Source organism: Methylorubrum sp. GM97, assembly GCF_024347855.1.
Lineage (GTDB): Bacteria > Pseudomonadota > Alphaproteobacteria > Rhizobiales > Beijerinckiaceae > Methylobacterium > Methylobacterium extorquens.
Genome location: NZ_AP025942.1, coordinates 450,579 through 507,520 on the forward strand (window position 1 = coordinate 450,579; position 56,942 = coordinate 507,520).

At 68.2% G+C, this 56,942-nt stretch carries 47 protein-coding genes, 1 tRNA gene and 1 pseudogene (1 of these 49 only partly in view); 32 read left to right on the forward strand and 17 right to left on the reverse strand.

The window, feature by feature from the left end; genetic code table 11:
* The first annotated feature begins 97 nt into the window (after window positions 1–97).
* Complete coding sequence (locus MSPGM_RS02180; RefSeq protein WP_012752077.1) at window positions 98–922, forward strand: DUF6456 domain-containing protein; 825 nt, start codon at window positions 98–100, stop codon at window positions 920–922.
* A 37-nt stretch (window positions 923–959) separates the two neighbouring features.
* Here MSPGM_RS02180 and MSPGM_RS02185 read toward each other — a convergent pair whose 3' ends face one another.
* From MSPGM_RS02185 to MSPGM_RS02195, 3 genes are all read right to left on the reverse strand, one after another.
* Window positions 960–1,388 (reverse strand): SufE family protein, encoded by a 429-nt coding sequence (locus MSPGM_RS02185; RefSeq protein ID WP_003606835.1) that lies wholly within the window; start codon window positions 1,386–1,388, stop codon window positions 960–962.
* An 88-nt stretch (window positions 1,389–1,476) separates the two neighbouring features.
* Window positions 1,477–2,556 (reverse strand): sensor histidine kinase, encoded by a 1,080-nt coding sequence (locus MSPGM_RS02190; protein ID WP_012752078.1) that lies wholly within the window; start codon window positions 2,554–2,556, stop codon window positions 1,477–1,479.
* Between the two features lie 152 nt (window positions 2,557–2,708).
* Complete coding sequence (locus MSPGM_RS02195) at window positions 2,709–6,386, reverse strand: PAS domain S-box protein (RefSeq protein WP_209688001.1); 3,678 nt, start codon at window positions 6,384–6,386, stop codon at window positions 2,709–2,711.
* A gap of 677 nt (window positions 6,387–7,063) precedes the next feature.
* Between MSPGM_RS02195 and MSPGM_RS02200 the strand changes: the two genes are divergently transcribed.
* Together MSPGM_RS02200 and MSPGM_RS02205 are read left to right on the forward strand one after the other, a co-directional pair.
* Entirely contained in the window at window positions 7,064–7,573 is a 510-nt protein-coding gene (locus MSPGM_RS02200) for a hypothetical protein (protein ID WP_003605562.1), read from the forward strand.
* Between the two features lie 115 nt (window positions 7,574–7,688).
* Complete coding sequence (locus tag MSPGM_RS02205; protein ID WP_003605560.1) at window positions 7,689–7,853, forward strand: hypothetical protein; 165 nt, start codon at window positions 7,689–7,691, stop codon at window positions 7,851–7,853.
* 46 nt (window positions 7,854–7,899) lie between these two features.
* On the opposite strand, the gene MSPGM_RS02210 is transcribed toward MSPGM_RS02205, so the two are convergent.
* Window positions 7,900–8,340, reverse strand: a complete 441-nt coding sequence (locus MSPGM_RS02210) for a VOC family protein (RefSeq protein ID WP_003605558.1) — start codon at window positions 8,338–8,340, stop codon at window positions 7,900–7,902.
* A 421-nt stretch (window positions 8,341–8,761) separates the two neighbouring features.
* Here MSPGM_RS02210 and MSPGM_RS02215 point away from each other — a divergent pair, with 421 nt between their 5' ends.
* The 4 genes and pseudogenes from MSPGM_RS02215 to rocF all read left to right on the forward strand — a co-directional run bounded on the left by MSPGM_RS02215 (window position 8,762) and on the right by rocF (window position 16,277).
* Window positions 8,762–9,670, forward strand: a complete 909-nt coding sequence (locus MSPGM_RS02215) for a hypothetical protein (RefSeq protein WP_012752080.1) — start codon at window positions 8,762–8,764, stop codon at window positions 9,668–9,670.
* A gap of 78 nt (window positions 9,671–9,748) precedes the next feature.
* A pseudogene (pepN, locus tag MSPGM_RS02220) lies at window positions 9,749–12,396 on the forward strand (aminopeptidase N).
* 185 nt (window positions 12,397–12,581) lie between these two features.
* Window positions 12,582–14,942: a PAS domain-containing sensor histidine kinase gene (locus tag MSPGM_RS02225; RefSeq protein WP_003604962.1), complete on the forward strand. Its 2,361-nt coding sequence runs from the start codon at window positions 12,582–12,584 to the stop codon at window positions 14,940–14,942.
* A gap of 408 nt (window positions 14,943–15,350) precedes the next feature.
* Complete coding sequence (rocF, locus tag MSPGM_RS02230; RefSeq protein WP_003604960.1) at window positions 15,351–16,277, forward strand: arginase; 927 nt, start codon at window positions 15,351–15,353, stop codon at window positions 16,275–16,277.
* 92 nt (window positions 16,278–16,369) lie between these two features.
* Here rocF and zwf read toward each other — a convergent pair whose 3' ends face one another.
* Both zwf and MSPGM_RS02240 read right to left on the reverse strand, forming a co-directional pair.
* Window positions 16,370–17,848: a glucose-6-phosphate dehydrogenase gene (gene zwf, locus MSPGM_RS02235; RefSeq protein ID WP_003604958.1), complete on the reverse strand. Its 1,479-nt coding sequence runs from the start codon at window positions 17,846–17,848 to the stop codon at window positions 16,370–16,372.
* Window positions 17,849–18,118: 270 nt separating this feature from the next.
* Window positions 18,119–18,556: a PilZ domain-containing protein gene (locus MSPGM_RS02240; protein ID WP_012752083.1), complete on the reverse strand. Its 438-nt coding sequence runs from the start codon at window positions 18,554–18,556 to the stop codon at window positions 18,119–18,121.
* A gap of 390 nt (window positions 18,557–18,946) precedes the next feature.
* Between MSPGM_RS02240 and MSPGM_RS02245 the strand changes: the two genes are divergently transcribed.
* Window positions 18,947–19,108 (forward strand): hypothetical protein, encoded by a 162-nt coding sequence (locus MSPGM_RS02245; protein WP_003604956.1) that lies wholly within the window; start codon window positions 18,947–18,949, stop codon window positions 19,106–19,108.
* A gap of 79 nt (window positions 19,109–19,187) precedes the next feature.
* Here MSPGM_RS02245 and cutA read toward each other — a convergent pair whose 3' ends face one another.
* Window positions 19,188–19,511: a divalent-cation tolerance protein CutA gene (gene cutA, locus MSPGM_RS02250; RefSeq protein ID WP_003604955.1), complete on the reverse strand. Its 324-nt coding sequence runs from the start codon at window positions 19,509–19,511 to the stop codon at window positions 19,188–19,190.
* Between the two features lie 105 nt (window positions 19,512–19,616).
* Between cutA and MSPGM_RS02255 the strand changes: the two genes are divergently transcribed.
* Window positions 19,617–20,387 (forward strand): NAD kinase, encoded by a 771-nt coding sequence (locus MSPGM_RS02255; protein WP_003604954.1) that lies wholly within the window; start codon window positions 19,617–19,619, stop codon window positions 20,385–20,387.
* A gap of 68 nt (window positions 20,388–20,455) precedes the next feature.
* Here the strand turns inward: MSPGM_RS02255 and MSPGM_RS02260 are convergent, their stop codons facing one another.
* Window positions 20,456–20,683, reverse strand: coding sequence for a DUF1674 domain-containing protein (locus MSPGM_RS02260; RefSeq protein WP_012252324.1), 228 nt, complete (start codon window positions 20,681–20,683; stop codon window positions 20,456–20,458).
* Window positions 20,684–20,772: 89 nt separating this feature from the next.
* On the opposite strand from MSPGM_RS02260, the gene MSPGM_RS02265 reads away from it, so the two are divergent.
* Entirely contained in the window at window positions 20,773–22,137 is a 1,365-nt protein-coding gene (locus MSPGM_RS02265) for an RsmB/NOP family class I SAM-dependent RNA methyltransferase (RefSeq protein WP_012752084.1), read from the forward strand.
* Window positions 22,138–22,196: 59 nt separating this feature from the next.
* On the opposite strand, the gene MSPGM_RS02270 is transcribed toward MSPGM_RS02265, so the two are convergent.
* Window positions 22,197–22,361, reverse strand: coding sequence for a hypothetical protein (locus MSPGM_RS02270; RefSeq protein WP_003599969.1), 165 nt, complete (start codon window positions 22,359–22,361; stop codon window positions 22,197–22,199).
* 307 nt (window positions 22,362–22,668) lie between these two features.
* Between MSPGM_RS02270 and MSPGM_RS02275 the strand changes: the two genes are divergently transcribed.
* Window positions 22,669–23,742, forward strand: coding sequence for a hypothetical protein (locus tag MSPGM_RS02275; protein WP_003599971.1), 1,074 nt, complete (start codon window positions 22,669–22,671; stop codon window positions 23,740–23,742).
* 370 nt (window positions 23,743–24,112) lie between these two features.
* Window positions 24,113–25,306, forward strand: coding sequence for an aminotransferase class I/II-fold pyridoxal phosphate-dependent enzyme (locus MSPGM_RS02280; RefSeq protein WP_003599973.1), 1,194 nt, complete (start codon window positions 24,113–24,115; stop codon window positions 25,304–25,306).
* Between the two features lie 60 nt (window positions 25,307–25,366).
* On the opposite strand, the gene MSPGM_RS02285 is transcribed toward MSPGM_RS02280, so the two are convergent.
* Window positions 25,367–25,696 carry a hypothetical protein gene (locus MSPGM_RS02285; RefSeq protein ID WP_003599975.1) on the reverse strand — a complete coding sequence of 110 codons (330 nt, stop codon included), beginning with the start codon at window positions 25,694–25,696 and terminating at the stop codon, window positions 25,367–25,369.
* A 345-nt stretch (window positions 25,697–26,041) separates the two neighbouring features.
* Between MSPGM_RS02285 and fabD the strand changes: the two genes are divergently transcribed.
* From fabD to mltG, 5 genes are all read left to right on the forward strand, one after another.
* The gene (gene fabD / locus MSPGM_RS02290; protein ID WP_003599977.1) at window positions 26,042–26,974 is read left to right on the forward strand and encodes an ACP S-malonyltransferase; all 933 of its coding nucleotides are present in this window, start codon (window positions 26,042–26,044) and stop codon (window positions 26,972–26,974) included.
* Between the two features lie 109 nt (window positions 26,975–27,083).
* Window positions 27,084–27,824 (forward strand): 3-oxoacyl-[acyl-carrier-protein] reductase, encoded by a 741-nt coding sequence (gene fabG / locus MSPGM_RS02295; RefSeq protein ID WP_012752089.1) that lies wholly within the window; start codon window positions 27,084–27,086, stop codon window positions 27,822–27,824.
* A gap of 263 nt (window positions 27,825–28,087) precedes the next feature.
* Window positions 28,088–28,324 (forward strand): acyl carrier protein, encoded by a 237-nt coding sequence (locus MSPGM_RS02300; protein ID WP_003599981.1) that lies wholly within the window; start codon window positions 28,088–28,090, stop codon window positions 28,322–28,324.
* 138 nt (window positions 28,325–28,462) lie between these two features.
* Entirely contained in the window at window positions 28,463–29,725 is a 1,263-nt protein-coding gene (gene fabF / locus MSPGM_RS02305) for a beta-ketoacyl-ACP synthase II (protein ID WP_003599984.1), read from the forward strand.
* Between the two features lie 247 nt (window positions 29,726–29,972).
* On the forward strand, window positions 29,973–31,376 hold the full coding sequence (mltG, locus tag MSPGM_RS02310) for an endolytic transglycosylase MltG (RefSeq protein WP_003599985.1): 1,404 nt from the start codon (window positions 29,973–29,975) through the stop codon (window positions 31,374–31,376).
* Between the two features lie 29 nt (window positions 31,377–31,405).
* On the opposite strand, the gene MSPGM_RS02315 is transcribed toward mltG, so the two are convergent.
* Window positions 31,406–32,152, reverse strand: coding sequence for an HAD family hydrolase (locus tag MSPGM_RS02315; RefSeq protein WP_003599987.1), 747 nt, complete (start codon window positions 32,150–32,152; stop codon window positions 31,406–31,408).
* On the reverse strand, window positions 32,136–34,523 hold the full coding sequence (locus MSPGM_RS02320) for a glycoside hydrolase family 65 protein (RefSeq protein WP_012752092.1): 2,388 nt from the start codon (window positions 34,521–34,523) through the stop codon (window positions 32,136–32,138). The genes MSPGM_RS02315 and MSPGM_RS02320 overlap by 17 nt, the downstream gene beginning before the upstream one ends.
* A gap of 865 nt (window positions 34,524–35,388) precedes the next feature.
* Between MSPGM_RS02320 and MSPGM_RS02325 the strand changes: the two genes are divergently transcribed.
* From MSPGM_RS02325 to MSPGM_RS02350, 6 genes are all read left to right on the forward strand, one after another.
* The gene (locus MSPGM_RS02325; protein ID WP_003599991.1) at window positions 35,389–36,591 is read left to right on the forward strand and encodes an acetate/propionate family kinase; all 1,203 of its coding nucleotides are present in this window, start codon (window positions 35,389–35,391) and stop codon (window positions 36,589–36,591) included.
* Window positions 36,588–37,619, forward strand: coding sequence for an HlyD family secretion protein (locus MSPGM_RS02330; protein ID WP_003599993.1), 1,032 nt, complete (start codon window positions 36,588–36,590; stop codon window positions 37,617–37,619). Before MSPGM_RS02325 ends, MSPGM_RS02330 begins: the two co-directional genes overlap by 4 nt.
* Before the next feature lie 7 nt (window positions 37,620–37,626).
* Complete coding sequence (gene rbbA / locus MSPGM_RS02335; protein ID WP_003599995.1) at window positions 37,627–40,365, forward strand: ribosome-associated ATPase/putative transporter RbbA; 2,739 nt, start codon at window positions 37,627–37,629, stop codon at window positions 40,363–40,365.
* Between the two features lies 1 nt (window position 40,366).
* Entirely contained in the window at window positions 40,367–41,566 is a 1,200-nt protein-coding gene (locus MSPGM_RS02340; protein ID WP_003599997.1) for an ABC transporter permease, read from the forward strand.
* 79 nt (window positions 41,567–41,645) lie between these two features.
* Window positions 41,646–44,081, forward strand: coding sequence for a phosphoketolase (locus MSPGM_RS02345; RefSeq protein ID WP_003599999.1), 2,436 nt, complete (start codon window positions 41,646–41,648; stop codon window positions 44,079–44,081).
* Window positions 44,082–44,204: 123 nt separating this feature from the next.
* Window positions 44,205–45,335 (forward strand): FAD-dependent monooxygenase, encoded by a 1,131-nt coding sequence (locus MSPGM_RS02350; protein ID WP_003600001.1) that lies wholly within the window; start codon window positions 44,205–44,207, stop codon window positions 45,333–45,335.
* A gap of 78 nt (window positions 45,336–45,413) precedes the next feature.
* Here MSPGM_RS02350 and MSPGM_RS02355 read toward each other — a convergent pair.
* Window positions 45,414–45,487, reverse strand: a tRNA-Gly gene (locus MSPGM_RS02355).
* A gap of 257 nt (window positions 45,488–45,744) precedes the next feature.
* Here MSPGM_RS02355 and MSPGM_RS02360 point away from each other — a divergent pair.
* From MSPGM_RS02360 to MSPGM_RS02370, 3 genes are all read left to right on the forward strand, one after another.
* A complete protein-coding gene (locus MSPGM_RS02360) occupies window positions 45,745–46,803 on the forward strand; it encodes an ABC transporter ATP-binding protein (RefSeq protein ID WP_003602159.1) in 1,059 nt (352 codons plus the stop codon).
* Between the two features lie 102 nt (window positions 46,804–46,905).
* Complete coding sequence (locus tag MSPGM_RS02365; protein ID WP_003602160.1) at window positions 46,906–47,931, forward strand: extracellular solute-binding protein; 1,026 nt, start codon at window positions 46,906–46,908, stop codon at window positions 47,929–47,931.
* A gap of 76 nt (window positions 47,932–48,007) precedes the next feature.
* Entirely contained in the window at window positions 48,008–49,660 is a 1,653-nt protein-coding gene (locus tag MSPGM_RS02370; RefSeq protein WP_003602161.1) for an ABC transporter permease, read from the forward strand.
* A 422-nt stretch (window positions 49,661–50,082) separates the two neighbouring features.
* On the opposite strand, the gene MSPGM_RS02375 is transcribed toward MSPGM_RS02370, so the two are convergent.
* A complete protein-coding gene (locus MSPGM_RS02375; RefSeq protein ID WP_003602163.1) occupies window positions 50,083–50,337 on the reverse strand; it encodes a hypothetical protein in 255 nt (84 codons plus the stop codon).
* Window positions 50,338–50,622: 285 nt separating this feature from the next.
* On the reverse strand, window positions 50,623–51,348 hold the full coding sequence (locus MSPGM_RS02380) for a sulfate transporter family protein (protein WP_003602164.1): 726 nt from the start codon (window positions 51,346–51,348) through the stop codon (window positions 50,623–50,625).
* Between the two features lie 159 nt (window positions 51,349–51,507).
* On the opposite strand from MSPGM_RS02380, the gene MSPGM_RS02385 reads away from it, so the two are divergent.
* From MSPGM_RS02385 to MSPGM_RS02395, 3 genes are all read left to right on the forward strand, one after another.
* The gene (locus MSPGM_RS02385; protein WP_003602165.1) at window positions 51,508–52,473 is read left to right on the forward strand and encodes a Kelch repeat-containing protein; all 966 of its coding nucleotides are present in this window, start codon (window positions 51,508–51,510) and stop codon (window positions 52,471–52,473) included.
* An 87-nt stretch (window positions 52,474–52,560) separates the two neighbouring features.
* Window positions 52,561–53,889, forward strand: a complete 1,329-nt coding sequence (locus MSPGM_RS02390) for a flavin monoamine oxidase family protein (RefSeq protein WP_003602167.1) — start codon at window positions 52,561–52,563, stop codon at window positions 53,887–53,889.
* A gap of 108 nt (window positions 53,890–53,997) precedes the next feature.
* The gene (locus tag MSPGM_RS02395) at window positions 53,998–54,633 is read left to right on the forward strand and encodes a cyclic nucleotide-binding domain-containing protein (protein ID WP_003602168.1); all 636 of its coding nucleotides are present in this window, start codon (window positions 53,998–54,000) and stop codon (window positions 54,631–54,633) included.
* Between the two features lie 3 nt (window positions 54,634–54,636).
* Here the strand turns inward: MSPGM_RS02395 and MSPGM_RS02400 are convergent, their stop codons facing one another.
* Window positions 54,637–55,056 carry a cupin domain-containing protein gene (locus MSPGM_RS02400; protein ID WP_003602170.1) on the reverse strand — a complete coding sequence of 140 codons (420 nt, stop codon included), beginning with the start codon at window positions 55,054–55,056 and terminating at the stop codon, window positions 54,637–54,639.
* 207 nt (window positions 55,057–55,263) lie between these two features.
* Between MSPGM_RS02400 and MSPGM_RS02405 the strand changes: the two genes are divergently transcribed.
* Entirely contained in the window at window positions 55,264–55,467 is a 204-nt protein-coding gene (locus MSPGM_RS02405) for a hypothetical protein (protein WP_012605665.1), read from the forward strand.
* Window positions 55,468–55,893: 426 nt separating this feature from the next.
* On the opposite strand, the gene MSPGM_RS02410 is transcribed toward MSPGM_RS02405, so the two are convergent.
* Window positions 55,894–56,181, reverse strand: a complete 288-nt coding sequence (locus MSPGM_RS02410) for a hypothetical protein (protein ID WP_003602175.1) — start codon at window positions 56,179–56,181, stop codon at window positions 55,894–55,896.
* A 277-nt stretch (window positions 56,182–56,458) separates the two neighbouring features.
* On the opposite strand from MSPGM_RS02410, the gene MSPGM_RS02415 reads away from it, so the two are divergent.
* Together MSPGM_RS02415 and MSPGM_RS02420 are read left to right on the forward strand one after the other, a co-directional pair.
* A complete protein-coding gene (locus tag MSPGM_RS02415; protein WP_003602177.1) occupies window positions 56,459–56,605 on the forward strand; it encodes a hypothetical protein in 147 nt (48 codons plus the stop codon).
* Window positions 56,606–56,815: 210 nt separating this feature from the next.
* Window positions 56,816–56,942, forward strand: the 5' portion of a protein-coding gene (locus tag MSPGM_RS02420) for a sulfate ABC transporter substrate-binding protein (protein WP_003602180.1). 941 nt of this gene lie beyond the right edge of the window; 127 of the gene's 1,068 nt are visible here — the first part of the coding sequence; its start codon is at window positions 56,816–56,818; its stop codon lies beyond the right edge, outside the window.

Consider the following 56,942-nt stretch of genomic DNA (forward strand, 5'->3'; position numbering starts at 1 on the left):
CGGCATCAAAGTCTGTCAAGACTTGTATTAGGACGATTTTCCCTTAGCCTCCCGTAGCGGTTCCGGTTCGGGTGGTACGATGTCAAAAGAACAAAACATGAACAAAACGGGCGGTCTCGGACGCGAGGCCGAACGTCTGCTGGCGGCGCTGGCGCCCGAAGGTGCCTACGCCTTCCCCGATCCGAGTGCGCCGGAAACGCTGATCGTGCGCAGCGGCGGACGCGGGGTGTCGCTGGGTGCCGGGCGTTTCCCGGTACGGGCCGGCGAAGCGCTGGTCGCGGCGGATCTCGCATCGCGGGACGACGGGCGGCGCAACCGGCTGGTCATCGGGGCGGCCGGGCGCGCGCGTTTGCGGCGGGCGGAAATCGGCGGGCCGGACAGCTTCCGGATGCAGCATCTCGCCGTGGTCCGGGAAGGCACGGGCGATGGGGAACGCGTGCGGGACACGGCGGAGAGCCCGCTGGCCTGGATGGCGCGGCGGCGCGGGCGCGACGGGGAGCCGATGATCGATGCGGCCGCCTTCGCAGCGGGGGAGCGACTGCGCCACGACCTCGCCTCGGCGCAGATGATGCCGCAACTCTCGACCGACTGGACTGCCCCGCGGGTCGATGGCGGCGGGCCGCGCGATCCGAGTTCGGGCTCCGACCGGGTCATCGCCGCGCGCCAGCGGGTGGATCTTGCGCTGGCGGCGGTGGGCTCGGATCTGTCGGGGCTTCTGATCGACCTGTGCGGCTTTCTCAAAGGCCTCGAGCGGATCGAGGCGGAGCGGCGCTGGCCGGCCCGTTCCGCCAAGGTGGTAGCCCGGATCGCTCTCGGACGGCTCGCCGAGCATTATGGCCTCGCACGCGAGGCGACGGGGCCGGAGCGGGCCCGCACCCGCGCTTGGCGCCTCAAGACGGACCAGCCGCCGGCCTCGTCCTGAGACCCTTCCGCCCGCCGCCGTCAGATCTTGCGGCGGGTCAGTTCAGCGTCTGAAGGCGGCCCGCATCCTTCCGGATGCGGTCCACCATCGCGCGCACGCCGTTCGAGCGCTTCGACGTGATGTGCGAGCCGAAATCGAGACGCTTGAGCAAGTCGAAGCCGTCGGCCTTGATCGCTTCGTCGGGCGTCTTCCCCTCGTAGAGCGCCACCATCAACGCCACGAAGCCCTTCACGATGTGGGAATCGCTGTCGCCTTCGAGCTTCAGCGCCGGGTGGCCCGCCTCGTCCTTCAGCGACACGTCGATCCACACCTGGCTCTCGCAGCCGGAGACGCGGTTGTCCTCGACCTTCGCCGCTTCTGGCATTTTCGGCATCAGCTTACCGAGTTCGATGACATACTCGTAGCGATCCATCGGATCGTCGAGGATCTCGAAGTTCTCGATGATGGTGTCGAGGTCGGGAAGCATGGCACTCGCGTTCAGGCGCGTCTGGGAATCGAACCCGATATAGCGATCGCAGGCCGAGGCCGCGAGGCACCCGCCTGCGCCGATTGTATCAGCTCAGTGAGGGCGAGATCGTCGGGGCCACGTCGGCGCGAACCTCGGGCAGCTGCAGATGGAGCGGATCAGCCTCGGTCGCAGTGCCACAGACCGCGATCTCGGCCTGCGCCGCGTAGGCCGCGATGAGACGGGGGCCGAGCTTCGGCACCCCCTCACGTCCCGCGGCCGCAGCCTCGCCGGCCCCGGAGATCACCGAGAGGCGCACCGGCGCGCCGGCTGGGGCATCGATGCGGATGGAGATGCCGCAGGTCACCGTCTCCGTCGTGGCATCGAGACATTCCGCGACGACCTCGGCCACGATCATGCCGAGCGCGTTGGCGGTGCGCGGCTCGACCAGGCTCGTCCCGTCTCCCTCGACCGTCACGCCGATCCGCCCGGCCCGGCGCAACTGTCCGAGTCCGGACGCGAGGCGGTGCAGATAGTCGCGCAGATCGATCGAGGCGATGTGCGGTGCCTCGTGCAGATGCTGCTGCACCAGCGCGATCGCCCGCACCCGCTGACCCAGGGCATCGAAGCTGCCACGGCAGGCCTCGGGCGCGGCGCGGCCGTAGAGGCCGATCAAGCTCACCATCACCTGAAGATTGTTGCGCACCCGGTGATAGATTTCTGCGAGCAGCGTCTCCTTCTCGACCAAGGCGTGCTCGGCATGCTCCTCGGCGTTCTTCCGATCGGTGATGTCGAAGCACGAGCCGAGATAGCCGTGGAAGACGCCGTTCTCCTCAAGCGGACGGCCGGTATCGAGAAGCCAGCGATAGGCCCCGTCGTGACGGCGCAGCCGAAACTCCACGGTGAAGGGAAGGCGCGACTCGACGGCCTTCTCGACGATCTCGGCGTGCCGCTTGAAATCGTCCGGGTGCACGCCGCCGCGCCAACCGTCGGCGATCTCCTCTGCGAGCGGGCGGCCGGTGAACTGGAGCCAGCACTCATTGTGATAGGTCGAGCGCCCGCTCTCATCCGTACGCCACATCATCAGCGGTACGTGGTCGGCGAACCGGCGAAAGCCGTCGCCGAGGTCGAACGGGGTGTCCGCCCCATGATTCCCCGAAAGTCCGCCCTGTGGCGTGTCAGCACCCATACCGCTCGTCTGTTCGCTTATCGCAGCCTGGAAACGACGTTCTCTTCGCGCCGGTCAACGTGCGCGGTGTTGGGCCGTTCCGGGCCTTCCACAAGTCGATGTGTCCTGTCGGCCGGAAAAGCCTTCGTTACAAGCCACGGTGAGACCAAGTTTCACGAAAGCTCCATCATCTCGCGGATGCGCGCGGCGAGCCGTTCGACCGGAAACGGCTTGGTGATCATCTGCATGTCCGGATCGAGCGGGCCCCCGCCGAACGTCGCGTTCTCGGCGTACCCCGTCATGAACAGCACCCTCAGTTCGGGCCGCAGGGTGCGGGCGTGGTCTGCGAGTTGGCGCCCGTTGAGGCCGGGCAGGCCGACATCGGTGACCAGAAGATCGATCCGGGCGGAGGATCGCACGATCTCCAGGCCGGACGGCCCGTCCGGTGCCTCGATCGCGCGGTAGCCGAGCTCGCGCAGCACTTCCACGACGAGGTCGCGCACCACCAGCTCGTCCTCGACCACGAGGACCGTCTCGTTCCGCTCCGAACGCGCCGGCTCGGGCGGTAAGGCCGACGCGCGCTCAGACGACAGCGCACCACGGTAGCGGGGCAGACAGATCGTCACCGTCGTTCCCCGGCCGGGCTCGGACAGGATCCGGGCATGTCCCTCCGACTGGCGGGCGAAACCGTAGATCATCGACAGGCCGAGACCAGTCCCCATGCCGAGGGGCTTGGTCGTGAAGAACGGCTCGAAGGCCCGGGCCGCGACCTCCGGCGGCATGCCGTGGCCCGTATCGGTGACGCGGATGCAGACATAGGCACCTTCGCGGGCGCCCGAATGCAGGCGGAGATCGGCGGGCCCGAGATGGGCATTGCTGGTCTCGACCACGAGCCGGCCGCCCTCCGGCATGGCGTCGCGCGCGTTGATGGCGAGATTGAGCACCGCGTTCTCGAGCTGGTGCGGATCGCAGAGGGTGGGCCAGACGCCCTCCGTCGCGACGATATCGAGATGGACCTGCTCGGGGAGCGCGCGCCGCAGCATCTCCTCCATGCCGGCCAGCAGCACATTCACATCGACGGGCTTTTGTTCGAGCGGCTGGCGCCGGGCGAAGGCGAGCAGGCGATGGGTCAGCGACGCGGCCCGGTGCGCCGAGGTGAGGGCCGCCCCGGCATAGCGCTCCAGGGTGTCGATCCGGCCCTGGGCGATGCGGGTCTGCATCAGGTCGAGCGAACCGATGATGCCCGTCAGTAGGTTGTTGAAGTCGTGGGCGATGCCGCCGGTCAACTGGCCGACCGCTTCCATCTTCTGCGCCTGCCGCAATTGCTCCTCGGCAAGCCGCTGGTCGGTGATGTCGCGGCCGACGATATGGAAGCAGCCGCTCTCGGGCACCGCCGTCCACATGACCGTGCGGCGGCGTCCGTCCTTGCTGAGGATGCGATCGACGAAATCGGTGATCTGGTCGCTCCCGGCGAGCCGGGCCAGCACAGCACCGGTGCCGGCATGGTCCTCGGGGTCGATGAAATCGAGGAAGGGGCGTTCGAGCAGCTCCTGCTCGCTCCAGCCGAGCAGGCGCCCCCAGGCCGGATTGACGCTGCGGAGATGGCCGTCGAGGCCGGCCGTCCCCATCAGGTCATTGGTGGTCTGCCAGAGGCGGTCGCGCTCGCGCGTACGCTCGCCGACCTCGCGCTCCAGCATCGCCTCGATGCGCTTGGCATCCGAGATGTCGGTGACGAACAGGTAGGCCCCGTCGGTCGAGCCGTCCGGCATCGGTCGCGGCAGGTAGCGGATGTCGGCGATACGCGGGCTGCCGTCCCGGCGCGGCCAGGCCCGCTCGGCGCGCACGTCGCGGCCGGCGCGGGCGCTCTCGAAGCGTGGCCGCGCCTCGGCGAAATCCGCAGGCCCGATCAGCGCGGCGAGCGTCTGCCCGACCGACTCCGCCGGGGCGGCGCCGAACCAGTCGGCGCTGGCGGCATTGGCGAAGCGGCACACGCCGTCCGCATCGAACAGGGCGATGAGGACCGGCAGCGAATCGGCGATCAGGCGCAGTTCGCGGGCGTTGGCGCGCTCGGCCTGCTCCGCGCGGGCGCGCTCGGCGGCATGGCCGACGCGCTGGGCGACATCCTCGACCAGCCCGATCTCCTCGGCACGCCAGACCCGCGGCTTCGGCTCGTGCAGGTAGAGGATCGCCCGCAACCGCCCCTCGCGGATCAGCGGGACGACGACGAGAGAGCGGCAGCCGATCGAATCCCACGTCGCCGCATAATCGTGCCCGGCCCGCGGGTCGGCGTAGCAATCCTCCACCACGAGGGTGAGCCCGGCCCGCAATTCCGCGATCACCGCCGGGCCGAATCCGTCGAGGATGCGCGATGCGCCCGCGAGGCTCGGCACCGACGGGTCGCGGGTCCAGTCGCGCTCGACCCGTACGATCTCGCCGGTCTCGTCGATCTCGCCGTAGCCGGCCCGCGCCACGCCGATATGGGCGCCGAGCGTCGCGGCCGCGGCCAGCGTCACCGCCTGCGGCTCGTCCGCCTCCCGCAGCCGGTCGTTAAGGCCGAGCAGGAAGGCTTGGCGTTCTTCGGCGAGCTTGCGGTCGTGGATATCGGTGCAGGTGCCGAACCAGCGGACGATCCGCCCATCCGCATCGCGCACCGGCTGTGCCCGGCCGAGCACCCAGCGGTAGAGGCCGGAGCGGTGCCGCAGGCGATACTCGATCTGGTAGTTTTCACCCGTGGCGAGGGCGTGCTGCCATGCCGCCCAGGCCCGCTCGCGGTCATCGGGATGGAACATCCCGTTCCAGGCCTCGCCGTCGGTCGTGCCGGCGGGGACGCCGGTGAAGGCGTACCAGCGCTCGTTATAGAAGTCGTGGTAGCCGTCGGGCCGCGTCGACCAGATCATCTGATCGACCGAATTGATGATGCCGCGGAAACGGTCCTGGCTGTCGCGGAGCGCCTGCTCGATGCGCTTGCGCTCGGTGATGTCGAAGCTGACGCCGGGGAAGTGGCGCGGCGTCCCATCCTCGCCGAGAGTGCAGCGACCCTGGGCGGCGACCCAGCGGATGCTGCCATCGCCCTGAACGAGGCGGTACTCCGCATCGAACTGCCCGCCCGTGCCGAACACCGCCCCGATGCTCGCTTTCAGGCTTGGCAGGTCGTCGGGGTGCACCCCGGAAAAGAATGCGGCGATGGGCGCCCCGGCCGCCGCCATCTCCGGATCGACGCCGTAGAGCGCGGCAAAGCGCGGATCGGCGGTGACGCGATCGGCCGCGACGTCCCAATCCCAGATGCCGATACTGCCTCCGGCCGAGAGCGCCATCTCCAGGCGCTCGTCGCTGCGGCGACGCGCGCGCTCGGCCAGCACCTCGGCAGTCGTTTCCGCCGTGACGCAGATCATGCCGTTGATGCGGCCCGCATCGTCGCGCACCGGCGAATAGGTGAAGCTCCACCAGCTCTCCTCGGGCACCCCGTAGCGGTCCATGAGGAGCGGCAGGTTGCGCTGGGCCACGCTTTCGCCGCGCAGAGCGGCATCGACCAGCGGGCCGATATCCTCCCACAGGTCGGCCCAGATCTCGCGAAAGCGCGCACCCAGGGCCCGGCGCAAGCGGTCGCCGAAGACCGGCCGGTAGGCATCGTTGAAGAAGGAAATCCCCTCGGGTCCCCACGCGAGGAACATCGCGGCCGGGCAGGCCAGCATCGTCGCCAGCGTCGTGCGGAGGGAGACCGGCCATTCCTCCAGTGGGCCGAGCGGCGTGTCCGACCAGGGATAGGCCAGGATCTCCCGGCCCGTCTGCCCGCCCTCCTCGAGGAAGCGCAGGGACGTCGGCACGCCCTCGCCGTTGCGCATTCGGGTCATCGAACGACCTTCCGCCGGCCTTGAACGCGATCTGAACCGGGGGCGGGCACGGCGGCTGCGGACCGATGGGACAGAGAGGGCTCCCTCGCAGATATGTCCCTTGCGACAGGTTGTATCCGAGAAGGCTGGTGAGGGCTGTGCATCCGATTCTTGCGGCGGATCAATGCGGAACCCGCAGAAACACGCTTTGTGAGCCTTCGATCGGACACGGGCATCGGGCAGACGATTCCGACATGACGGACATGACACACAACAAATGTGGTATTCGCTGCGTCGCCGAAAACGGAACCTGCATCATCACCCACGAAACCTAGTCCTTTTTTGCATTGCAATAAGTTCGAACGATCGTAATCAGCCGTTCGGCTCATGAAATGTCGTCGAAGTGCTTGCCTCATGCGGCGAGACGTGCATTCTACCCCTCGTCCGTATCAGACCCGGCGAGAGAGCCCAGTTCGGCCCAACATGCCGTTCATGGCGTCGAGGAGCGACCGCCCCCGGAAGCTTCGAGGCACAATCCCGCAAGGGTTGGACGATCTGGAGGGTGGCGCTTCGGCACCGCTCCGAAGGACCTTCCAAACCGGCCGAGGCGCCGGGAGGTCCCCAGGAACCCATGACAGAGGGGGGCACGAAGTGCTGGCAGCGGGCATTTCGAATGCCCGGACGTCGTGGGGAGCCTGATGAACACGGACGATTTCGCCTACGATTTCGACGCGCCCGATTCGGACTGGAACTACGAGCCGTCGCGGGCCGATCTGTTCCGGCAGATCGACGCGCCACTCTATACCACTGATTCCAACGGCTGGCTGACCTACTACAACGAAGCCGCCGCACAGCTTTGGGGATTCCGCCCCGTGATCGGCAAGGCGCGCTGGTGCGGCGCTTGGCGGCTGTTCGAGGCGGACGGCGCGCCGCTGCCGCACGACCTGTCGCCGATGGCGCTCACCCTCAAAGGCGCGCGCCCAGTGCGCGGCGTCCAGATCGGCCTCGAACGGCCGGACGGAAGCCGGATGGCGTTCCTGCCTTACCCGACGGCGTTGCGCGACGGGACGGGCGCCGTGGTGGGGGGATGCAACATCCTCCTCGCCGTCGAGCGCTCAAGCCTGCGCGTTCCGCTCCGCGGGGCGCTCCAGGGCCGGCCGACGCTTCGGGCCGCCCAACTTGCGAGCATGCACAGATGTTCGGCGTGAGCTTGCCGCGTCTGCCTCGGCGATCCACCTCGTTCGAGCGAAGCGATCCGCGGGATGTCTCCCCGGATCGCCTTGCCGCCTGAGGAACGTGCCGCCTGAAAAACAGGAGGAAGCCATGTCGGTCGATACCAACTGGAGCCTCGACGCCGTCCAGAGCCTGCGCAGCATGGCCCGCGAGGGCATACCCCTCTCCGTCATCAGCCTGCGGCTCAAGCGGCCGGTCGATGCGGTCTGCGCCAAGCTCGCCGAACTCGGCATCACGCCCAAGCTCGAGCTTTGACCGGACGGGCGCCGGGGCATCGCGCCCGGGCGCCCACCCGCCGGACCTACCAGGTTCCGGTGTTCTCCATGGAGGCCCACGGCTCCTGCGGGGGCTTCGCCCCGCCCTTCTGCAGGATCTCGATGGAAATGCCGTCGGGCGAGCGCACGAAGGCCATGTACCCGTCGCGCGGCGGCCGGTTGATGGTCACGCCCGCATCCTTCAGCCGCTGGCAGAAGGCGTAGATGTCATCGACCTGATAGGCGAGGTGCCCGAAGTTGCGCCCGCCGGAATAGGTCTCGGGATCCCAATTGTAGGTCAGCTCGATCAGCGGCGATTTCGTCGCCTCGGCCCGCTCGACATCCCCCGGAGCGGCGAGGAAGACGAGGGTGAAGCGGCCCTTCTCATTCTCGACGCGCCGGACCTCCTTGAGCCCGAAGGCATCGACGTAGAAGGCGAGCGCGCGGTCGAGGTCCGCCACGCGAACCATCGTGTGCAAGTATTCCATGGCCACACCGGATGATGACAGGGATGTCCGGCTATCTGGCCCGGCACGCAAACCCGTCAACGGGGCGACCGATCAGGCTCCCGCGCGGCCAGTCAGCCAGCGGCGGCCAAACGGCCGTTCGACCGGCGGCGCCCGCCGGATTCGACCGGACTGCCGGTGAATAACATCCATTTGAAAAAAGCTTCTCTTGTGGCAATTGCTTGATCCAATTACGATCACTATCGCGTCTCGCAAGCTTTCCGTTAAATTATAGTGACATGGCATTGAAAAATAGAAGGCATTCCTTCGCAACTGACTTGGCGTCGATGCATATTATAGCATTTAAGAGCTTTTGTTTCCCGAAATGGCAACAGCTAAGATTCGCCGCGTCCCGGCCTGCGATGATCGTCGAATCGGGCATGCCGCGACCGGGAGACGGCGCATGATTGCCGGCTCGGTCATCCGGGGGGTCGGAGAGGTCGAACACGCGACCCCCGAGCAGATCCTGGCCCATCCCGACTTTGCCGCGGCGCGCCGCGTCTTCGTCTCGGAACATGCGAAGGTCTACGAATCCGGCGTGTTTCCCGCCCAGTTCGGCGCCGATGCGGGGCGGGTGACCACCCTCGCCATCATCGTCTGTCAGCATGCCAATTACGATCCGGCGGACCGGGCGACCTGGCCGACGCTGAGCCTGCTCAAGGAGACGGTTGCCCGTTTCGGCTTCGCCAGTCCGAGGCTGATCGACAGCTTCGTCGCGCGCCTCGTGCAGACCAACTATCTCGAACTCCGGCAGCAGCCGGGGGACAGCCGCGTGCGCCTCCTGTTTCCGACCGAGCGCCTCCTGGCCTGGGATCGCGAGTGGAAGGCCGCCCACTACGCACCGCTCGATATTCTCTACCCCGATCCGGGTTTCGAACCGGCGCGGCGACGCGACTTGGACTTCCAGGCGGCCCACGCCCGATCCGCCGTCGCAGCCTTCGACGCGATCATCGCCATGATGTGGAGCAACCTCGAGATCATCGTCTTTCTCAGCAGCACGAGCGCGCTGATCATCCTGCTGACGCTCTCGGAGATGGGCGGCAGCGGCCCGGAGAGCCGCATCCGCGGATCGGATCTCGTCCATCTCGCGCCGCGCTTCGCCGTCTCCCTGAGCCATGTGCGCAACATTCTGGCCGTTGCGCAGGAGCGGAATTTCCTCGTCCGCTCGGGGCCGCGCAACGCCTACATCCACCTCACCCCGCACTGGGTGACCGCGTTCGATCGCTTCATCGCGGGCAGCCTGGCGCAGAGCGACCTGACCTACCGGCTCGCCCTTCGGCATCAGGCGAAACAGGCTGTCTCCACGGCCTGATCGATCCGCAACGGATTCCGCTCGGCAGGGATCGCCTCTAGAAGACGGGACGCTTTTCCCGACGGCGAGTCCAAACCGATGCGCACCGAGACGCCCCCGACCGTTCGCCTCGAAGACTACCGCCCGAGCGACCACCTCATCGACCGGGTCGAGCTCGACGTGCGCCTCGACCCGCACGACACCCGCGTGACCGCAACCCTGGCGCTGCGCCCGAACCCGGCGGGCCGTGCGGGCGCGCCCCTCGTTCTCGACGGCGACGACCTCACGCTGCTGGCGCTCGAACTCGACGGGCAGGCGCCGGCGCCGGACGCCGTCCGGGCCGATGCCTCGGGCCTGACGCTGCACAGGCCGCCGCAGCGTCCGTTCACCCTGCGGATCGAGACGCGGCTCGACCCCACCGCCAACACCCGGCTGATGGGCCTCTACCGCTCCAACGGCGTCTACTGCACCCAGTGCGAGGCCGACGGCTTCCGGCGGATCACCTACTTCCTCGACCGGCCGGACGTGCTGTCGGTCTACACCACCCGCATCGAGGCGGAGCGGGAGGCCGCCCCGGTCCTGCTCGGCAACGGCAATCCGGTCGAGGCGGGCACGGTGCCGGGGACGGACCGGCATTACGCGGTCTGGCACGACCCGCTGCCCAAGCCGGCCTATCTGTTCGCCCTGGTGGGCGGGCGGCTCGACCGGGTGGCCAAGCCCTTCACCACCATGGAGGGCCGCGCGGTCGAGATCGCGGTCTATGTCGAGCCGGGAAAAGCGGACCGGGCCGCCTACGCGCTGGACGCGGTGGAACGCTCCATGGCCTGGGACGAGACGGCGTTCGGCCGTGCTTACGACCTCGACCTATTCAACGTCGTGGCCGTCTCCGACTTCAACATGGGGGCGATGGAGAACAAGGGCCTCAACATCTTCAACGATAAATACGTCCTCGCCAGCCCCGAGACCGCGACCGACGGCGACTACGCCGCGATCGAAGCGATCATCGCCCACGAATACTTCCACAACTGGTCGGGCAACCGCGTCACCTGCCGCGACTGGTTCCAGCTCTGCCTCAAGGAGGGCCTGACCGTCTTCCGCGACCAGGAATTCTCCTCCGACATGCGCTCGCGCGCCGTCCACCGGATCGCCGAGGTGCGCAACCTGCGCGCCCGCCAGTTTCCCGAGGATGCCGGGCCGCTGGCCCACCCGGTGCGGCCGAAGCAATATGCCGAGATCAACAACTTCTACACGGCGACCGTCTACGAGAAGGGCGCCGAGATCGTGCGGATGCTGCGCACGCTGATCGGCGAGACCGCGTTCCGCGCCGGCATGGACCGCTATTTCGCCGACAACGACGGCACGGCCGCCACCGTCGAGGACTTTTTGAAGGCGTTCGAGGCCGTGACCGGCCGCGACCTCTCGCGCTTTGCCGAATGGTACGAGCGGCCGGGCACGCCGCGGGTCGCCGTTTCCGGCAGCTACGACCCCGCGGCCCGAACCTACCGCCTCGCCTTCCGCCAGACGCGCCCCGGCGCCGGGGCGGATGCGCCGCCCCTCGTCATCCCGATCGGCCTCGGCCTCGTCGGCCCGGATGGCCCTCTCGACGGCCCGCTCGCCCCCCCTTCGCCGAGCGGGTCGAGGACGGCGTGTTCGTGCTCGAGACCGCCGAGGATGCCGTGACCTTCGAGAATGTCGCCGCAGAACCCGTGCCATCGCTGTTCCGCGCGTTCTCCGCGCCGGTCCGCGTCGAGAGCCCCCTCGACGACGCCGCGCGCCTGACCCTGCTGCGCCACGACCCCGACAGCTTCAACCGCTGGGAGGCGGCCCAGCGCATCGCCCTCGGGCTCATGACGGCGCAGGTGCGCGACGAGACGGCCGGGGACGCGGGCGCCGACGACTTCGTCGTCGCGCTCGGCGCGTTCCTCGATGCGGAGGCCCTGCGCGACCCGGCCTTCGCCGCGCAGGTTCTGGCCCTGCCAAGCGAGGGCGACCTCGCCGACGAGATCGGAACCGAGATCGATCCGGACGCCATCTTTGCCGCGCGCCGCGATCTGCGCCGTCGCCTCGGCACGGGCCTGCGCGAGCGGCTCCTGAGCCTCCGCGAGGCTCTGGCGGAGCCGGAGGGCACCCCGTTCTCGCCCGACGCGGCCGCAGCCGGGCGGCGGGCCCTGCGCAACGCCGCCCTCGACCTGATCGCCGCCGCCGACCCGGAGGCCGGCACGGCTCTGGCGCAGGCGCAGATCGCGCAGGCGACCAACATGACCGACCGCCTCGCCGGGCTTGCCGCCCTCGCACTCGTGCCGGGCGAAGCGCGAGAGGCGGCTTTGTCCGCCTTCGCCGAGCGCTACGCAAACGAGCCGCTGGTGCTCGACAAGTGGTTCGCGATCCAAGCGATGATCCCCGAGGACGGGACGGTGGAGCGCATCCGCCGCCTTCAGGGCCACCCGGCCTTCGCCAATACGAACCCGAATCGGGTGCGCTCCCTCGTCGGCAGCTTCAGCCTCGCCAACCCCACTCAGTTCAACCGCGCGGACGGGGCCGGCTACGCCCTCGTAGCCGAGACCGTTCTGGCGCTCGACGGCACCAACCCGCAGGTCGCCGCGCGCCTGATGACCGCCTTCGGCCCCTGGCGGCGCCTCGAACCGGTGCGTCGGGCCGCGGCCGAGTCGGCCCTGCGTCGCATCGCGGCCACGCCCGGACTTTCTCGTGATGTGACCGATATCGGGACGCGAAGCTTGGCCGGCTAGTTAAGGGTCTGTTGAGGAACGCGTTTCGGCACCGTGCGGCCGTCAGCGGCCGCGCGGTGTCAATTCTCCACCCCAAAAACGGCGTGGACAAACGCCGGCCCGCGATGTCCATTGTGAATACGATTCGAAGCAGCCGACGCGGCTCAGGCCAAGGCGCCGTTTCCAAACAGTGCAGAGGTGTCGATATGTCGGGGGCGGTGTCCGCGTCCCTGTCCGCGCGCGCACGCGCGGACACGATCCTCGGGATCCAACGTACGACCGGCACTGCCCAGGCCCGCCTCATCCGGGCGGAGACGTGGCTTCGCTACGCGCTTCCGGCTCTGCTCGTCGTCTTCATGCTCACGCTACTGGGCGTGGCGGCCCTGCAGATGCGCGGGCGCCACGACGAGGCGATGCGCGTGGCCACCCGCGAGGTGGAGGCCTTCGCGCGCCTCGCGGCGCTCGCCCTGTCGAACGCATCGTCGGCCGCCGAGACGCGGCTCGAGCGTGTGCTGCCGGTCCATCTCCTGCCGGCCGGCCGCGAGGTTCTGGTGATCGGCCCCGGCGGCCGGATTCGTGCCGCCTATCCCGCGCCTGCCCCGGCCGAAACCTTCGCCGGGTATCTCGCCGACGGTGAGCCCATCGCCATCCTCGGCGAGAGCGCCGGGGCGATGACGGTGAACCTCCAGGCCGGCGGTCAGGCGGTCGTCGCGGCACGCCGCCTGGCCGACGGGATGGGCGAAGTCGCGGTCGTCCAGAGGTTCGAGCCGCTGGCCGACAATTGGTGGCGGATGTTCGGCCACCACGCGGTCTCCCTGTCGGCCATCGCCCTGGTGCTGGCGGGCATGGCCACCGCCTACATCCTGCAGACGCAGCGGGCGCAGGCGGCGGACGAGGTCTGCGATCTCGTCAAGCAGCGCCTCGACACGGCGCTCGGCCGTGGGCGCTGCGGCCTCTGGGACTGGGACATCGCCCGCGGCACGATCTTCTGGTCGGACTCGATGTACGCCCTGCTCGGCTACACGCCGGAAAAGGATCTTCTCTCCTTCGGCGACGTGAACGCCCTGCTGCACGCCGAGGACGGCGACCTCTACAGCCTCGCCCGCCACCTCGCCGCGAGCCACGCGACGGTCGATCACGAGTTCCGCATCCGCGACGCGTCCGGCGAATGGATCTGGCTGCGCACCCGCGCGGAGATCGTCGAGGATGCGGTCGACGGCAGCCGCCATCTCGTCGGCATCGCCATGGACGTCACCGAACAACGCCGTCTGGCCGAGTTCACCGCCACCGCCGACATGCGCCTGCGCGACGCGGTGGAGGCAGTCTCCGAAGCCTTCGTGCTGTGGGACGCCAGCAACCGGCTGGTGCTGTGCAACTCGAAGTTCCGCGACCTGCACGCGCTGGCCAGCGAGGATGCGGTGCCCGGCCGCCGCTACGACGAGATCATGGGCCGGGGCGCCCTCCCCCCGGTGCGCCGGGGCATTCCCGGTTCGGAACGCGGCCCGTCGCGGACCTTCGAGGTGGAGCTGACGGACGGACGCTGGCTCCAGGTCAGCGAGCGGCGGACCAAGGACGGCGGATACGTCTCGGTCGGCACCGACATCACCAGCCTCAAGCGCCACCAGGAGCAGCTCGTCACGTCGGAACGCGAGCTGATCGAGACCGTCAAGGATCTCAAGCGGTCCCGTCGCACCTTGGAAACCCAGACGCAGCAGCTCGCCGACCTCGCCGAGCGTCATCTCGACCAGAAGGCCCGCGCCGAGATCGCCAATCAGGCCAAGTCCGAGTTCCTGGCCAATATGAGCCACGAGCTGCGCACGCCGCTCAACGCCATCATGGGCTTTGCCGAGCTGATGGAGAGCGAGGTCTACGGATCGCTCGGCTCACCCCGCTACGCCGATTATTGCCGCGACATCCAGCAGAGCGGCACCTACCTGCTCTCGGTCATCGACGACATCCTGCACATGTCGCGCATCGAGGCGAAGCGGGTGAAGCTCGTGCGCCGCGACATCGACCTTGGCACGGCCCTGACCTCCGCGTTGACGCTGGTGGCCAAAGAGGCGGCGAGCAAATCCGTCTCCATCGATCTCGAACTGGCCGGCACCCTGCACGTGCTGGCCGACGAGCGGGCGCTCCAGCAGATCCTGCTCAACATCATCCAGAACGCGGTGAAGTTCACCCCGGAGCGGGGCCGCGTCGCCCTGCGCGGCCGCTCCTGCAACGGTTTCGTCCACCTGTTCATCGGCGATACCGGCATCGGCATCCCGAAGACGGCGATCTCCAAGCTCGGCCGGCCGTTCGAGCAGGTCGAGACCAACCTCACTCGCAGCTACAAGGGCTCCGGCCTCGGCCTCGCCATCGCCCGCTCCACCGCGGAGCTGCATGGCGGATCGCTGCGCATCCGCTCCGAGGAAGGGATCGGCACCCTGGTGCTGGTGCGTCTGCCTATGCCGACGCCCGAGCGCCTCGCCGAGGTCGCACGGGAGGCCGAGCGCGACACGCTCCAGGCGATCGGCGAGATGACCGGCGTGGCCCGGACTGAGGGCGACAGAATCGCGGCCCTCTGAGGATCGGCCGGGCGGGTGCGTCGCGATCCCGTGACGGGCGATGTCGATGCGGCGCGTCACCCCGAACGCTGGCACTCCGCGCGGCGAAAAGGATCTGCCACAGGCGCCGGAAGCCGACGCGGGCGCTGTACACGTAGACCGATTCGGCGCTCCGATTTCGACGCCCCGGACAGGGCCGCGTCGGGACCACTTCGTCGGAATGCGCTCTCGCCTGTCCGCAGCTCGGTCAGCTCCACGTCCGACCGTGATCGTCATGTCGTCATCGTCATGGTGGAGGATCGGTTTGGCGAGGATTGGCCCGTCCTTGGCATCCTTTCCCCGCTCGTAAGACAATAGGGCGTGGGGCAGCCGTGCCGTCGCGCCCGGCCGGCGAAGAGCCCGACCCGCCCTGCTCAAACGGAAGCCTCGATGCCCGCACCGTCCACGATCGACCTCATCGGCGCACCGATCGAGATCGGAACGAGCGAGCCCGGAGCCGTGATGGGGCCGGCGGCCCTGCGCACCGCCGGATTGCTGCGGGTGCTTCGGGATCTAGGCTTCACGGTCCGCGACCAGGGCGATCTGGACCCCGACTGCACGCCGGGCCAGCGCGATCTCCCGGCGATCCGCTCCTGGATGACCGAGATCTCGCAAGCGGTGGAAACGGCCCTGGACGGCGGAAGCCTGCCGCTCGTGGCGGGCGGCGACCACAGCCTGTCGCTCGGCTCGATCGATGGGGCGCTACGCCATTGCGGCCGCACCGGGCAGGCGGTCTTCGTGCTGTGGCTCGACGCCCATGCCGACTTCAACACCCTGGAGACATCGCCCTCCGGCAACGTCCACGGCATGCCGCTGGCCGCCCTGTGCGGCGAGCCCGGTTTCGACGACCTGTTCGACGGTGGCGAACGCCCACTCCTCGATCCGCGGCGCATCCACCTGTTCGGCCTGCGCTCGATCGATGCCGGCGAGCGGGCCATCGTCACGCAGCGGCAGGTGAACGTCATCGATATGCGGACCATCGACGAGTTCGGCGTGGTCGCGCCGCTGCGCCGCATCCTCGACCGGGTCGCGGCCGCAAACGGTTACCTGCATGTCAGCTTCGACGTGGATTTCCTCGACCCCGCCATCGCGCCGGGCGTCGGCACGACGGTGCCGGGCGGGGCAACGTTCCGCGAAGCGCATCTCATCATGGAGATGCTGTGCGATTCAGGGCTGGTCGGCTCCCTCGACGTGGTGGAGTTGAACCCCTTCCTTGACGAGCGCGGGCGCAGCGCCCGGGCGCTCGTCGAGCTGGTGGCGAGCCTGTTCGGCCGCCGCATCATCGACCGGCCGACCGAGCCGCCGCTGGAGGCGTGACCGACCTCGGCCGATGTCCTCATGCCCCGAGGCGTCAGCCGATCCTCTCATGCCAATGAGGCGTCAGCCGATTTCCTCGTGCCAGTGAGGCGTCAGCCGATTTCCTCATGCCAAGTGCGGCCGTCGCGCTCGATCAGGGCGATCGAGGCGGTCGGTCCCCAGCTTCCGGCGGCGTAGGGGCGCGGCGGGTCCGGTCGGTCGGCCCAGGCCTTGAGCAGGGTGTCGGCCCAGGCCCAGGCCACCTCCACCTCGTCGCGGCGCATGAACAGGGTGGCGTTGCCGCGCACCACGTCCATCAGAAGCCGCTCGTAGGCGTCGGGATAGCGCTGCTTGAACGTCTCCTCGAACGAGATGTCGAGATTGGTCGGGCGCAGGCGCATGCCGCCGGGGCCCGGATCCTTGGTCATCACTTCGAGCTTCATCCCCTCCTCCGGCTGGAGACGGATGACGAGGCGGTTCGGCTCGCGCCCGAAGGCGTCGTTCGGGAAGATCGAGAAGGGCGAGGCGCGGAACTGCACCACGATCTCGGACAGCTTCTTCGGCAGACGCTTGCCGGTGCGCACGTAGAACGGCACCCCCGCCCAGCGCCCGCTGCGCACTTCGAGCTTGAGGGCGACGAAGGTCTCGGTGCGGCTCGCGGCATTGCTGCCGAGGTCGGTGTGGTAGCTCTCCACCGGCCGGCCGCTGACCGCGCCGGCCACGTACTGCCCCCGCACGGTCACGCTCTGCACGTCGGCGGCGGTGATGGGTTTGAGCGCGCGCAGCACCTTCAGCTTCTCGTCGCGCACGGAGTTCGCGTCGAGCGAGATCGGGCTCTCCATCGCCGTGAGGCAGAGGAGCTGGAGGATATGGTTCTGCACCATGTCGCGCAGGGCGCCGGAGGTGTCGTAGTAGCCGCCGCGCCCCTCGACGCCGACCGTCTCGCCCACCGTGATCTGCACGTGGTCGATCACGTCGGCGTTCCAGAGCCGCTCGAAGATCGTGTTGGCAAAGCGCAGGGCCAGCAGGTTCTGCACCGTCTCCTTGCCGAGATAGTGGTCGATGCGGAAGATCTGGCTCTCGGGAAACACCGCGCCGACGGCATCGTTGATGGCGCGGGCCGATTTCAGGTCCTTGCCGATCGGCTTCTCGAGCACGACGCGGCTGTTCTCACCGATCAGCCCGTAGCGGTCGAGATTGCGGCAGATCGCGCCGTAGAGATCGGGCGAGGTGGCGAGATAGTAGGGCCGGATCCGGTCGGGGCGCTCGTCGAGCAGGGTTTTGAGGTCGTCCCAGCCCTCGTCGCCCAGGGCATCGATCGCCACGTAGAACAGGTGATCGAGGAAGCCGGCGAGGCGCGCGTCGTCGATCTCGGCCGGCGGCACGAAGCTCTTGAGGGCATCGCGGGCGTGCTCCCGGAACTCCTCCACGCTCATGTGGCTGCGCGACGCGCCGATGATGCGGCTCGTCTCGGGGATCTGGGCGTCGCGATAGCGCTGGTAGAGGGCCGGCAAGAGCTTGCGCTGCGTCAGGTCGCCGGTTGCGCCGAACACGACGTAATCGAAGGGCGAGACGGGGATGATGGTGGCCAAGCGCGGCTCCCATGTTTCGCGCAGGATGGTTTCGCGCGGGATTCGAGGTGCCGGTCGTCGGCAGAAACGGCTCCTGCGGCCCCGCGGCTCACACCCGAGAGGTTGCCGAAGCTCGAAAAGCCCCCGGCACGCTGGGTTATCGGTTCACGGCGACGCCTTGCAAGTGCGCTGCCGAACAAACAAGCCGAGACCGCCGAACAGGACCTTCACAGGTGCGACTTGCGTCTCGCGGCAGAGCGGTACCCATCGACCGCCCGCGGCGCCACCGTCTCAGTCGGGCGAGATGCGGCTGCGGCGCGTGCCGATGGAGCTGTAGTTCGGGGTCGGCTTCGAGGCCGGCTCGGCGGCCGGTGCCTTCTTCTCTTCGACGACCGGCAGCTTGGCGATGCGTTCGATGCGGACGCCCGCGTAATTGCCCCGCCGCCATGCGAGATTGACCCGCAGCACGAAGTCCCGGCCGATGATTCTGATCATGAAGGCGGACGGCAATTCATAGGTGGCGGGCACGCCGAGTTTGGCACCGGATTTAGAGATATCCTTGACGTTGCAGGGGATCTCGGTGCCGTCGAACAGCCGGATCAGCGCGATCCAGTTCGTGGATGTCCGTTCCTCCCGCCGCGCGACAAGCGCCGCTTCGACCTGTGCCGCGGTCTCGTCGGCCGTCAGGTCAAAGGGGAAATCGGCAAACGGGGGCTGGGAATCCGGCATGGGGGCCCGTGGCATAAGGCTTCTTGAATCCGACGATACAAGCAAAGTGTTGATGCAACATTTGCACCGCGACAAACGTCCACCCGCAGCGAGCCTTTTCGTTGCATCACAACCGGGCATCCATCGAAGACGCACCGCGTCTCACGCCACACGCACAATGGACGCTGCCGATGCCCGCATGTGCGGCCAAGTCTGCGAAGGTATTCGCAGGAAAGTGGATTTTATCTTCAGTGATTACAGCCGCACTGCGAAACAAGCCGGCTCTTCTTGCAATGCAGCAAAAATATTGCGTGATGCGAAGCTCAAAGCCGCTTGCAAGACATGAACAACCGATTAACCTGCCCTCATCGTAACGCGTTCAAAGTTTGACCCCTGGCAGGGAGAGGTCCCGTGTCCGAGCTCATTCGCGTGAAACCGACCCAGGACGGCACCTACACCGTCTATCGCGGGTCGATGGCCCTGGTCGCGGGCCTGACGAGGCTGCAAGCCGAGCGCTACGAGGCGAGCATCGCTCACCAGCAGCGCTCGTTCTCACCCCTCGTCGGCGCCTGAAGCGCTCGAGCGACGTTTCGAGGGCGCGGCTCCGGTGACGGAGTCCGCGCCCTTCGCATGTCGCGTCATGCCGGCTCAATCAGCCGAGGCCGGTTTCCGTTGCGATCCAGGCCGCGGTGTCCGGGTCGGCCCCCGAGACCGGCAGATGCAGGATGATCGGGGTTTCGTAGGGGTGGCGCTGCTTCAGCTCCGCTGCCAGCGCGTCGGCCAGACCCTCCCGGGTCTTGAGGATCGCGACGACCTCGGTGCCGCGCTCGACCGCGCCTTTCCAGGCATAGACCGACTGCATCCCCGGAATCACGTTCACACAGGCCGCGAGCCGGGCGCGCACGAGAGCCTCCCCGATTTCGAGCGCGGTCGGGGCATCGGGAAAGGTCGTGTAGACGAGGAGCGGTCGCTCCATGCTATGGCTCTCCCTCGGCCGGCCGGCGCCCGTTCGCGGGTGGTCGGCTCGAACCCCGAGTGAGACCGGCTCGGCCTCTTCCCGTCAACAGGGCTGACAGCACGGATGCCGCGTCGCTTCTCACGGATCGCCTTCGTGGCGAGCCCCACAGCCGATGCGCGGGAGGCGGCGGACCTGCTGATGCGCCGCTACGACCATGTCTCGCCCGAGGAGGCGGATGTCGTCGTCGCGCTCGGCGGCGACGGCCTGATGCTTCAGGTGCTGCACCGCTTCATGGACGCGCCCAAGCCGATCTACGGCATGAACCGCGGCACGGTCGGCTTCCTGATGAACGAGTTCCGGGAAGAAGGCCTGCTCGAACGCCTGGAGGCGACCAAGCGTTCGACGATCCACCCGATGACGATGATCGCCACCGACACCGAGGGGAACAGCCACACGGCGCGGGCGATCAACGAAGTCTACATGCTGCGGCAGACCCACCAGACCGCGAAGCTGCGAGTCTCGGTGGACGACCATGTGCGCCTGCCGGAACTCATCGCCGACGGCATCCTCGCCGCGACGCCCGCCGGCTCGACCGCCTACAACCTCTCGGTCGGCGGCCCGATCCTGCCGCTCAACGCGCATCTCCTGGCGCTGACGCCGATCTCGGCCTTCCGGCCCCGGCGCTGGCGCGGCGCGTTGCTGCCGAACCACGCACGCATCCGCATCGACGTGATCGACGCCGAACACCGCCCCGTCGCGGCGGTGGCCGACCATACCGAGTTCCGCCGCGTCTGCACGGTCGAGACATGGCTCGACCACGCCACCGATCTCGTGCTGCTGCACGACCCCGGCCACAGCTTGGAAGAGCGCATTCTGCGCGAGCAATTCGGTTGATTCGCTCCGGCGGCCGACGCCGGACGCCCTTCGAGGGGTCCGGGCGAGGAGTCTGCGTCAGCGTCCGGTCAGAAGTCGCTGGCGAGGCCCTTCACCTCCCAGTCCTCATAGCGGACAGGCTCCAGGCCGCCGCGCCCGAGCGTTTCGGGCCGCTCGGCGATCTTGGCCGCGCGGGCGTCGATCGCCGCCCGCCGCTCGGCCGCTTCCGCCAGCGCGCGCTGGGCCGCCGGGGAAAGGGCGCGCGAGGCTGCGTCCTTCTCCTTGGCATCCGCCTGCATCATGCCGATCTCCTTCATTGCTTGCATCCCTCGCCGACAGATGTGACTGCGTCGGCTCCGGGGCGAGACCCCGCCGATCCCTTTTAGCCCAGAACGGCCCTTTACGCGTGGCACCGACCCCCAACCGCCGCCCGCCGCCCCCCTTCGACCCGTCGGTCCCCGGCCTTGCGGCACGCCATGCTGCGCGGGAAGCGGTGGCGACCCTTCTCGGGCCCGCCCGCGGCCTAGCGCTCGAGGACGCGCTCGCCCAGGCCGCCCGCGGCGCGGGGCTGGATGCGGGGGAAGCCGCGCTGGCTCGGGCGATCGCCACAGCGAGCTTCCGCCGCCTCGGCTTCATCAAGGCGGCGCTCGCCGCCCGCCTGCGGGACGGCTTGCCGGAGGATAGGCCCCACCTCCTCGCCCTGCTGGTGACGGGTGCCGCGCAGATCCTCGATCTGGCGGTGGCAGACCACGCCGCCGTCGATCTCTCGGTGCGCCTCGCCAAAGCCGATCCGCAGCTCCAGCACCTCGTGCCCCTCGTCAACGCCGTTCTGCGCCGGATCGCGCGCGAGCGTGACGCGATCCGGGCGCAGGAGAGCGATCCGCTCGCCCACAACACCCCGGACTGGCTCGCCCGGCGCTGGCAGGCCGCCTACGGTGAGGACGCGGCGCGCCGCATCGCCGTCGCACATCTCGAAGGTGCGGCCGTCGATCTCACGATTCCCCACGATCCCGACATCTGGGCCGAGCGACTCGGGGGCATCCGGCTCGATCTCGGATCGGTGCGGCTGGCCGAGGTGCGGCAGGCGGTGGCCGAGCTTCCCGGCTACGCCGAGGGCGCATGGTGGGTGCAGGATGCCGCCGCCGGCCTGCCGGTGCGGCTGCTCGCGCCTGTCCCGGGCGAGCGCGTCGTTGATCTCTGCGCGGCGCCCGGCGGCAAGACGGCCCAGATGGCGGCCGCCGGCGCCGCGGTGACGGCGGTGGACCGCTCGGCTGCGCGGCTGGAACGCCTCGGGCGGAACCTCGAACGCCTCGGCCTCTCCGCCGAAGTGGTCACCGCCGATGCCCTCGCTCTGCCGGAGGACGCGCCCTTCGACGCGGTGCTGCTCGATGCGCCCTGCTCGGCGACCGGCACCATCCGTCGCCATCCCGATGTCGTCTGGACGAAGAGCGAGGCGGACGTGATCCGCTTGGCCGGCCTGCAACGCCGCCTGCTCGACAAGGCCGCGCGGCTGACGCGGCCCGGTGGGCGCTTGGTCTACTGCACTTGCTCTCTGGAGCCCGAGGAAGGCAGCGCGCAAGTCGCGGCGTTCTTGGCCCGCAATCCGGATTTCGAGCGGATCGCGATCACGCCCGACCGGTTGTCCGGCCATGCCGAGCTGATCGACGCCTCGGGCGACCTGCGCACCTTGCCCAGTCACGTCGTGGGCGGCATTGGGCGGGCGGGTGGCCTCGACGGGTTCTTCGCGAGCCTTCTGCGGCGGCGTGACTGAGCCCGCACGTGTGATCCTGTGATCCGGTCCGTCCGCGGACCGGGCTCACAACATGCGGCTCAGATGCAGTAGGCCTTCAGTCCGGCCCCCACCGTGGCGAGACCCGTCACGAGCGAGAGACCGCCGGCCATCTCCATGCGGGCCGTCCAGCCGGGAAAGCGCGGCGCCTGTCCGGCGAGAGCGAGGCCGCAGGTCAGGCTGACGAGGCTGAGCAATGCAATCATTCATTGTCCCGATCGAGCGACCCGCGCGGAGCCGGTCCAGCCGTCATCAACACGGCCTTCCGAAGCGTTAACGCGCCCGCGGCGCTGCTGGGCATCCCCGCTACCCCCGTTCTCCACAGCTTCGCCGATCACCCTGGGAAGACGACGCATCGACCGGGCATGTCGAACGCCCCGAGGTTGCATAACCTTTGTTACACAATCCTCGTTAACCAATCGTTCAAGTGGGTAAACAAAGCCTTAGCGAGGCCCATCGGATTGCGCTAAGTTTCTCCTGCACAACGAACTTCCCTCCCGTTTCGGCGGCTCCATGTCTCACGTGTCCAGCTTCTGGGTGCGCTCTCCTCTCATGCTTGCAGGCGCAGCAGGCTTCCTGATTTTCGGGACCGAGGCGGCCAGCGCCCACGTCAAATGGTTTTGTGCCTTCGACGTCGCCGGGCAGCCCCGCGGCCTTGAACAGGTTCTCTGCGCCGACTTCGAGCTTCTCACCGGATTAGCGCTCGTCTGCCTGATGTTCGGCTGTCTGATGGAGGGCACGCCGCTCGGCACCGCGCTCCTCAACGCGCTGGACCGCGTCACCGCGTCTGCTCGGGTCCATAGCGGCCTCATCGTGCGGGCGGTGATCGGCTTCTTCCTCGTCTCGCTCTGGAACCTCGGCGGCATCATTCTGACGCCGGAACTGAAGACCGATGCCACTTGGATCCCGTGGCTCCAGCTCGCCATGGCCGCCGGTCTGCTCTGGAAGCGCACCCTTCCCTTCACCGCCGCCGGCATCGTGTTCCTGTTCGGCTTCGCCGTCTGGAACTACGGCGTGTTTCACCTTGCCGATTATCCGGTGTTCCTCGGCGTGGCCGCCTTCCTCGCCCTGACCGCCCTCGATCGCGACCTGTTCGGCCAGCGCCCGATCGACGTGGTGCGCATCGCCGCCGCGATCACCCTGATGTGGGCCTCGGTCGAGAAGTGGGCCTACCCGCACTGGACCGATCCGCTCATCGCCGCCAAGCCGGCCATGACGATGGGCGCCTCGCCGGAACTCTTCATGCAGGCCGCCGGCATCATCGAGTTCACGCTGGCCTTCGCCCTGATCTGGACGCCCCTGGTGCGCCGCGCCTCGGCGATCATCCTGACGGCGGTCTTCATCTCGGCCATCTTCGAATTCGGCAAGGTCGACGCCATCGGGCATTCGGGCATCATCGCGGTGCTGATCGCGATCGCCGCCGACGATGTCCGGGTCCCCGCCACCCGCCGGGACGTGGTTCTGGCGCCGGTCTATTATGCCAGCGCGCTGATGCTGTTCCTCGGTGTCTACTACTTCGCGCACGAAGCCCTCTTCGGCGACGGCTACAGGATCGGCGCGAGCATGGCGGGGCTTCCAGTGATCTGATCCGACGCGGAACCCGGTTGTGCACGACGCTCGGGGGCGCCGCCTGGACAAGGCGGCGGCCCCAAACCGTTCAAAGGGCAGCTGCATTCATCATTGCCGCGAGGCAGCAGCCCATCCGGGCCGCGCCAAAATGGTTTGCGAAAGATTTCCGGCAGCCTCGATTCACGTTTCGATAAGTTTAGCCGGGCCGGCGCCCTCATCATCTCGGCACCGAAGCGCGAAATCGGCGATCAGTTCGAAAGCGCGAAAGAAGCATTTCGTTAAATACGCGCCGATGCATTTTCTCTGGACCGTTGCCGTTTAACCCGATGGCAAGCCGCCACCGCCGAAAGTCGGATCTCGAGATTGGCGCGGCATCGGACGGGATGGCATGAGACATCGTGAACAGACCGACGCGACGGACGGGGATCGCACGGACGGCGTCCACCTTCTGCCGAAGGCCGCCTCCTTCGGCGACCGCCCCCTCCGCGGGCTCGACTTCGCCTCGCAGGATTGCCTCGGCCTCTCGACCCACCCGGAGATCGTGGCCACCGCCGCCGACACCCTCCGCCGCTTCGGCGTGCGCAGTGTCTGCGCTGCGGCCGAGGCCGGCGATCCCGGTCTCTCGGTGGCCTTGGAGCGCCGGATCGCCGACTTCCTTCAGATGGAGGAGGCTCTGCTCTGCGCGACCGGCCGTGCCGCGGCCCGCACCGTGGTCCGCGGTCTCGTGCGCTCGACCGACCACGTGGTGATCGATGCCGCCATCCGGAGCGGCCTCCGGGAGAGTGCCGAGGCGGCCACCGCACACCTCCACCCGTTCCGCCATCTCGATGCCGAGCATTGCCGCGCCCGGCTCCGGGCCATCCGGGCGCGCGACACCGAGAACGGCATCCTCGTCGTGACCGAGAGCCTGTCGCCGCTCGATTCCGGAACGCCGGACCTCGCCGCCCTGCGCACGCTCTGTGACGAGTACGGTGCGACGCTCCTCGTGGACGTCACCCAGGATCTGGGCTGTCTCGGCGAGGACGGGCGCGGCCATCTCGGCCTTCAGGACATGCTGGGTAAGGCCGACTTGGTCACCGGCAGCTTCACGAAGAGCTTCGCCTCGAACGGCGGCTTCGTCGCCGCCCGCACCCGCGCGGTGACGGCCTGTCTGCGGGCCGCCGAGGCCGACGCGCAGGCGCTCTCGCCGATTCAGATCGCGGTGCTCCTCAAGGCCTTCACCCTCATCGACGAGGCCGACGGGTGTGAACGCCGCGCCCGGCTGATGCGCAACGTGCTGAACCTGCGCACGGCGCTGCGGGAGCGGGCGCTGACCGTCTGCGGCGAGCCCTGCACCAGCGTCTCCGTCGCGATCGGCTCCGGCGAACTCGCCCGCCTTGCGGCCCCGCGCCTGATCGAACTCGGCCTGCTGGTCGATCTCACCGCGTCAGGCGAGGCCAGCCGCCTGCGGATGCACGTCACCGCCGAGCATTCCGACGCGGACATCGCGCGCGCCGCCCTCGGTGTCGCCGAGGCGCTGGACCGGGCGCGCGCCGATCTGGCCGAGCGCTCGCGCCGACCGAACCTGCTCGTCGCCGCCTAGTCGCGGCGCCGGGCACGCCGTTTGTACGAAGCCGGTGTTCGAGGCTTCGGAACAGAATCGTCAGAGAATCATCCCACGGGCGTCGGCTTCGCTCTCGACGGCATCGAGCAGCGCACGGGACGCGATCAGGCGGCGATCGATCATCGGATCGGTGAGCCGGTCGATCCAGAGCGGCCAGGTCGCGCGTGCCGCCGAGGTGCGATCTTCGAGATCACTGCGGACGACCCGCAGATAGGGCGCCGCGCCGGGACCGAGTCTGTCCAGGGCCAGGCACAAGTCGCGGCGGAACTCGTGCGAGATTCGGGCGAGCCCAGCATGGGCGGTCTCGTAGGCGCCAATCAGGGCATGGGCGTGCCCGACCGCCTCCTGGGGATACATCGTGCGGAACATGGGGTGTGTCTCGCAGGGCCCATCCACGCGAGGGCCTTTCGATCAATGCGCGGAAATGCACCCGGTTCTGGTCGTGACATCGATAATGTTCGAGGGCGCAGGCCAAGCTCGACCGTGATCGGGCACCTGATTCCGTGGTCGAGCTTGGCTTTTCCGCTGCTCTGATCTTGTGCAGCGCGTTGTTGACACTCGCCGCACGTGATGCGACTGCGCCGCACCTTAAACGGAGTTCCCGGCGATCCGGGTACCGCCAGTCCCTCTCGTGACGGCGACGGTACCGCGTGACATCGGACGGGACACCGATCCGCCGGTGCATCCGTTCCGGCGCCGATGCGACGGGACGACATGAAGCGAGCGTTCATTTTTCCGGGTCAGGGCAGCCAGGCCGTCGGCATGGGCAAGGCGCTGAGCGAAGCGTTTCCGGCAGCCCGGCAGGTGTTCGAGGAGGTCGATGCGGCGCTCGGCCAGAACCTCTCGCGCCTGATGTTCGAGGGTCCGTCCGACGAGCTGACGCTGACGGCCAACGCCCAGCCGGCGCTGATGGCAGCGAGCCTGGCCGTTTTGCGCACGCTGGAAGCCGAGCGCGGCCTGGATCTCGCGCGCGATGCGGCCTTCGTCGCCGGCCATTCCCTCGGTGAATATTCGGCGCTCGCAGCCGCCGGCACCTTCTCGATTTCCGATACCGCCCGCCTGCTGCGGATTCGCGGCGAGGCGATGCAGCGGGCCGTCGCGCCGGGCATCGGCGCCATGGCTGCGCTGATCGGGCCCGATCTCGCCACCGCCCGCGACATCGCCGGCGAGGCGGCGGAGGGTCTGGTCTGCGATGTCGCCAACGACAACGGTGGGGGGCAGGTCGTGCTCTCCGGCCACCGGGAGGCGGTGGAGCGGGCGATGGCGCTGGCACAGAGCCGCGGCGTGCGCCGCGCGGTGCTCCTCAACGTCTCCGCCCCGTTCCATTGCGCGCTGATGGCGCCCGCCGCCGAAGCGATGCGCCGGGCGCTGGCCGAGGTGCCGATGCACGCCCCCGCCGTGCCGGTCTATGCCAACGTCACGGCCGGCCCGCTCACCGAGCCCGACGCGATCCGCAACGCGCTGATCACCCAAGTCACCGGAACAGTGCGCTGGAGCGAGAGCGTCGCCGCCATGGCCGAGGCGGGCGTCGACCGCTTCTTCGAACTCGGCGCCGGCAAGGTGCTGACCGGCCTCGTCAAGCGGATTGCGCCGAGCGCGACCGCGAGCGCGGTCGGCACTCCCGACGACGTCGCCGCCTACGCCTGAGCGTCTCTTACGAAACGCCCCTTGCCGTCGTGCCCAAGGGCAGACGATCGGTGACCGGGCGTTTTATGAGGCACTCCGAATTTCCACGACGACCAGAAGAGCCGACACCATGTTCGACCTCACCGGCCGCAAGGCCCTCGTCACCGGCGCGACCGGCGGACTCGGCGGGGCGATCGCCCGGGCGCTGCACGCGCAGGGCGCCCATGTCGCGCTGTCCGGCACCCGCCGCGCGGTGCTCGACGAGCTGGCGGCAGAACTCGGCGGCGAGCGCGTCACGGTGGTCGAGGCCAACCTCGCCGACAAGGAGGCGGTGGAAGCGCTGCTTCCGGCCGCCGAATCAGCGCTCGGCGGCCTCGACATCCTGATCAACAACGCCGGCATCACCCGCGACAACCTTTTCATGCGGATGAAGGACGAGGAATGGGAGGCGGTGCTCAACGTCAACCTGACCGCCGCCTTCCGCCTGTCGCGGGCCGCGCTCAGAGGGATGATGAAGCGCCGCCACGGCCGCATCATCGGCATCGGCTCGGTCGTCGGTTCCACCGGCAATCCGGGCCAGGGCAACTACGCGGCGGCCAAGGCCGGGCTGGTGGGCATGACCAAGGCTCTGGCCGCCGAGGTTGCGACGCGCGGGATCACGGTCAACTGCATCGCGCCCGGCTTTATCAGTTCGGCGATGACCGACGCGCTCAACGAGAAGCAGCGCGAGACGATTCTTACCCGCGTACCCGCCGGCCGACTCGGCACGGGCGCCGAAATCGGGGCCGCCGCAGTCTATCTCGCCTCGGAAGAAGCGGGTTACGTGACGGGCCAAACGCTGCACGTCAATGGCGGCATGGCGATGTACTGAGAATGTCCACAAAGAGGTGTTCCAACCGGAAAACCACGGCGATGAACGCTTTCTGAACCGCCACTCGCCAGAGCGGAAACCCTGTGTTAACACCCGGCTCAGCCGTGCAGGGGAGTTGACGGTTCAGCGGGTTGCGGCTTTTTCCAAACCACGCGCGATCGAACACCGGCCGTCCAAAACAAGCCCCGAAGTGGGTGAGGCGGCCACGGCGCTTTCGTCAGAAGCACACACCATCACGATCGAGAAGACGAGGACCAACAACGATGAGCGATATCGCCGAGCGCGTGAAGAAGATCGTCGTCGAGCACCTGGGCGTCGAGCCTGAGAAGGTCACCGAGGCCTCCAACTTCATCGACGATCTCGGCGCCGACAGCCTCGACACCGTCGAGCTGGTGATGGCGTTCGAGGAGGAGTTCAACGTCGAGATTCCGGACGACGCGGCCGAGACCATTCAGACGGTCGGTGACGCGATCAAGTTCCTGGAAAAGAACTCCGCCTGAGGCGGTGGGCTCGTGCGGGCGGGGTCGACGAGGCCCCGCGCGCCGTCACGTTTTGAACAAAGCGCCCTGCAGGACGGAACGGTCCTTCAGGGCAAAAGCGTCCTTTAGGGACTTAAGCGGATCGGTTGGGATCGGGCAATGCGGCGGGTGGTGATCACGGGACTAGGGATGGTTTCGCCGCTGGGTGGCAGCGTCGAGCATACCTGGAGCCGCCTCATCGCCGGTGACAGCGGAGCCTCCGCGGTCACCGCGTTCCAGACCGACGACCTCGCGTGCCGGATCGCCTGCACGCTGCCCTTCGGCGACGGCTCCAACGGCACCTTCAATCCCGATCTGTGGATGGAGGCCAAGGAGCAGCGCAAGGTCGATCCTTTCATCGTCTATGCCATGGCCGCCGCCGGCCAAGCGCTCGACGATGCCGACTGGCATCCGAAATCCGACGCGGATCAGGAGGCCAGCGGCGTCCTGATCGGTTCGGGCATCGGCGGCATCGGCACGATCTACGACGCCTCCGTGACCCTCCATGAGAAGGGTCCGCGGCGCATCTCGCCCTTCTTCATTCCCGGCCGAATCATCAATCTCGCCTCGGGGCAGGTTTCGATCCAGCACGGGCTGAAGGGCCCGAATCACGCGGTCGTCACCGCCTGCTCCACCGGTGCGCACGCCATCGGCGACGCCTCGCGGCTGATCGCGCTGGGCGACGCCGACGTGATGGTAGCCGGCGGCACCGAGGCGCCGGTCAACCGGCTGTCGCTCGCGGGCTTTGCCGCCTGCCGCGCGCTCTCGACCGGTTTCAACGACCAGCCGACCAAGGCCTCCCGGCCCTACGACCGCGACCGCGACGGCTTCGTCATGGGCGAAGGTGCGGGCATCGTCGTGCTCGAAGAGTACGAGCACGCCAAGGCGCGCGGCGCCAAGATCTATGCCGAGGTCATCGGCTACGGCCTGTCGGGCGACGCCTACCACATCACCTCGCCGGCCCCGGACGGCGACGGCGGCTACCGCTGCATGAAGGCGGCGGTGAAGCGGGCCGGGATCGACCCGTCCGAGATCGACTACATCAACGCCCATGGCACCTCGACGCCGCTCGGCGACGAGCTGGAGCTAAAGGCCGTCGAGCGTCTGCTCGGTGATGCCGCGTCCAAGGCGTCGATGTCGTCCACGAAGTCGGCCATCGGCCACCTGCTCGGCGCGGCCGGGGCGGTGGAAGCGATCTTCTCCGTGCTCGCCATCCGCGACGGCGTGATGCCGCCCACGCTGAACCTCGACAATCCGTCGGTCGAGACCGCGATCGACCTCATCCCGCACGAGGCCAAGCGCAAGCGCGTCGACACGGTTCTCTCGAACTCGTTCGGCTTCGGCGGCACCAATGCCTCGCTGCTGATGCGCCGGGTCGCCTGACCACAGCCTCGGCAACCTGGGCCTGAACGCGTGTCGGCTGCGGCGGCTCTGCCGCAGACAACGCCATTTCGCCACAAAACTGCTTACACTGCCTCACAAAACGCCCGGTCCACGAGCGAGCGTTTCGTGAGAGACACTCGAGGCTTCGCCCATCGTGCCGCGGCGTCGCGCGCTCCGCCTTCGGGTCGAGCGACCGGCACCGAAGGCTCTGGACGGATCTTCGCGTAGGGCCACAGCAGGATTCCGGATGTTTCGCAGACGACAAGAGCCGCCGTCTCCGCCGCCCGCTTCCGAGGAGCCGTCGCTTCCGAACCGGCCTTCGCCGCGCAGCCCGAGCGAGGCCATCAAGCCCACCGTCGCCCCGGCCCCGCCCGAGAAGCCTGAGCGCCGCCGCGGCGGCCTGCTCGCCACCATCAGCGGGTTCCTCACCCTCGGCGTCGTCCTCGCGCTCGGCGCCCTGATCGGCCTGACCCTGCTCAATCGCCAGACCTCCGAGCCGGGGCCGCTCTCCGCCGACAAGGTCGTGGTGATTCCCAGCCGCAGCGGCACCTCAGAGATTGCCAGCATCCTCGCCCGTGAGGGCGTGATCGATCATCCGAGCCTGTTCGAGATGTCCGCCCGATTCGGCGGCAAGGGGCCGCTGAAGCATGGCGAGTACATGTTCAAGGCCCATTCGAGCGTGAAGGACACGATCGAGACCCTGACCAACGGGCGTCAGGTCCAGCACGCCATCACCTTCCCGGAGGGCCTGACTTCGGAGCAGATCGTAGCCCGGCTCGGGGACAACGACATCCTCTCGGGCGAGATTTCCGAGACGCCGCCCGAGGGCTCGCTTCTCCCCGACACCTACAAGTTCGAGCGCGGCGCCACCCGCCAGCAGATCCTCAACCTGATGCGCTCCAAGCAGCGCGAGGTGCTGAACCAGATCTGGCAGCGCCGCAGCCCCGAGGTGCCGGTCAAGACGCCGGCCGAGATGGTGACGCTGGCCTCCATCGTCGAGAAGGAGACCGGCCGGGCCGACGAGCGTCCGAGGGTCGCGGGCGTGTTCGTCAATCGGCTGCAGAAGCGGATGAAGCTGCAATCCGATCCGACCATCGTCTACGGCCTGGTCGGCGGGCGCGGCACCCTCGGTCGTGGCATCATGCGCTCCGAAATCGAGCGGGCGACCCCCTACAACACCTACGTGATCGAGGGCCTGCCGCCCGGCCCGATCGCCAATCCCGGCCGCGCGGCTCTGGAGGCGGTCGCCAACCCGTCGCGGACCAAGGATCTGTTCTTCGTCGCCGACGGCACCGGCGGCCACGCCTTCGCCGACACGCTGGAGGGTCATCAGCGCAACGTCACCCGCTGGCGGCAGGTCGAGCGGTCCCGTCAGCAATCGCAGCCGGCCGATCCGGGCGCGGTCGACAAGGTCGATCCGAACACCGCCGAGCCCAATTCCGGCCAACCCGGCGCCGCTCCCGGCCGCGCCTCGGCCTACGCGCCGGGCTCGAACTCGGCCTTCGCGATCGACGGCGCCAGCGATGGCGGTGCGGGCGGCCCGCGCCCGAAGGCGTTCGACGCCTCCGAAGGCACCCGGCTCGATCCCCTGCGCAACAAGACCTACGATCTCGGCTCACCGAAGACGGTGCCGGCACTCCGCAACCCGTAAAGGCAAAGACGGCGCGGGGCCGGTGCCGCTCACGGCTCGTGCGCTGCCTCGACGGATCGGGTGCGAAGACTCCCGCTGCCCAAGGCGGCGACATCGAGCTGGTCGAGGGAGGTCACGACGAGATCGGCGCCGGCCGCCCGCAGCAGGGCCTCGTCGCCGAGGCGGGCGATACCGAGGCTGGCCATCCCGCCGGCCTGTGCCGCCCGGATGCCCGCTGGCGCGTCCTCCACGACGAGGCAGCGGGACGGTGGCACGTTTACGGCTTTGGCGGCGAGCTGAAACAGGGCCGGATCGGGCTTGCCGCGCGGCACGTCGCGCCCGCTGACATCCGCATCGAACAGCGACCGCAGCGTGCGCCTGTCAGGCAGGATCACGCGGGCCAGCATCGCGTCGGCGTTCTTCGAGGACGAGGCGAGCACGATGCGCAACCCGGTATCCCGCAGCGCGACCGCGAGGCGAATCGCATCCGGGAAGGCCACAAAGCGGTCCTCGGCAATCAGGCGGTCGATCACCGCCTGCTTCCTCTCAGCAAACGCAGCAGCATGGGCAGCCACCTCGGCATTGCCGAGACGCTCCAGCGTGGCCCGCGCGCCCTCCAGGCGCGGCTTGCCCGCGACATGGGCTTGGTAGAAGGCGGTGGTGAAGCCGGCCGGGTCGGCGAACCCCGCCAGGGCCTCGCGCCACGCCTGCTCGTGGGGCGAATCCACCAACACACCATCGACGTCGAAGATCACCGCGCTCAACATTCGGGGCACGGCATCACGGTTGGGCGGCATGGTCGTCCCCGGCCGGCCGGCGGATCGCTTTCGTGACCGAAGGCTCCGCTCCCGACAGGCGGACGCCTTCCTCGCTGTGCCAGAGGGTCAAGCCGTCGCCCGCCAGCAACGTGTAGGTGGCGGAGGCGTGGCTCAACGCGACCCGGATCGTCTGGCCGCGCACCGTCAGGGTGAAGCTCAGCCGCGTCCAGGCATCGGGCAGGCACGGGTTGAAGGTGATGCGCCCGCCCGTATCGCGCATCCCGGCAAAGCCGTAGACCAGGGCGAGCCACGTGCCGCCCATGGCCGCGATGTGAGCGCCGTGCATCATGTTTCCGCCGATGTCGGAGATGTCCATCGCCACGGCGAAGTTGAAATAATGGAACGCCTTCTCCCGCAGGCCGATCTCGTTGGCGACGATGCTTTGAATGCAGACGGACAGAGACGAGTCGTGGGTGGTCAGCGGGTCGTAATACGCGAAATTCCGTTGCTTGGCCTCGGGCGTGAATTGCTCGCTCAGCAGGAACATGGCCATGACCATGTCGGCCTGCTTGATCACCTGCGCGCGGTAGAGGTTCAGCGGGTGGTAGTGCAGTAGAAGTGGGTAATGATCCTCCGGCGTCCCGGCGAAATCCCATCTCTCCAATTCGAGAAACGTATCGTCCTGCGGGTGGACCTTCAGCGCCTCGTCGTAGGGGAGGTACATTCGCTCGGCCGCCTGATCCCAGGCATCGGGTTCGTCCGGATCGAGGCCGGTGCGACGCACGAGGGCATCGAAGCTAGCGGGGTGGTCGCGCTCCAGCATCCGCACGGTTTGGGCGGCGTAGCGCATGTTTTCCCGAGCCATCAGGTTCGTGAAGCAGTTGTTGTTGACGAGCGCCGTGTATTCGTCCGGCCCCGTCACCCCGTGGATGCAGAAGCGGCCGCCCATCCGCTCGGAGAAGAACCCGAGATCGCACCAGAGACGTGCCGTCTCGACAAGGATCTCGGCGCCGTAGCGGCGCAGGAAATCGACATCCCCGCTCACCTCCACATATTTGCGAAGCGCGTAAGCGATGTCGGCGTTGATGTGATACTGCGCCGTCCCCGCAGCATAATAGGCGGAGGCCTCGCGCCCGTTGATGGTCCGCCATGGGAAGGTCGCGCCGCGTTGCCCGAGTTCCCGGGCCCGGTCGCGGGCGCAGTCGAGCATGTCGTAGCGGACCTTGAGCAGGCTCCGCGCCATCGGCGGATTCGTGTAGATCAGGAACGGCAGAACGTAGACCTCGGTGTCCCAGAAGTAATGTCCCTCATAGGTCCGCCCGGTCAGTCCGCGGGCGGCGATGCCATGGCCCTCCGCCCGCTCCGAGGCCTGCATCAACTGAAACAGGTTCCAGCGGATTGCCTGCTGTATGCGCGGGCTGGCCGACTCCACCGTCACGTCGGCCCGCTCCCAGAAGCGGTCCATGTCCCGCCTTTGGCGCGCGACGATGGAGGAGATGCCGCTCTCGACCGCGTGGTCCAGCGTCCACGCCACCTGGGAGCGGATCTGCTCGGGCGCTACGCTGCCGGAGTAGTGGTAGCTCAGGTATTTCTGGATGCGGATCACCCCGCCGGGCGCGAGAACGCCGCGTAGAACGACGGTGGCGAGATCGTCGTCGCAGGCGGCCCGCACGGCGAGGGGGCAATCGGCCGTGACGACGTGGTCCATGCCGCAGCCGAGCACCAGCCCCGAACTCCCGGTGCGATAGCTGAGGATCGAGCGCAGCGCCTCCGACTGCGTTCCGGTCGGATGCAGGACACGCCCGACGAACCCCTCCGCCAAGCGGGGATCGCTGGTATCGGTGGCCAGGGGCTGATCGTTCCGCAATTCGGACGCGATCACCACCGCCACCTCGGCGTTCTCGGCTGTGAGTTCGTAGGTGATCGCCGCGAGATGGCGATGCGCGAAGGAGACGAGGCGGAGCGTGCGCAGATTCAGGCGCTTGCCCGCAGGCGTCACCCACGACACGTCCCGGCTCAGAGTGCCGGCCCTGAAGTCGAGGATCCGGCGATACGAGAGGATCTCCGCCTCCGGGAGGGTGAAGGGCTCGTCATCGACGGACAGCTTCAGAACCGTCCCATCGGGACAGTTCAGGATGCTCTGCCCGACGGTCGGAAAGCCGTAGGCGCGCTCGCCGTAGACGATGGGGCGATACTCGTAGAAGCCGTTCAGATAGGTGCCCGGCTCACGGACCGGCATTCCCTCGTCGGTGACCCCGCGCATCCCGAGATAGCCGTTCGACAGAGCGAACATCGTCTCCGCCTGCCCGGTGAGTTCGCGCGCCATCCGGCCATCGTAGCGGACGGCCTCGACCGCCCAGGGGTTCGGGGGAAACATGTCGGTGGGTGGAATGAGGCGCGGGCGCAGCATCGGTCGTCCGTTCTCTCCGTTTCGGGGGATGTCGCCGCCGCGCCATCGTTTGCGCGCCGATGGCCGGCGTCATCGGTATCGATGGCGTCGCCCCGGCGCCGGATGCAGCGGGATGGCATCGGCCGTGGTCTCCAGGAGCACAGCGACGGCTTCAGGTGCTCTCGTGTGGTGACCGATCACCTCGGACCGGTCGATGGGATCAAACCTCTGTTTTCGCGTTTTCTTGCCTGCTGAAGCGGTCTCCACTTCGGCTCAACGCGGGAGTGCCTGTTGAAGCGGCGAGACCAGGGTTCTGCGAAACGATTGCTGATTTCGTTGACAAATAACCTGTCGGAATACGAATTGAACGCCCCTGTTCGACTCAGGGGAGGCCGTGACAAAGCTCGCGCAACAGCCGAGGTAGAAACCGTTGCGCTTTTGCAAATGCAGGCTGCGCGATGTCGGTTCCCGCACCCGACAGCAGTCGCGACAGATTTCAGCTCACCATCGTAGCAAATCTACGCAACCAGACCGATTTGTCCGTGTTGAACGACAGGTGCACGGACCTTCCATGCATGAGATTTCAATTATTGATCAAATGTTATCGGGACAAGTTGGCAATCCTTCTACCGCCATGCTCTCGATAGAAGTCCAAGATCATCATTTGCTCGCTTCGGAAGAGTTTTTATTCCTTCGGCAAGATCGGGCCAACGGCGGCTCACTCGATTGGATGCGCGGTCGATAGAGGGAAGAGGTTGGATGCGATCCTGGATCTCGCGGCCCGTACAACTCGACGACAGCCGTTCGCGAGGCATTGCGAGGAGGCCATTGATCGCCACGGCCGTCGCTCCGCCTTCTCCTGACGCGGCTCCGGCTTGGAATTGAGATGCGCGACAGCATCCTCGTCGTGAATGCGGGCAGCTCGTCGATCAAGTTCAAGCTGTACCGCATCGAGGGCGCCGATCTCGCGCCGAGCTTGAGCGGGGGGATGAGCGGGATCGGCAGCACGCCCTCGCTGAAGGTGACGGACGGGAGCGGCGCCCTCTTGGAGGACCGCCGCTTCGAGGCTGGCGAGGTGCCCGATGCCTCGGCGGCCCAGCACCATCTCGCCGATTGGCTTTTGCATCATCTCGGCGACACGACGGTCGTCGCGGTCGGGCACCGGGTGGTCCATGGCGGAGCGGACTTCGCGGAGCCGGTGCTGATCGACGACGCCGTGTTGCGCAGGCTCGAAACCTTCATCCCGCTGGCGCCGCTCCACCAGCTCGGCAACCTCGATCCGATCCGTGTGCTGCGGCAGCGCCGGCCCGATCTACCGCAGGTCGCCTGTTTCGACACCAGCTTCCATCGCGGCCACCCGGAATTGTCCGATCGGTTCGCCCTCCCCCGCTTCCTCCATGACGAGGGCGTCCGGCGCTACGGCTTCCACGGCCTGTCCTACGAATACGTCGCCGGGCGCCTGAGGGAGATCGCCCCTGAGGTGGCGAGCGGACGCGTGGTGATCGCCCATCTCGGCTCCGGCGCCTCGCTCTGTGCGCTGAAGGAGGGCCGAAGTCAGGAAACCACCATGAGCTTCACCGCTCTCGACGGCGTGCCGATGGGAACGCGCTGCGGTGCGCTCGATCCCGGCGTCGTACTGCATCTCATCGAGCATCGGGGCATGACGCCGGCCGAGGTCGGGCACATGCTCTATTACGAGAGCGGGCTGCTCGGCCTGTCCGGCCTCAGCAACGACGTGCGGGCGCTGCTGGCGAGCGACCGGCCCGAGGCGGCCCTGGCGGTCGCCTTCTTCTGCCGGCGCGTCGCGCAGGCCGCTGCCGCCCTCGCCGTGACGCTCGGCGGCCTCGACGCCTTCGTCTTCACGGCCGGGATCGGCGAGAACGCGCCCGAGATCCGGCGGCGCATTATCGCCGATTTGAGTTGGGCCGGTTTGATCCTGAGCAATGACGCCAACGGTTCGGGCGTCGCAAGACTCGATGCATCGGGAAGCCGGGCGCAGATCTGGGTCATCCCGACCGACGAAGAACTTATGATCGCGAAACACACGATGCGTCTGCTGGATCGAATCGCGTCAGGGGCGAGGGCATGAGGCGGACGAGGCCGGGCCCCAGGGCGCGCGGGGCCCTGCTTGCGATCCTGCTCGCCACCGGTTTCGCCGTCGCGGCACCACCGCCGTCCCTCGCACAATCGCGCCTGAAGCAGTTGATCGACCGTCTGCGCGGCCAGAAGATGCCGGACGGCATCGCCAAGTCGAACGGGCGCATCGAGGCGACGCAGGTCGATGTCGCCGCGAAATATGCGGGCCGAATCTCGAAGCTCCTCGTCAAGGAGGGCGACGAGGTGAGCGCGGGGCAGGTCGTCGCCACGATCTCCTCGCCCGAGACCGAGGCGCAGTTGCGCGGCGCCCAGTCCCAGGTGCTGCGGGCTAAGAAGAGCCTCGCCGAGGCCGTCGCCCTGATCGCCCAGCGCAACAGCGACCTCACCTTCGCCGACGCCGATTACAGCCGCGGCAAGGAGCTGGTCGGCAAGGGCTACATGGCCAAGCAGATCTTCGACCAGCGCAAGGCCAAGGCCGAGGCGGCCAAGGCGGCGCTGGACGCCGCCAAGGCGCAGGAGGATCAGGCCAAGTTCGCCGTGCAGAGCGCCGAAGCCGACGTGCAGCGGCTGGAGGCCATGCTGGTCGATCTCGTGCTGCGGGCGCCCCGCGACGGGCGGGTGCAGTACCGGCTGGCGCGGGAGGGTGAGGTGGTGGGCGCCGGCACCCGCATCCTGACGCTGCTCGACCTCTCGGACGTCTACATGACGATCTACCTGCCGGCCTCGCAGGCCGGGCCGCTGGCGCTGAACGACGAGGCCCGCATCATCCTCGATCCGGTTCCGCAATACGTCGTGCCGGCGACGATCAGCTTCGTGGCTGCCGACGCGCAGTTCACGCCCAAAAGCGTCGAGACCGAGGAAGAGCGCGAGAAGCTGACCTTCCGCATCAAGCTCCAGATCGATCCGCAGGTGCTGAAGACCTACCGCAAGCGGGTGAAGACCGGCGTGCGCGGCATCGGGTTCGTGCGCATCAAGGGCAACGTCGCGTGGCCGCCCGACCTCGCCGTGAAGCTGCCGTGAGGCCGGCATGACCGACGCGGCCGAGATCGCCCGGCTCGACCATGTCTCGCACCGCTACGGCCGAACGGTCGCGCTCGACGACGTGTCGCTCGGCCTGCCGGCCGGGCGCATGGTGGGGGTGATCGGGCCGGACGGCGTCGGCAAATCGACCCTGCTCGCCCTGGTCGCGGGGGTGCGCCGGATCCAGACCGGCCAGGTTCTGGCGCTCGGCGGCGACATGGCGGAGCGACGCCACCGCGCGGCGCAGGGCGCGCGCATCGCCTACATGCCCCAGGGACTGGGCCGCAATCTCTACCCGACGCTCAGCGTCTTCGAGAATATCGACTTCCACGGCCGGCTGTTCGGACAGGGACAGCGCGAACGGCGGACCCGCATCACCGACCTGCTCACCGCGACCGGCCTCGAACCCTTCGAGTCGCGGCCCGCCGGAAAGCTCTCCGGCGGCATGAAGCAGAAGCTCAGCCTCTGCTGCGCCCTCATCCACGATCCCGACCTGTTGATCCTCGACGAGCCGACCACCGGCGTGGACCCGCTCTCGCGGGGTCAGTTCTGGGACCTGATCGGCTCGATCCGGGCGCGCCGGCCCGGCATGAGCGTCGTCGTCGCCACCGCCTACATGGACGAGGCCTCGCGCTTCGAGTGGCTGGTGGCGATGGATGACGGAAAGATCATCGCGAGCGGCAGCCCCGCCGAGCTGCTCGAGCGGACGGCCAAGCCCGACATGGAGGCGGCCTTCATCGCGCTCCTGCCGCCCGAGAAGCAGGCGCAGCACAAGGCCGTGGTGTTGCGGCCCCGCCCGCCGGGGCTCGACGCAGAGCCGGCGATCGAGGCCGAGCACCTGACGCGGCGCTTCGGCAGCTTCACCGCGGTCGACGATGTCAGCTTCCGTATCGGCCGCGGTGAGATCTTCGGCTTCCTCGGCTCGAACGGCTGCGGCAAGTCCACGACGATGAAGATGCTCACCGGCCTCCTACCGGCCACGGAGGGCACCGCGCGGCTGTTCGGCCGGCCCGTCGGCAGCAACGACATGGAGACCCGGCGCAACGTCGGCTACATGTCGCAGGCCTTCTCGCTCTACAGCGAGCTGACCGTGCTGCAGAACCTCGAGCTGCACGCCCAGCTCTACCATCTGCCGCCGCACGACCGGCCGGTGCGGATCCGGGAGCTGCTCGACCGCTACGAGCTGGAACCCGTCAAGGACGCGCGGCCCGACAGTCTGCCGCTCGGCATCAAGCAGCGGCTGCAGCTCGCGGTGGCCGTGCTGCACCGGCCGGCCATGCTGATCCTCGACGAGCCGACCTCGGGCGTCGATCCCATCGCCCGCGACGCCTTCTGGCGCACCCTGATCGACCTCTCGCGCGACGAGGGCGTCACCATCTTCCTGTCCACCCACTTCATGAACGAGGCGGAGCGCTGCGACCGCATCTCGCTCATGCATGCCGGCCGGGTGCTGGCTGTCGGCACGCCGGCCGACCTCGTGCGCGAGCGCGGCAGCGCCTCGCTGGAGGATTGCTTCATCGGCTATCTCGCCGAAGCCGCCGGCATCGACCGGGAGGAGCCGGCCGGGCCGCCAGCGGATCTCCCCGCCGCCGCCCCGCGACCCGCGCCGCATCGCCACCTGTTCGATCCGCGCCGGCTCTGGGCCTATGCAAGGCGCGAGACGATGGAGTTGCTGCGCGATCCTATCCGCATCGCTTTCGCCTTTATCGGCCCGATGCTGCTGTTGGTCGCCTTCGGCTACGGCATCTCGTTCGACGTCGAGAACCTGCGCTTCTCCGCCTTTGACCAGGACAACAGCCCGGAGAGCCGGCAGCTCACCGAGGCCTTCACCAGTTCGCGCTACTTCAGCGAACAGGCGCCGATCCGCTCCGCACCCGAACTCGACGAGCGCTTCCGCAGCGGCAGCGTCCAGATCGCCCTGGAGATCCCGCCCCGGTTCGGTCTCGACCTTCAGGCCGGCCGGGTGCCGGAAGTCGCCGTCTGGCTTGATGGGGCGATGCCGTTCCGGGCCGAGACCAGCCGGGGCTACGTCACCTCACTGGCGAGCCAGTACGCTCAGCAGCTGGTGATCGAACGCACGGGCGCCGCCGCAACGGGCAAGACCGTGAGCGTGGAGACGCGCTTCCGCTACAACCAGGCCTTTCGCAGCGTCAACGCCATGGTGCCGAGCGTGATGATGCTGCTGCTCATCCTGATCCCCGCCATCATGTCGGCCATCGCGGTGGTGCGCGAGAAGGAGACGGGATCGATCGCCAATTTCCGCTCGACGCCGGTGACCAAGTTCGAGTTCCTCGTCGGCAAACAACTTCCCTATATCGGCATCGCGATGATCAGCTTCCTGCTGCTGGTCCTCGTTGCGCTGATCGTGTTCGACGTTCCGGTGAAGGGCTCGTTCATCGCCCTGGCGCTCGGCACGCTGTTCTACGTTTCGGCCACCACCGGGTTCGGCCAGTTCATCTCGACCTTCATGAAGACCCAGGTCGCGGCGGTCTTCGCCACCGCGCTCCTGTCGATCATCCCGGCGGTCAACTTCTCCGGGCTTCTGGTCCCGATCTCCTCGCTCTCGGGCAGCGCGCGGATCATCGGGCTCTCGCTGCCGCCGGCATGGTACCAGCCAGTCACGGCGGGCGCCTTCACCAAGGGCCTGCCCTTCATCGAACTCGCGCCCAATATCGCGGTGCTGGCGGGCTTCGCGTTCCTGTTCCTCGTGCTGTCGCAACTGCTCCTGCGCAAGCAGGAGGCGTGACATGGCCGCTCCCGCCCAAGCCCCTGCCCAAGTCCCCGCTCGTGCCCAGGTCCCCGCTCCCGCGCCGCTCGGCTTCGGCACGCATGTGGCCAACGTGTTCCGCCTCATCGTCAAGGAGCTGCGCAGCATCCGGGCCGATCCGGTGATGCTGTTCCTCGTCGTCTACGCCTTCTCCTTCGCCATCGTTTCCGTCGCCTCCGGCGCCTCGACCGAGGTGCGCAACGTGAGCATCGGCGTGGTCGACGAGGATCAATCCGACCTCTCGCGGCAGATCGTGAGTGCCTTCAACCCGCCGCTGTTCAAGGACGTCGTTCTGATCGGTCCCGAAGAGGTCGATCCCGCCATGGATACAGGCCGGCTGGTCTTCGTGATCGATCTGCCCCCACGCCTGCAGCGGGACGTGCTGTCCGGCCACCCAACCTCGATCGAACTCGACGTCGATGCCACGGCCATGACCCAGGCCGGCAACGGCTCGGTCTACATCCAGACCATCATCACCCAGGAGATCGCCGCCTTCGCCGCCCGCAGCGAACTCAACGACACGGCACCGGTGCGGGTGGTGACGCGGGCCAAGTTCAACCCGAACCTCCAGACGAGCTGGTTCACCTCGGTGATGCAGGTGATCAACAACATCACGCTGCTGACGGTGATCCTCACCGGGGCGGCGCTGATCCGCGAGCGTGAGCAGGGCACGGTGGAGCACCTGCTGGTGATGCCGCTGGTGCCCGTCGAGATCATGCTCGCCAAGGTCATCGCCAACGGGATGGTGATCCTCGTGGCGGCCGGATTCTCGCTGCTCATCGTCGTGGAGTGGTGGCTCGGCGTACCGATCGCCGGCTCCATCGCCCTGTTCCTGTTCGGGGCAGGCCTCTACGCCCTCGCCGTGGCGGCCTTGGGCATCCTGCTCGGCACCATCGCCACCTCCATGGGACAGTTCGGCCTGCTGGTGATCCCGGTGCTGCTGCTGATGCAGCTTCTCTCGGGCAGCAGCACGCCGATGGAGAGCATGCCGGTCTGGCTGCAATATCTCGTGCAGACCGTGAGCCCGACGCCGCACTTCGTCGCCCTCGCCCAGGCGGTGCTCTACCGCGGCGCGGACCTTTCCATCGTCTGGCCGCAGCTCCTCGCCCTCGCAGCCCTGGGCAGCGTCTATTTCGCCTTCGCCCTCGCTCGCTTCCGCCGCGTGATCTTCGGAGACTGAGCGCCGACACGCCCTCCCCGCGTTCCGGCGGCCATCCGAGAGGCCGCCCGATCCTGCCCCGCCCGCCAGGAGATACCTCGTGACCGAGCCAACCAACCCGCAAGGACGGACCGCGCCATCCTCTGCCACCCTCGGCGGCGAGGAACTCGCCTTAATCGACCGCTACTGGCAGGCGGCCAACTATCTCTCGGTCGGCCAGATCTACCTGCTCGACAATCCGTTGCTGCGCGAGCCGCTTCAGCCGCAGCACATCAAATCACGGCTTCTCGGCCATTGGGGCACGACACCGGGTCTGAACTTCATCTACGTCCACCTCAACCGGCTGATCAAAGCGCGTGATCTCGACGCGATCTACATCTGCGGCCCCGGCCATGGCGGTCCCGGCATCGTTGCCAACACCTACCTCGAAGGCACCTACAGCGAGGTCTATCCCGACATCGCACAGGATACGGAGGGCATGCGCCGGCTGTTCCGGCAGTTCTCGTTCCCCGGCGGCATCCCGAGCCACGTCGCGCCCGAGACCCCCGGCTCGATCCACGAGGGCGGAGAACTCGGCTACGCCATCGTCCACGCCTTCGGCGCGGTGTTCGACAATCCCGACCTGATCGCGGCTTGCGTGATTGGCGACGGCGAGGCCGAGACCGGGCCGCTCGCCGCCTCGTGGCAGTCCAACAAGTTCCTGAGCCCGGTCACCGACGGCGCGGTGCTGCCGATCCTCCACCTCAACGGCTACAAGATCGCAAACCCGACCGTGCTCGGTCGGATGCGGGACGACGAGTTGGAGTCCCTGTTCACCGGCTTCGGCTACGAGCCCTTCTTCGTCGAGGGCGACCAGCCCGAGCCCATGCACCGGGCGATGGCCGAAGCGCTCGACCGCGCGGTGGCGCGCATCAAGGACATCCAGGCCGAGGCGCGGGGCGGCGGCATGGGCTTCCGGCGCCCGCGCTGGCCGATGATCGTGCTGCGCAGCCCCAAGGGCTGGACTGGGCCGAAGACCGTGGACGGCAAACGGGTGGAGGGCTTCTGGCGCGCGCATCAGGTGCCCGTGGGCAACGCCCGGACCGATGACGGCCACCGCCAGATCCTCGAAGACTGGATGCGGAGCTATCGCCCCGAAACCCTGTTCGACGAGACCGGCCGCCTGCGGCCCGAACTCGCCGCCCTGGCGCCCGAGGGCAACCGGCGCATGAGCGCCAACCCCCACGCCAATGGCGGTCTGCTACGCCGGGAGCTGCGCTGTCCCCGGTGGCAGGATTTCGCCCTCACGGTGTCCAAGCCCGGCGCCGAAATCGGCGAGGCCACCCGCACCCTCGGGCGGTATTTGCGCGACGTGATCAGGCTCAACGCCGAGGCGCGCAACTTCCGCATCATGGGGCCGGACGAGACCGCCTCGAACCGGCTCGACGCGGTGTTCGAGGCGACCGACCGGGTTTGGATCGAGAATATCGAGCCCTACGACGTCAGCCTCGCCCACGAGGGCCGGGTGATGGAGGTTCTGAGCGAGCATCTCTGCCAGGGCTGGCTCGAAGGCTACCTGCTCACCGGCCGCCACGGCCTGTTCTCCTGCTACGAGGCGTTCATCCACATCGTCGATTCGATGTTCAACCAGCACGCCAAGTGGCTGAAGGTGTCGCGCGAACTCGGCTGGCGCCGGCCGATCTCCTCGCTCAACTACCTCCTGACCTCGCATGTCTGGCGCCAGGACCATAACGGCTTCAGCCACCAGGATCCCGGCTTCATCGATCACGTCGCCAACAAGAAGTCGGACATCGTCCGGGTCTACCTGCCGCCGGACGCCAACACCCTGCTCTGGGTGGCCGACCACTGCCTGCAGACCTACGACCGCATCAACGTGATTGTGGCCGGCAAGCAGCCGCAGCCGCAATGGCTCAGCGCGCACGAGGCCGGTCTCCATTGCGAGGCGGGCATCGGCATCTGGTCCTGGGCCGGGACGGACGAGACCGGGCTCGAACCCGATGTCGTGATGGCCTGCGCCGGCGACGTGCCGACGCTCGAAACCCTGGCCGCCGTCGATCTCCTGAAGCAGGCCGTTCCCGGCCTTCGCATCCGGGTCGTCAACGTGGTCGATCTGATGACCCTGCAATCGAACAGGGACCACCCGCACGGGCTGACGGACGCCGCGTTCGACAGCCTGTTCACCCGCGATAAGCCGGTGATCTTCGCCTATCACGGCTATCCCTATCTCATTCACCGGCTGACCTATTCCCGGGCCAACCACGCCAACATGCATGTGCGCGGCTTCATCGAGGAGGGCACCACGACGACGCCGTTCGACATGGTGGTGCTGAACGAGCTCGACCGTTTCCACCTCGCCATCGAAGCGATCGACCGGGTGCCGGGGCTGGTGACGCGGGCGGCAGGAGCCAAGCAGGCGTTCCGGGACCGCCTCACGGCACACAAGCTCTACATCCGCGAGTACGGTGAGGACATGCCCGAGATCCAGGGCTGGAAATGGCCCTACGAGACGCGCCAGGAAACCGGAACCCCGCACTGAGCGGCGCCGCTCGCTCGGGGTCGGCGGGCTTGCGTCGATGCGCCCTGCGGGGTCTATCCCGTTCCTTTCCACGGATGGCACCGTGCGGCAGGTTGGCGGGCGCGGGGACGGACTCGAGGGCGCATGGACACGCAAGAGGTCGGCCGCGTGCTGGTCGCCGGAGGCGGCATCGCCGGTCTCGCCGTTAGGCGCGCCCTGCACCAGCAGGGCATCCCCTCGCTCACGCTGGAACGGCGCGGCGTACAGGCGGATGCGGGATTGGCGATCAATCTGCCCGGCAACGCCGTGCGCGCATTGAGCCAGTTCGGCTTGCTCGATGCACTCCGCGCGGTCGGCGCGCCGGTGCGGCGTCGCGAATACCGCACCGAGCGCGGACGCCTCCTCTTCGCGGTGGACGAGACCGCGTTCTGGGGTACGGAAACGGGGCCGCATTGCCTGCGCCGCGCCGACCTGCTGCACCTGTTGCAGGGCGATCTCCCTCCGGGCGACATCCGCCGGGGTGTCGAGATCGCCGCCGTTCGCCAGGGGCCGCCGGGCGTCGCGGCTGAACTCGCCGATGGCTCGACCGAGAGCGGCGGGCTGCTCGTGGGGGCGGACGGGGTTCACTCGGCGGTCCGCCGCAGCCTGTTCGGGGAACAGGCCCTCGGATCGGCGATGCTGGCGACCCAGAGCTGGCGCTTCATGACGCCCAATCCCGGCGTCGAGGCCTGGACGCTGTGGGCTGGGGCCGGTGCCTTGTTCCTGCTCATTCCGGTCGATCGCGGCGAAGCCTATGGCTGGGCCTCGGTGAGCGCAGGGCGGGAGCGTGGCCCCGATCCGGCCGCGATCCGCGGCGCGTTCGCGCCCTTTCCCCGGCTGGTGCGCGACACGCTCGATGCGGTCCTGTCGCAACCGGATGCGGTCTATCACTCGCCGCTGGAAGAGGTTCGCATCCCGGCCTGGACCCGCGACCGCGTCGTCCTGCTGGGCGATGCAGCCCACGCCACCGCACCGGTCTGGGCCCAAGGCGCTGCGCTCGCCCTGGAGGATGCACAGGTTTTGGCCCGCTTGCTGGCGGAGCGGGCGGATTGGGATCGCGTCGGGCCGGATTACGAACGGCTGCGGCGTCCCCGCGTCGCACATGTCCAGAGCATGACCGATCGTCTGTCGCGCACGGCGCGGATGCCGGACTGGGCGCGGAACGTTCTGCTCCCCGTCGTCGGCCCACGCAGCTACCGCGCCACCTATGCCCCGCTCCGCACGCCGACGGGCTGAGGCCGGGTCGCGGCAAAGCCGAAACAGTCAGTTCCGACAGGGGCGGAACGGCTTCGGCAATGGATCGGGGAAGAAGGTTGGAGCGGGTACCGGGAATCGAACCCGGGTATTCAGCTTGGAAGGCTGCTGCTCTACCATTGAGCTACACCCGCCGAACGCAACTCACGCCGAGCACCGGTTTCCCGGAACCTTCCGCACAGGGCGGCGTGGCGAGCGGCATTGCAGCGGGGCGATAGCATGCCTCGGCCTCTTTGAGAAGCGCGAAGCGGGATCTCGCGCCGACGCGGAAGCTGTGCGAGGGAGGGGGACGACCGGGCAAATCCTCCCGGTTCAGGCTCGTTCGTCGGATCCGCCGCCGTTGTTTCCTCGCCGTAAACCCGCTCCTCCCACGGCCACCGGACAGGACGGCGTGTCGGCTGCATCGTCATCCGTGCGCCTCGACATCCGCGGTGTGAGCCGGCGCTACGGCCGGATGCTGGCGCTCGACGACGTCTCGCTTTCGCTGTCGGCGGGCGAGATCCTGGCGGTTCTCGGTGATTCCGGGTGCGGGAAGAGCACGCTGCTGCGGCTGGTCGCCGGGCTCGATGAACCCGATGCTGGCGAAATTCACATCGATGGCCGGCGCATCGCCGGTCGCGGCGGCGGCGAACCGCCCGAGACCCGCGGCGTCGGCCTGATGTTTCAGGATTACGCCCTGTTTCCCCACCTCACCGTGCTGGCCAATGTCCGGTTCGGCCTGAGCCATTTGCCGGGCGCGCGGGCGCGGACCGTGGCGCGGGAGCGCCTCGCCGAGGTCGGTCTGGCGGGTCGTGAGACAAGCTACCCGGCGACGCTGTCCGGCGGCGAGGCTCAGCGGGTGGCGCTGGCGCGGGCGCTCGCACCGCGTCCCCGGGTGCTGCTCCTCGACGAGCCGTTCTCGAACCTCGATGCCGGCACCCGAGAGCGGGTTCGTGCCGACACGCTCGCCGTTCTGCGTCAGGACGGCATCAGCGCCATCCTCGTGACCCACGACGCCGCCGAGGCCGTCGAGTTCGCCGACCGCATCGCCCTGATGCGGAAGGGCCAGTTGATCCAGTGCGACACCGCCGAAGCCTTGTATCGCGCGCCCGTGAGCCCCTTCGCCGCGAGGGCGCTCGGTGACGTCGTGACGGTGGCGGGCCTCGCCTCCGGCGGCCGTCTGGCGACGCCGCTGGGAACGGTCGCCCTGCCCTCCTCCGGGCCCGACGGAGCCGTGCAGGTCTGCCTACGGCCGGAGGCGATCCGCATCGTGCCGCGCGGCGAAGGCGTGCCGGGCCGGGTGCTGCGCCGCAACTTTGCCGGCGGGAGCACCCGCATCGACGTTGAGATTCCGGGGCTCGACGAGCCCCTGCGCCTCACCGCGGCGCAGGAGGATCATGTGGATGACAGGATCGAGCTGGGGCTCGTCGAAGGCAGAATCCTCGTCTTCACCGAATGCGAATCCGCTTGAGATGTCAATTTTATCTAGAATAAGTATAAATCATCAGACTTGTCCGGCTCCCTGCCCGCCTATAACACCCGGCGAGCATCACTGATGCTTGGGGGGAATAGAATGTTGCGGCTGCGGCGCTTCGGTTGTTTCGTAGGTTTCAGCGTTGCCTTTGCTCTGGCTGGCCAGGCCGAGAGTGCTGAGGTGAACCTCTATACGACCCGCGAGCCGGGCCTGATCCGGCCTCTCCTCGACGCCTACACCGCCAAGAGCGGCGTGACGGTGAACACCGTCTTTGTCGAGAAGGGCTTGGCCGAGCGCGTCGCGGCGGAAGGTGCCCGCGGCAATGCCGACGTGGTCATGACGGTCGATATCGGCAACTTGATCGAGTTGGTCGACCGCGACCTCGCTCAGCCGGTCCGCTCCGCGGTTCTGGAGGCAGCCGTACCGGCGCCGCTTCGCGACGGGGACGGGCGCTGGTACGCCCTCTCCATGCGCGCCCGCGTGCTCTACGCCGACAAGGCGCTCTCCGACCTGAACGCCGCGACCTACGAATCGCTGGCCGATCCAAAGTGGCGGGGCAAGATCTGCCTCCGGTCGGGCCAGCATCCCTACAACACGGCCCTCATCGCCGCCTTCCTCGTGCGCCATGGCGCGGAGAAGACCGAGGAGTGGCTTCGCGGCGTGAAGGCCAACCTTGCCCGCAAGGCGGCCGGGGGCGACCGGGACGTGGCGCGCGACATCGCCGCGGACCTTTGCGAAATCGGGCTCGCCAACTCCTACTATGTCGGGCTGATGCGCTCGGGCCGCGGGGGTCCGGATCAGCAGAAATGGGGCGAGGCGATCAAGGTCGTGCTGCCGACCTTCGAGGGCGGCGGCACCCACGTGAACGTTTCGGGCGCCGTGGTCGCCAAGCACGCGCCGCATCGCGAGGAAGCGGTCAAGCTGCTCGAATACCTCGTCTCCGACGAGGCGCAGGCGCTCTACGCCAAGGCCGACTTCGAGTATCCGGTGAAAGCCGGCGTCGCGGCCGATCCGATGCTGCAGGCGCTCGGCCCGCTCAGCTTCGACACGACGCCGCTCGTCGAGATCGCCCGCAACCGCAAGGCGGCGAGCCTGCTCGCGGACAAGGTCGGCTTCGACAACTGACCGCTCTCAAGCATCAGGGGTCCGTTCCCGGCGGCCGGCCGACAGAACGCCGAGGGGACGGATCGCAGGATCATCGATGACGCCCGCTCGTGGCTTCCTCTACGCGGCGGCGGCGCTGCTGGCCGCCGTCCTCCTGGCGCCGGTCGCCTCGCTCGCGGTCGCGGCGGCCGACGGGTCCGGCGAGTTGTGGCCGCATCTTGCGGCCTATGTGCTGCCGCAGGCGATCCGCGAGACGGGCTTGCTTCTCGCCGGTGTCGGAATCCTGGTGATCGGGCTCGGCACCGGAACGGCGTGGCTCGTCTCGGCCTTCGCCTTCCCCGGCCGTCGGCTGCTCGACGCGGCCCTACTGCTGCCGCTCGCGGTGCCAACCTACGTGGTGGCCTACGCCTATCTCGATCTAATGCACCCGCTCGGTCCGGTGCAGAGCGGACTGCGCGGGCTGCTCGGCCTATCGAGCCCACGCGACCTGTCCTTTCCCGATCTGCGCTCACTGCCCGGCTGCATTCTGCTCCTCGGCTTCGTCCTCTACCCCTACGTCTACCTGCCGACCCGGGCGCTGTTCCTGATGCGGGCGGGGACGCTGCTGGAGGCCGCGCGGATGCTCGGAGCCGGACCGGCGCGGACCTTCTTCCGGGTGGCGCTGCCGCTGGCTCGGCCCGCCATCGCCCTCGGCACCGGTCTCGCACTGATGGAGGCGCTCAACGATGTCGGCGCGGCCGAGTTCCTGGGGGTCCGCACCCTCACGGTGCAGGTCTACGCAACCTGGGTGAACCGCTCGGACCTGCCCGGCGCCGCGCAGATCGCCCTGGTGATGCTGGCCGGCGTCGTCGGTCTCGTCGCGCTCGAGCGGCTCGCTCGCGGCGGAAGAGGCTATGCCGGTTCGGGCCATCGCGACCGGCCGACCGCGCGTCGGCCGCTGTCGGGATGGCGGGCGGGTCTCGCTATCGGCCTCGGCCTCACTCCCGTGCTGCTCGGCTTCGGCCTGCCCGCGGGCTATCTCGCATGGGCCGTCTGGCAGAGACTAACCGGGATGGGGCTGCCGGACACCCTCGCCGCGCAGGCCCTCAACACCGTGCTCTACGCGGGCGCCGCGACCCTGGTCACGGTCGCGGTGGGGCTGCTGGTGGCTGCCTCCCCGCATCTCCTGGGGCGACGTAGCGGACTGGCACTGATCCGGGCCGCCGGTCTCGGCTACGCGATGCCGGGCACGGTGCTGGCCGTGGGGCTCCTCGCCCCGCTCGCGCTGCTTGATACCGGGCTGACCAATCTGGCCGGCGCCGGGCTCGGCTGGGCACCCGCCGTCGGCCTCGGCACGGGCGCAGCGCTGGTCATCGCCTATACGCTCCGCTTCCTGACCATTCCGGTCGGCGCGACGGAAGCAGGTTTCGCGCGCATCCCCTCGACCCTTCCCGACGCGGCGCGGATGCTGGGACGCGGGCGCTTCGGCACACTCCTCGCGGTGCAATTGCCGCTGGCATGGCCCGCCGTCCTGAGCGGGGCGCTGCTCGCCTTCGTGGATATGGCGAAGGAATTACCGGTGACGTTGCTTCTGCGTCCGCTCAACGTCGAGACGCTGAGCACGCACCTCTACGGCGAAGCCGCTCGCGGCACCTACGAGGACGGTGCCGCGAGCGCGCTGTTGATCGTGATGACGGGTCTGATCCCCGTTGCCTTGCTGCTGCGCCTCAACCGGGGCGCCGGGCTGCGGCCGAGCCGGTCGGACGCCTGACCGGGTCTTACATGCCGCCAAGCAGCACGTTCATCGAGCCGACGAAGGTCATCACGAGGCCGCAGGCGAAAACGGCGATCATGGCGTAGGAGACGGGCTTCAGTTGCATGCTCGGTCAACTCCTTACGGTCGGTGGCTCCCACCTGCGGCGTCGGCCCCGCATGGTCGCGGAATGGCCAACGTCCCGGCAGGCGGAGGGAGAGGCAGAAACCGGGCCATTCAGGCCCAGTCATTACCATCAACGACAGAAACGCTCAGTCATTCCGTCGAGAGAGCAAGAAAAATGCGACGAGACGATGAAGCGCATCTCGAATCGCGAAGATGTGAGGCCGTTATGGCCAATATTATCGATAAAGTTCCACTGGAAATAGCGACTTGCACGATATCACAGTCTCGTGGCGCCGGGATTCGGCGCCCGGAGCTCAGCAGCGCGTACCACCAGACGTCTGGCCATATTGCTTGACCGGGAAGTTCTGCTGGTTCGCATTGCCCTCGGCCGCCGAGCTCATCGGGCAGGCGGTGTGCGCGGGGCTGTCGTGGACACCGAGCGAACCCGTGACCTCCACGTCGGAGGTTGTGGCCGGGCGGGCGTTCCGGTCGAAGGCCATCACGGAAGAGGCCGGAGCGGTCACGCCGATGATGACGGCGGCAACGACGGCGGCAAGACGGGTCTTCATGTGATGTTCACTTTCTCTTGTTCGGCGCCTTCTCTTGAAAGCGCAGTCTCGTCCTCTGGTGTTACTGATATAGGCGACAGAACTTGAGCATGACGTGCCGAGGCACACGCACCGTCCGGGATTAAACTCGAACCGCGATTTGATCCTCGGCCCATTGCACGGGACCGGGTTGCCGGACGCCACGAAGCGGGCAGCGCCGCATTGCGGACGCGCTTCGGCGAGGCCGCGCCGGACCTCACTGAAGCAAGCGTTATCGTGTGTCCTGTCGTGCCTGAGCGCGGCGCGTCAGCGCCGGTTCGACAGGCGGGGATTGGTCTCGGCCGGGCCGGGAAGCGCCCTGCGTTCGAGCCCCTTGTGGAGATGAACCATCAACGCCACGCCGAAGAGCGGCGTCACGAGGTTGACGATCGGCACGATCATCAGACCGGCGAGCAGGCAGCCGGCCGCGATCACCGTGAAGCCGTAATGCTCGCGCATCGCCCGCGCCTCCGGAAGGGAGCGGAAACGGCCGGCGGCCAGCTCGAAATATTCGCGGCCGAGGAGGTAAGCGTTGGCGCCGAAAAAGGCGACGAGGTTCACCCCCGGCACGAAGACGAGGATCAGCGCCACGAAGTTCACGAGCAGGGCGAGGCCGGCGAAGCGGAAAGCCGAGCCGAGCGCCTGCCCCCACGGCAGGGCACGCCCCGGCGTGTCGGCGGGAAAGTCGCTGTGCTCGACCACTTCGGCGACGTCGTCGAGGAAGAAGCCGGCCACGAGGATCGACACCGCGGGCATGATGTAGGCCAAAGCCACGAACAGCCCGGCACCGGCCAGGAAGAAGGCCAGGGTGTCGAGGAACGGGTAGTCGGCCGAGATGTGATGGCTCGCCTGGAAGGCCTGGATCAGGCGCGTCAGTCCGAACCACACGACCACCAGCAGCCCGATCGTGAGCGCCAGCGATTTGAACAGAATGCCGCGCAGGGCGGGGGAGAATACCTGCCGCATAGCGGCGGCAGCGGCCTTGATGAGCATCGCGCCCTTCAATCCTCTCGATGATCCGCACCCACCCGAGGCGGGTTCTCGCCACTCCGCGGGGATGGCGCAAGCCCCAGCTTCGGGGAAACCCTGACGAAGCGCGGCTCTTGAGCGCGATTGAGGCGTTGCCCGCATAGATCCGCCGGAGATCCGTCCATGGCCCGCCCCGCTCTCTCCCGTCTCGTCCTGCTCGGCTCCCTGCTCGCCACCGTTCCCGCCACCTTGCCTGCCGCCGCCCACGAAGTCGGAGCCTGGGCGGGCGCCAGCTCCGCCCCGGCGGAGCGCTCCGAAGTCGCGGTCGCGGCGCTCGACGGCAAGGCCTACGTCATCGGCGATTATAACGGCGCGACCGAACTGCTGATCTACGATCTGGCCACCGATCGCTGGAGCAAGGGCGCGCCCTTCCCCTACCCCGTCCACCACACCATGGCGGCCGAACAGGGCGGGCGGATCTACGTGTTCGGCGGCTACGTCAACGGCTGGGAGGCGACCGACAAAGTCTGGGCGTACGATCCGAAGGCGAACGCCTGGGAGGCCCGCACGCCGATGCCGACCCCGCGGGCCGCGGGCGGGGCGGCGCCGCTCAGCGACAAGATCCACGTCGTCGGCGGCAGCGGGTCGGGACGCGGCAACGTCCGCTCCCACGAGGTCTACGATCCGGCGAACGATAGGTGGAGCACGGCCGCCAACCTGCCGACGCCCCGCGACCACCTCGCGGTGCAGACGGTGGAGGGCCGCATCGTCGCCAGCGGAGGCCGGATCGACGGCGATTCGAGCAAGAACCTCGCGGCCAATCAGGTCTACGATCCGGCGCGTGACGCCTGGAGCGAGGCGGCGCCCCTGCCGACCGCGCGCAGCGGCGTCGCCTCCGCCGTGCTCGGCCGCGAGGTCTTCGTCATCGGCGGCGAGTCGAATCGCAGGACCTACGACGAGGTCGAGGCCTTCGATTTGCCGGGCAATCTCTGGCGCGCCCTGGCCCGGCTTCCCACCGCCCGCCACGGTTTCGGCGCGGTTACCTACAAGGGCCGCATCTTCACTCTCACCGGAAGCCCGCGGCCGGGCGGCGACCGGTCGGGAACGGTCGAAGTGCTCGATCCGAACGGTGCTGCGCCGGCCCGCTGACCGAGAGAAGGCGGCCACGAACGCTTGCCGCGACAGGGTCAGCGGACGACATGAGGGCCGCTGCCCCCCCGGATCCGCTTCGAAATCATGCGCCCTGCCCCCGAGCACGCCCGCTTCCGCCCGACCGTCGCGCCCCGTGTCTCGCCCGTCCCGGCCGCGCCCGACGTGGTCGTGATCGGTGCGGGCGCCGCCGGGATCGCCTCGGCCCGGCGGTTGATCGAGCGCGGCCTGTCGGTGGCGGTTCTCGAAGCGCGCGACCGGGTCGGCGGACGCGCGGTGACGACGCAGCTGCGCGGCCATGCGATCGATCTCGGCGCGCACTGGATGCATGCCGGACCGATCAACCCCCTCATCGCCCTCGCCCGGAGCCGCGGCGAGCCCCTGCGGCGGGCCGCACAGCACGAGCATCTCTGGATTGGCCGGCGTCCGGCGCGTGCGGATGAGGAAGCCGCCTTCTCCCGCGCCTTCGACGTCGCCGACCGGGCGATCACGGGCGCGGCGTCCCGCGCGCAGGACGGGCCGGCCGCCGGCGCCTTGCCCCGCCATCTCGGGCCCTGGCGTGAGCGCATTGCCGGCGTCCACGCCCTCGTTTCGGGACGTCCTCTCGAGGAGGTGTCGCTGCACGACTGGCCGAGCATGGAATACGGCGACAACTTCTTCATCGCGGGCGGCTACGGCGCCTATCTCGCCCGTTTGGCGCTTGAACTGCCGATCCGGCTCGGATGCCCCGTGACCGGCCTCGATTGGTCGGGGCCGGGCGTGCGCGTGCAACTCGCCGACGGTGGGCAGCTCGCCGCGCGGGCCGTCATCGTCACCGTTCCGATGCCCGTGCTCCAGGCGGCGTTCCGCTTCGATCCCCCGCTGCCCGAACGGACGCGCGCGGCCATCGACGGCTTCCTGTCGGGCATCTACGAGCACGTCGTCCTGCACTGGCCCTCGGCGCCGTTCCACGGCCGCGACCGGCTCGCCAGCGTGGTCGGCGGACGCCACAAACCGCCGGGGATGCTGACCCGGATCGACGGCACGCCGTTCCACTATTTCGAGCTGGATACCGCTTTGACCCGCGCCCTCGACGCCGCCGGGGCCGGCCCCGATGGGGCGCGTCGCCTCGCCCGCGCGGTTCTGGCCGAGCATTTCGGCCGCGCCGCCCTGGCCGACCTCGCGATTCCGGCCGTAACCGCTTGGCGGCACGATCCCTGGTCGCGGGGCTCTTGGGCCGTGGTTCCCCCCGGACACGCGGCCGCCCGGGCGACGCTCCAGGAGCCGGTCGGCGAGCGGATCTGGTTCGCGGGCGAGGCGAATTCCCGTGCGCAATGGGGCACCGCGGGCGGCGCCTACGAGGAAGGGCAACGCGCGGCCGATCGCGTCGCCGACAGGCTCACCGACGATCGTGCCCCGCTGCGGGCGAGCGCCTGAGCGCTCCCGCACTTGCATCCCCCACCCGGATGGGCGAACCGCCGACGCGACAAACGCGCAGGAGCGCCCGCCGGAGCGAGGGCCGGCCGGGAGGCCGGGGGGAACGCGATGAACTGGGTCGAAGCCATCGGCTATCTCGGGACGGCGCTCACCGTCGCCTCCTCGGCGATGGGGACGATGATCCCGCTGCGGATCGTGGCCCTGTGCGCGAGCTGCGCCGTCATCACCTACGGCTACCTGATCGGCAGCGTGCCGGTGATGCTCACCGAGGCGATCCAGATCCCGTTCAACGCGTGGCGGCTCTACGAGATGGTCCGTCTCGTGCGCGAGACCGAGCGAGCGGCTTCCGGCGACCTCTCCCTCGACTGGCTGAAATCCTTCGGCACCTCCCGCCGCTTCCGGGCCGGCGAGGTGCTGTTCCTGAAGGGCGACCCGGCCCACGAGATGTACCTGATCGAGAGCGGGCGCTTCCGCATCGCCGAGCACGGCCTCGACGTGCGGCCGGGCCAGATCGTCGGCGAACTCGGCATGCTCTCGCCCGGCAATCGCCGCACCGGCTCGCTCGCCTGCGTCGAGGCCGGCACGGCACGCTGCCTGTCCTATTCCGAGGTGAAACAGCTCTATTATCAGAACCCGGAATTCGGCTTCTACTTTCTGAAGTTGACGAGCGAGCGCCTGTTCCAGAGTGCCGCCGAGGCGACGGGGGCGCAACGCACCGTGCCGGCGGGCAGCGACGTGCTGTGAGTCTCAGTCGGGTTGCCGCATGAAGCTGTCGGGCGTGCCCGTTCCGGCTTCGACGAACTGGATGTCGCGCGGCCCGCGCCGGGGTGTGTCGACGGAGAGGAACACCACCGGCTCCTCCAGGATCTCCGGCACGGAATGCACCACCCCGCGCTTGAAGAACACGAGCATGCCTGGCCTGACCTCGACCGGCGCCGCCTCGCCGAATTGCATCCGGCAGCGGCCGGAGAGGGCGTAGAGATACTCGTCGCAGGTCGTGTGATAGTGCGGCGGCGTCGGCCGGTAGACCCGGAAGACGCGGGCGCTCGCGGTCTCGTCGTCGGTGAAGCGGTGATCGGCCACCATCGTCGCCGCGGTCTCGGGAAGGCGGCGCACGCTCTCGGCCACGTCGAACACCGCATGGCCGGCGGATCCTGGCTCGTCCATTCTGCGGTGCTCCCGTTTGGTCCGGCAGCGATTATGCCGACGAGGGCGGCCGGTGCACAGGGGCCAGCGGCCCACGCATTTCATCAACCGGGCGAAAATGTTAGGGATAGGGCAACGTCCCGAGCGGTGATCGCCGGCTTTCGGGACAACACGACAGTTTCGCGGCGCCGCGCGGTTTGCGGCCCGGACATTGATGACGCGGAGATGATGCGCGGATACGAGGGAAACGCCCAGGTCATGGCGGATGTCGCCACCGTGATCGAGCAGGCGCAGCGCGAAGGTCGCGATCTCGCGACGGCTTTGCGCATCGCCCGGGTGACGCTCGCCTATGTCAGCGGCCCCGAGCCCGAGCCGGATCAGGCCCGCGCGCTGGAAGCGCTCGACCGGCAGCTGCGTGCACTCTCGGACTGAGCGTAGGTCACGAAAATCCCGATCGTCTCCGCTCCGCGCACAGGGCGATTTTCGTGAGCGGCATGAAGGAATGGCAAGCGCTGCGCGCGTGAACGGCGCCAAGAGGCGTGCTCGCCCCTTGGATTCCGAGCCGCAGATAGACCGGTCAGCCGAAGCCGCTCAGCCCGCCGCCTGCACGATCAGCGTCACGGCTCCGAACAGCAACACGGCAAGCACGGCCACGCCCATCAGGATGAGGGCCGCCCGCGACTCGCGTAGCTCGTGATTCTCCATGGTCCGAGCTTAAGCAATGCGGCGCGCGGCGCATAGAGCATCGCCGCGAAAGGTGGCCTCCGGCTTTCGGAAAAAGATGATGCGAAAACAAGAGGTTCGAGCATCGTCCTTGATTTGATATCCGGCACGACGCTTGAACGCGGCGGTGGCATTTCAAAAGTGCCGGGCGTGCCGACGCGGGCCGAGGATCACGATATCCTCCGGGCATACGACCCGATCCATCCGCGTTGCGTCCGGCGCCAGGTTGCCGTGCAGGGGCTGAACCGCCCAGCGGCCGTACCAATCGCGGGAGGGCGAGAACCGGGCCGCCTCCGACGATGGGCCGACCTCGATCGGTGTACCAGCGAAGCGTGCCTCGCCGGAACCGTCCGCAAGCAATCCGAACAGGATCGGCTGCACGTCGCGGTCCGGGGCGTTCTTCGCGGGGTTGGGCAACGACATTTCCAAAAGCTTTCTCGAGGGCAGATCAGAGTGTCCGAAATCGGGACGGTCCTCCGCATCGCTGCAAATCCGAAGCCCGGCGCGATGGTCCCGCGGCGGTACGCGCGGTCGAGACAGTGGATTCGTTGCAACCCTGGTTCGTCACTTGCCACGGCCAGGGCGAGACGACCCGACAGGGCACCGAATGTTTCGGGTTGGCACGCCGTCACGGCCAACGCGGCACGGTGGCGATCCCTTTCGAGACCGAACCACCGACGCGATGAGAAGACGTCCCGCGATGAAGAGCGTTTTCGAAGCCATCCTGAGCCCGATGCAGCGTCGCTTCGCGGCCCTCGGTCTCCTCGGTGCCCTGGCTGTCACCGTGACGTGGTGGTTCATCATCGCCCGCGGCGTCTGGCTGGCGGTCGAATGGGCTTCAGCCTGACGCCGAGATCGTCCCCGAAAACGTTCTTTCAAAAGAACGTTGCGTGATAGATTTTCTGTCTATTTTCCCGCGCATTTGAAGAAATTTCGTCTTATTCGCCTTGTGAAGAGCACTGGTCTCGGGCTCTGTATCAAGCATCTCACATGGCGCTACGCTTGACATCGTTCTTTAAAAAGAACACTTCGTCTCCAGAGGCGGGCGAGGTCCGCGATGTGGAGGCGAGACGACGTGTTCGACGGATATCCGATCAAGCCCGGCGCGACACCCTATCGGCGCGCGGTCCTTCTCGGTCTCGCCATGACCGTCTGCCTTGCATCTGCCGGCAGCGCCCAGGCGC

What these genes read in the sequence shown, in the direction of transcription:
- MSPGM_RS02180 (WP_012752077.1), top strand. Translation starts at nt 98, where the DNA reads ATGAACAAAACGGGCGGTCTCGGACGCGAGGCCGAACGTCTGCTGGCG.
- MSPGM_RS02185 (WP_003606835.1), bottom strand. Translation starts at nt 1,388, where the DNA reads ATGCTTCCCGACCTCGACACCATCATCGAGAACTTCGAGATCCTCGAC.
- MSPGM_RS02190 (WP_012752078.1), bottom strand. Translation starts at nt 2,556, where the DNA reads ATGGGTGCTGACACGCCACAGGGCGGACTTTCGGGGAATCATGGGGCG.
- MSPGM_RS02195 (WP_209688001.1), bottom strand. Translation starts at nt 6,386, where the DNA reads ATGACCCGAATGCGCAACGGCGAGGGCGTGCCGACGTCCCTGCGCTTC.
- MSPGM_RS02200 (WP_003605562.1), top strand. Translation starts at nt 7,064, where the DNA reads ATGAACACGGACGATTTCGCCTACGATTTCGACGCGCCCGATTCGGAC.
- MSPGM_RS02205 (WP_003605560.1), top strand. Translation starts at nt 7,689, where the DNA reads ATGTCGGTCGATACCAACTGGAGCCTCGACGCCGTCCAGAGCCTGCGC.
- MSPGM_RS02210 (WP_003605558.1), bottom strand. Translation starts at nt 8,340, where the DNA reads ATGGAATACTTGCACACGATGGTTCGCGTGGCGGACCTCGACCGCGCG.
- MSPGM_RS02215 (WP_012752080.1), top strand. Translation starts at nt 8,762, where the DNA reads ATGATTGCCGGCTCGGTCATCCGGGGGGTCGGAGAGGTCGAACACGCG.
- MSPGM_RS02225 (WP_003604962.1), top strand. Translation starts at nt 12,582, where the DNA reads ATGTCGGGGGCGGTGTCCGCGTCCCTGTCCGCGCGCGCACGCGCGGAC.
- rocF (WP_003604960.1), top strand. Translation starts at nt 15,351, where the DNA reads ATGCCCGCACCGTCCACGATCGACCTCATCGGCGCACCGATCGAGATC.
- MSPGM_RS02240 (WP_012752083.1), bottom strand. Translation starts at nt 18,556, where the DNA reads ATGCCGGATTCCCAGCCCCCGTTTGCCGATTTCCCCTTTGACCTGACG.
- cutA (WP_003604955.1), bottom strand. Translation starts at nt 19,511, where the DNA reads ATGGAGCGACCGCTCCTCGTCTACACGACCTTTCCCGATGCCCCGACC.
- MSPGM_RS02255 (WP_003604954.1), top strand. Translation starts at nt 19,617, where the DNA reads ATGCCGCGTCGCTTCTCACGGATCGCCTTCGTGGCGAGCCCCACAGCC.
- MSPGM_RS02260 (WP_012252324.1), bottom strand. Translation starts at nt 20,683, where the DNA reads ATGAAGGAGATCGGCATGATGCAGGCGGATGCCAAGGAGAAGGACGCA.
- MSPGM_RS02270 (WP_003599969.1), bottom strand. Translation starts at nt 22,361, where the DNA reads ATGATTGCATTGCTCAGCCTCGTCAGCCTGACCTGCGGCCTCGCTCTC.
- MSPGM_RS02275 (WP_003599971.1), top strand. Translation starts at nt 22,669, where the DNA reads ATGTCTCACGTGTCCAGCTTCTGGGTGCGCTCTCCTCTCATGCTTGCA.
- MSPGM_RS02280 (WP_003599973.1), top strand. Translation starts at nt 24,113, where the DNA reads ATGAGACATCGTGAACAGACCGACGCGACGGACGGGGATCGCACGGAC.
- MSPGM_RS02285 (WP_003599975.1), bottom strand. Translation starts at nt 25,696, where the DNA reads ATGTTCCGCACGATGTATCCCCAGGAGGCGGTCGGGCACGCCCATGCC.
- fabD (WP_003599977.1), top strand. Translation starts at nt 26,042, where the DNA reads ATGAAGCGAGCGTTCATTTTTCCGGGTCAGGGCAGCCAGGCCGTCGGC.
- fabG (WP_012752089.1), top strand. Translation starts at nt 27,084, where the DNA reads ATGTTCGACCTCACCGGCCGCAAGGCCCTCGTCACCGGCGCGACCGGC.
- MSPGM_RS02300 (WP_003599981.1), top strand. Translation starts at nt 28,088, where the DNA reads ATGAGCGATATCGCCGAGCGCGTGAAGAAGATCGTCGTCGAGCACCTG.
- fabF (WP_003599984.1), top strand. Translation starts at nt 28,463, where the DNA reads ATGCGGCGGGTGGTGATCACGGGACTAGGGATGGTTTCGCCGCTGGGT.
- mltG (WP_003599985.1), top strand. Translation starts at nt 29,973, where the DNA reads ATGTTTCGCAGACGACAAGAGCCGCCGTCTCCGCCGCCCGCTTCCGAG.
- MSPGM_RS02315 (WP_003599987.1), bottom strand. Translation starts at nt 32,152, where the DNA reads ATGCCGCCCAACCGTGATGCCGTGCCCCGAATGTTGAGCGCGGTGATC.
- MSPGM_RS02320 (WP_012752092.1), bottom strand. Translation starts at nt 34,523, where the DNA reads ATGCTGCGCCCGCGCCTCATTCCACCCACCGACATGTTTCCCCCGAAC.
- MSPGM_RS02325 (WP_003599991.1), top strand. Translation starts at nt 35,389, where the DNA reads ATGCGCGACAGCATCCTCGTCGTGAATGCGGGCAGCTCGTCGATCAAG.
- MSPGM_RS02330 (WP_003599993.1), top strand. Translation starts at nt 36,588, where the DNA reads ATGAGGCGGACGAGGCCGGGCCCCAGGGCGCGCGGGGCCCTGCTTGCG.
- rbbA (WP_003599995.1), top strand. Translation starts at nt 37,627, where the DNA reads ATGACCGACGCGGCCGAGATCGCCCGGCTCGACCATGTCTCGCACCGC.
- MSPGM_RS02340 (WP_003599997.1), top strand. Translation starts at nt 40,367, where the DNA reads ATGGCCGCTCCCGCCCAAGCCCCTGCCCAAGTCCCCGCTCGTGCCCAG.
- MSPGM_RS02350 (WP_003600001.1), top strand. Translation starts at nt 44,205, where the DNA reads ATGGACACGCAAGAGGTCGGCCGCGTGCTGGTCGCCGGAGGCGGCATC.
- MSPGM_RS02365 (WP_003602160.1), top strand. Translation starts at nt 46,906, where the DNA reads ATGTTGCGGCTGCGGCGCTTCGGTTGTTTCGTAGGTTTCAGCGTTGCC.
- MSPGM_RS02370 (WP_003602161.1), top strand. Translation starts at nt 48,008, where the DNA reads ATGACGCCCGCTCGTGGCTTCCTCTACGCGGCGGCGGCGCTGCTGGCC.
- MSPGM_RS02375 (WP_003602163.1), bottom strand. Translation starts at nt 50,337, where the DNA reads ATGAAGACCCGTCTTGCCGCCGTCGTTGCCGCCGTCATCATCGGCGTG.
- MSPGM_RS02380 (WP_003602164.1), bottom strand. Translation starts at nt 51,348, where the DNA reads ATGCTCATCAAGGCCGCTGCCGCCGCTATGCGGCAGGTATTCTCCCCC.
- MSPGM_RS02385 (WP_003602165.1), top strand. Translation starts at nt 51,508, where the DNA reads ATGGCCCGCCCCGCTCTCTCCCGTCTCGTCCTGCTCGGCTCCCTGCTC.
- MSPGM_RS02390 (WP_003602167.1), top strand. Translation starts at nt 52,561, where the DNA reads ATGCGCCCTGCCCCCGAGCACGCCCGCTTCCGCCCGACCGTCGCGCCC.
- MSPGM_RS02395 (WP_003602168.1), top strand. Translation starts at nt 53,998, where the DNA reads ATGAACTGGGTCGAAGCCATCGGCTATCTCGGGACGGCGCTCACCGTC.
- MSPGM_RS02400 (WP_003602170.1), bottom strand. Translation starts at nt 55,056, where the DNA reads ATGGACGAGCCAGGATCCGCCGGCCATGCGGTGTTCGACGTGGCCGAG.
- MSPGM_RS02405 (WP_012605665.1), top strand. Translation starts at nt 55,264, where the DNA reads ATGCGCGGATACGAGGGAAACGCCCAGGTCATGGCGGATGTCGCCACC.
- MSPGM_RS02410 (WP_003602175.1), bottom strand. Translation starts at nt 56,181, where the DNA reads ATGTCGTTGCCCAACCCCGCGAAGAACGCCCCGGACCGCGACGTGCAG.
- MSPGM_RS02415 (WP_003602177.1), top strand. Translation starts at nt 56,459, where the DNA reads ATGAAGAGCGTTTTCGAAGCCATCCTGAGCCCGATGCAGCGTCGCTTC.